Origin of the sequence: Brevibacterium renqingii (assembly GCF_017808105.1) — a bacterium.
Taxonomy (GTDB): domain Bacteria; phylum Actinomycetota; class Actinomycetes; order Actinomycetales; family Brevibacteriaceae; genus Brevibacterium; species Brevibacterium renqingii.
The window spans coordinates 1-55,648 of sequence record NZ_JADBHF010000014.1 but is presented as its reverse complement, the minus strand read 5'-3'; the positions used below and the strand labels follow the sequence as shown (position 1 = coordinate 55,648).

Genomic DNA, 55,648 nt, shown 5'->3' with positions numbered 1-55,648 from the left:
GTCAGCGAGCACAGCACCTCCCCGCGGACGATGACGGGACAGGAGAGCGCGTTCGCCCCGGAGCGCAGCTCGGACTGGGAGTAGGCGAATCCGCTGCTGCGGATCTGGCGGAGGGATCCGAGGAGCTTCTCCTCCGGATGGGACGACTCGGCGGCCACCTCGGCGATGATCTGGGACGGGGCGTGGGCCAGCAGCACGCGCTGGCCCGCCCCGCGATCGAGCGGGAGGACTTCGTAGATCCGGAAGGCGATGTCGGCATCTTCGTCAGGCGCGAACTGCCGCAGGCACACGGCGTTGCGCCCCTCTCGGACGGCGAGCACTGAGGTTCGGCCGCTGCGGGCGCTGAGCCGGCGGAGGAACCGGTGTCCGACTTCGAGCAGATGGGACCGCGTGGCGTTGCCTCCGGACCAGGAGCTCAGCCGGGAGCTGGGCAGGTAGCGGCCGCCGAACTCCTCGACGAGGTCGAACTCGCGCAGGGTCTTGAGGTACCGATAGGTCGTGGACAGGGGCAGGTCGAGCTCGGCCGCCAGCTGCTTCGCATTGGTCTCCCCGGTCTCCGCGACGCTCGAGAGGATGCGCAGTCCCCGTACGAGCGCGGTGTCGCGAGCAGACTCATCGCCTGCCGAGACGCTCCGCTGTTCGGATTGCGCTCCCCTGTCATCTGTCGGCCGCTCTGCCATCCGTACCCCTCGCCTCGTGAACCGTCGGAGGTGGTCATCCACGGTCAAGGAGATCATAACCCGGCTTCCGTTCCGCCTCTGCCCGTTCCCGTCTCTCGGGCCAGGAGATCGGCCAACTGACGGACCGCCTCGGCGCCGGTGAGCTCACCGGGCAGCAAGGGAAGCTCGGCCACTGGCAGCGGGTCGACGGCGGCGTGCAGCTGCCTCAGCTGCTCGTCTTCCAAAGCGCGACGGGCGGCGAGAAACTCTCCGGAGTCTGCCGGGGAGAGACGGTTGACGACGATGCCGGTGAGATCGACATCGAGCTCGCGCAGCTGCCGTACCAGGACGAGGGTCTCGGCGACCGGCAGCCGCTCGGCGAGTGTGGTGATGAGGAAGCCGGTCTGCCCGGCATCGGCGATGGTGCTGCGCAGCAGGGCGAAGCGGTCGCGTCGGGACAGCAGGGTGCGACGCATCTGGGCGTCGGGGCCGGGAGTCTCCTCCTTCGGGCTGACGAGTGAGCGAGCCGCGGCGGCGAAGCGCTCCGAGCGGTCGCGGTTGGCCACCAGCGATTCGGCCCAGCCGGTCAGTCGCTCGGGCAGGGACAGCAGATGGACGGTGTGCCCTGTGGGCGCGGTGTCGAAGATGACGAGGTCATAGACGCCCATCGCCTCTTCGCAGATCACAGCGATCCGCTCGAGGACGGCCGATTCGTGGCTGCCGGGCGCCGTCTTCGCCGTCCGCAGATGGTCACGCGCGGCAGCGTGCGTACGTTCGGGCAGCATCCGCCGCATCATCGCTTCGACTATGGCGAAGTGCGCGTCGATCGTTGCCTGCGGATCGACTTCGATGGCGTCGACGAAGCCGGGCCCCGCCTCGTCGACGGTGGCGGTCTCGGCCGTGTAGACGCGCCGGGCCTCGTCGGCGAGCTCCGTGCGCCAGATATCGCCGAGGTTGTGCGCCGGGTCCGTCGACACCAGCAGCACGCGGCCGCCGTCGAGGGCGCGCGCCATCGCCAGCCCCGAGGACACCGAGGTCTTTCCCGTACCGCCCTTGCCGCCGACGAAGAGGAGACGCCGCGAGCGTGCGATGTCTAGCAGCATGCGATGTGATCCAGCGGCGATCGGGGCAGCCCCATGCGTCTGTGCCAGGCGTGGAAGTCGTCCCAGAGGGCGGGCATGAGCTCGGCCGTGTAGTAAGCGGCAGGGTCCGGGACGCCGAGGGCCTCGCCGAGGACGACGACGGAGAAGAAGTCGTCCTCGGCCTGCTGCTCCCGCTTGAGCGTCTGCCGGTAGGGGCCGACGTAGAACTCGAGCAGCCCTTCCCGGAATGCCGCCCATTTCTCGGGCAGGGCCTGAAGACGGCGGGTGATCAGCTCTGCAATGCTGTCTGCCATGAAGGGATCAGACGTTCTCTCGCGTCGCCGCCAATTTCTCGTCCGCGTCGGGTTCTTCCTGGGGCTCTCGGTAGGCTCGGCGCATCGCGAGGAAGGCCTCGACGGCGACCCAGATGCTGGCGATGATGATGACCACGTCGAGTGCGAAGAGCAGCCAGTCGGTGGAGCCGGGGGTGGCGAAGCTGACGAGCTGATCTATAGCCGCCCAGAACGACATGACGAAGACGATGACCAGCGGGATTATCGCCGGCAGCGGGCTGCGCCGCTTGCGGATGAGGATGACGGCGATGATCGCCAGCGACAGGGAGGCCATGAGCTGGTTGGTCGTGCCGAACAGCGGCCAGATGCGCAGTCCGCCCTCTCCGCCGAGCCCCTGGGAGAACGTCAGCCCGAGGCCGATGACGACGACGAGCAGAGTCGCGGGGACGTTGCTGATGCGCAGCTTCACGGTTTCGCCGATCTCCTGGATGACGAAGCGCAGGAGACGCATTCCCGTGTCCATGGTCGTGGCCGCGAACAGCACGGCCATCGTCGCCAGGACAGTCGCGGACAGGGAGGCGGGCAGTCCGAGGCCGTTCTCCATGAGGGCTCCTCCGCCCTGGACGAAGGCCTCCACGCCTCCCTCGCCGAAGGCTGAGTAGATCTCCTTCCAGGCGGCGGTGGACTTGATGCCGCCGATGACCGCGAGGATCGTTCCCAGCGACAGCAGGCCTTCGCCCACCGCACCGAAGTAGCCGACGAAACGAGCGTCGGTCTCCTTGTCCAGCTGCTTCGAGCTGGTGCCGGAGGCGACCATGCCGTGGAAGCCGGAGATGGCTCCGCAGGCGATCGTGACGAACAGCAGGGGGACCATGCTGGGCGTGCCCTCCGGCACATTGGTGTTGATGGCCGGGGCGACGATCTCAGGCTTGACCGCGGAGAAGAGCGTAGCGGTGAGCACCGAGCCGAACAGGAGGATGAGGCCGATGAACAGCTGGACGCCGTTGATGTAGTCGCGCGGCTGCAGCAGCACCCACACCGGCAGCAGCGAAGCGATGGCGCCGTAGACGAAGAGCGTGACGATCCAGAAGGTCGCGGGGCTCATGCCCAGGAACGATTCGGGCAGGACCACGGGGACGCTGTTGCCGAGGACGATGAGTCCGTAGAGGAGGACGACTCCGATGACGGTGACGGGGATCAGCGGGATGCGCAGACGGTAGACGCAGAGTCCGACGAGCAGCGCCACGACGATCGCGCCCCAGGTCGGGATGACTGCGGTCGGCGTGCTGATGAGGAGGTTCTTGATGACCACGGCGAAGGCCGCGATGACCATGAGCAGCAGCAGGAAGATGACGATGAGGAAGAGGTTCGCCCCGCGTTTGCCGATATAGCGCGATGACAGGGCACCGATCGAGCGGCCCTTGTTCCGGGCTGAGGCCCAGAGGGTCCCGAAGTCGTGCATACCTGCGAAGAAGACCGTTCCGATGGTCACCCACAGCAGAGCCGGCAGCCATCCCCAGATGACGGCGATGGCGGGGCCGACGATCGGCGCGGCACCGGCGACCGAGGTGAAGTGGTGGCCCCAGAGGATGTACTTGTTCGTCGGAACGTAGTCGACACCGTCGTTGAGTTCATGCGCGGGCGTGGTGAATGCGTCATTGAGCTTGAAGATCCTGCGACCGAGGAACTTCGAGTACAGGAGGTAGCCGGCGACGAATATGGCCAATCCGACGAGCATGATGAATAGGGAACCCATGAGGCTCCTCCCTTCGCGATGCACCGCTGCACCGCCCAGAACTCACAGTTGTTTGTCGTCCGATCTTATCATTTCCTGTGAGTTGCCTCGCAGTCGTCTCTCAGCGCCAGCACAGTATGCGTCCGGGGGGCTGAGCGGCTCTCAGCGGCCCTTCGACCCTGGGCGCCGAGTCCGCACCGAGCTCACTCCCGCGCGGCAGCTTACGCCCGCGCAGTGGCCAGATCCTCCCGCAGCGCCCGGCCTGCCGCACCGATGTCTCCCGCCGAGGTGATGAAGCGGAAGCCCTGCTCCTTGCGCAGCTTGGCTTCCGCACCGTCGCCGCAGTGGATGCCGGGGATGAGCCCGGCATCATCGGCGGCAGAGCGAATCCGCACGAGCGCCTCGGCGTGGGCGTCGTTCGGCTGCCCCGGCAGGGCACCGACGGCGAAGGCGAGGTCGGCGGGTCCCACGTAGACTCCGTCGATTCCCCGCACGGCGCAGATGTCCTCGACGGCAGCGAGGCCGTCAGCGTTCTCGATCATGACGAACAGCAGCGGACGCTCGTCCCGAGTGTCCTGGACCGCGCCCAGCATCAGCTCGGCGGTCGGTCCCCAGGACCGGTCGCCTCCGCGGCTGGGATAGTCGAGTGCGTGGACGGCCGCCTCCGCCTCGGCGACGGAGGACACGAGGGGTACGATGATCGCTTCGACGCCGGCGTCGGCGAGCGCACCGATCTCGGTGAACCGGTTCGCCGCGACCCGCGCGATGACGAGCGCGGGGCCGCTGGCTCGCAAGGCATCGGTCATCCGCAGCACATCGGTGGGGCGGACCAGTCCGTGCTGCAGGTCGAGGCAGACATAGTCGAATCCGGCCGCCGCTCCGATCTTCGCGAGCTCCGGACTCGTCGACATCATCCACAGTCCGTTGTAGATCTCCCCCGCGCGCAGGCGGGCCCGATGGTTCTCGATCGCTGCAGTCATGCCTGCATCGAACCACGGAACCTCTCACCTGCGCCAGAACTGCCCGGCATCCGGATGGACAACTTCGCCGAGGCGGTCCGACCTTGCGTTCGGACGGTGGGGCCGCCTCGGCGAGGGACCCTGCCGGGACTTGCTCAACCGTCCTCGAGAAGAGGGCCGATGACGCGGTGGCGGGCGATGACGAAGGGATCGCTGTGTCCGACTTCGATGAGTTCGAGATCGAGCCGACGGGGCAGCAGCGGGCGGCCCTTGCCGAGGGTTACCGGTGCCGTCCAGGTGATGATCTCGTCGAGGAATCCCTCGTCGGCGAACTGCCCGGCGAGGTCTCCCCCGCCCATCACCCACAGATCGTGGTCGCCGGTGGCCGTGCACATCTCGACATAGTGGTCGGCGACCGACCCTTGAGCGAAGCGGATATCGGGTTTCTCTCCGTCCTCGCCTGATTCGGGCAGCGCTGAGTTCCGGTGGGTCATCACCCATGTGGGCATCGAGTACGGCCACGGTCCGTCGAGGTTGCGCAGCAGCCATTCGTACGTCGTCGCTCCCATGACGATCGCGCCGACGCCTTCGAAGAAGCCGTCGTCGGGCTGTTCCTCGGTCTGCCGCAGCAGCCACTCGAGCGAATCGTTCGGATCGGCGATGAATCCGTCGAGCGTGGTCGCGGTGTAGTAGACGGTGCGTGGCACGATGCGGTGTCCTCCTATGACTGCCACGCCCGTCGGTGACGCTGGACGTGCTCGGCAGAATCGATATCGGTCTCCCTGCATCCTATTTCGCCGGACTGACTCCATGTGTGAACATCTCGCTCCGGTGTCCGGGCACTGCCGCCGGCGCGGGTCTATCGAGGCGTTGCGACGCGTTCGAGCCCGTCGATGTCGAGGATCCTGACGTTTCGACGCCCGTCGAGTTCGATGAGCCCGGAGGCAGAGAGCGCTGCGAGGCGCCGGCTCAAGGTCTCCGGGGTAGTCCCGAGGTATGCGGCGATCTCCTGTTTCGCCATCGGCAGTGTCACTGTGACTGTTCCCTCCCGCATGCTGCCGGGCAGGTCCAGGAGGTAGGCAGCGACGCGGGCAGTGACATCGCTGGAGGTGATGGCGGCCAGGAGCCGCTCCACGGAGGACAGCCGGTCGGAGAGTGTCCGCAGCATCCGCTGGCTGATGTCGGGGTATTCACGCAGAAGCGCTGCGAGGTCGCTGTGGTCGAAGACGCACATCCTGCTGTCTTCCAGCGCGACTGCGAGGTCGTTCGAGCGATGGCCGGTCAGGAAGGCCCGTTCGCCCACGACATCGCCATCGGTCACCGTTCGCAGGATCTGTTCCTGACCATTGGCGGACTCATGGCTGATCTTGACCTGTCCGCTGTGCATCACCAGCAGGCGTGAGACCGGCTGTCCGGGGCCGTAGACGATCTCCCCTTTGGCGGCGAGTATCGGCCGGGCGAAGTCCGCGACGCGCAGCTGTTCCTGGAGGGTGAGACCTTGGAAGATCGGGACGCGGGTGACGCACAGATCACGCTCGGACATGCTCCGAGCCTATCTCACGCGGGCGCGAGACCGTCGCAGACCCTGTCGGCAGAGCTCACCAGGGCGGAGCAGTGCGAACTTGATCCAGGTCAAGGAGTCCGCGGCGCGGCGAACCTACATTGAAGGTGTCAAGAAGGAACAACAGTGAAAGGACTCCGCAATGACCAACGCGACCACCACCCACACCATCCTGCGGGCCGAAGGATTCTCCTGCCCCTCCTGCGTGGCCAAGATCGAGAAGCAGGTCGGACGCCTGAAGGGTGTCGAGAACGTGAAGGTCCATTTCGCCTCCGCGCGCATCGAGGTCGACCACGACATCGAACGCGTTTCGGTCGAGGACATTGTCACCGCCATCGCGAAGGCCGGCTACAAGGCCGCTCCCACGGCCTTCTGAGGCCAGCGGGCCCCTGCGGGGGCCCGCACGCCTCTCTGCTCATTCCAACCTGCCGGCCCGCCGGCTCCAGATCCAGAAAGGTCGTACCCGAAAGTGAACAGGCTCCAGAAATGGGTCCACGGGAACTGGTCGGTTCCCGTCGTGTCCGGCATGCTCATCATCATCTCCTTCGCCATCCGGTGGCTGGGCGGCGCCGGTGATCCCACCGTCGGCCGGCAATGGTGGCTCGATGCCGGCGCCCACGCCACGCATGCCGGCGGGGTCTTCACCCTCGGCGACGTGCTGATGATCGCCGCGGCCGTGGTCGCCGGCTACGGAATCGCGGTCAAAGCGGTTCGCGCACTGATCGCCAAGGTCATCGGCATCGACCTGCTCGTGTCCGTCGCAGCCATCGGCGCGGTCATCATCGGCAACTTCTGGGAGGCCGCGGCGGTGACGTTCCTGTTCGCGGTCGGCCACGCGCTGGAGGCCGCGACCCTCAACAAGACGCGTTCGGCACTGGCCGAGCTCGTCGCCGTCGCCCCGGATTCCGCGATCGTCGTGCGCGATGGTGAGCAGCAGGAGATTCCCGCCGGCCAGGTGAGGATGGGCGAGATCGTCCTCGTCAAGAACGGCGCGAAGGTGCCGGTGGACGGCCAGGTCGTCTCTGGCACCGGAGCCATCGATGAGGCCTCGATCACCGGCGAGTCGATCCCGGTGGAGAAGGCCAAGGGCGGGCAGGTCTTCGCCGGCACCGTCTCCCGTGGCGGGTTTCTGCAGGTGCTGGCCACCGGCATCGGTGCCGACACCACCTTGGCGCGGATCATCCATCGGGTGGAGGAAGCCCAGGACGCCAAGGCCCGCACGCAGGCGTTCATCGACCGCTTCTCCGGCTGGTACACCCCCGCGGTCATGGTTCTGGCCCTGGTGGCCTGGCTCATCTCCGGTGACGTGGTCCTGGCTCTGACCCTGCTGGTCATCGGCTGCCCCGGTGCCCTGGTGATCTCCATCCCGGTCGCGATCGTGGCCGGCATCGGCCGCGCCGCCCGCACCGGCATCCTGATCAAGGGCGGCGAGTTCCTGGAGACCTCGGCGAAGATCTCCGCCGTCGCTGTGGACAAGACCGGCACCCTCACCGAGGGGCGTCCTCAGCTGACCGACGTGATCGTGCTGGATTCGAGCCTGGAGCGCAGCGAGGTGCTGCGCTGGGCGGCGGATGCGGAGGCCGGCTCCGAACACCCGCTGGCCCGTCCCATCCTGGAGACCGCCCAGGCGGATGGAGTGGGCCCGCGCGGCATTCCCGGCACCGTCACCCCGGTCCCCGGCAAGGGCATCGTCTCGGATATCGAGGGCCGCCGGGTGCTGATCGGCAACCCGCCGCTGCTGGCCCAGTTCGGCATCGCCGACGACGGCAGCGCTGCTCGCACGGCCGAAGCGCTGGCCGCCGACGGCAAGACTCCGATGATCGTGGCTGTCGACGACCGGGTCATCGGCGTCGTGGCCGTCGCCGATCAGATCCGCCCGGATGCGCCCGAGATGGTCGCCCGCCTCCACCGGGCCGGCGTGAAGAAAGTGGTCATGCTCACCGGTGACACCCGGCTGGTGGCCGAGGCCATCGGCAAGGCCACCGGCATCGACGAGATCCACGCTTCCCTGCTTCCCGAGGACAAGCTGGACGTGGTCGCGCGGCTGCAGAAGGAAGGCCACACCATCGCCATGGTCGGCGACGGCGTCAACGACGCCCCGGCCCTGGCCACCGCGGACATCGGCGTGGCCATGGGAGCCGCCGGCTCGGCCGTGGCGGTGGAGACCGCAGACATCGCTCTGATGGGCGACAATCTGCTGAAGCTGCCGGAAGCCATCGGCCTGGCCAAACGGACCGCGTCCGTGATGCGGCAGAACATCGGGATCGCCCTGGTCACGGTGGTGGTGCTGCTGGCCGGCGTCTTCGCCGGCGGGGTGACGATGTCGATCGGCATGCTGGTCCATGAAGCTTCCGTGCTGGTGGTCATCGCCAACGCGATGCGGCTGCTGCGCAGCACACGAGGCTCCGCAGCGGCGCCGGAGAAGGAGAGGCCCACTCCGACGGCGGCGCAGCCCGCGAACGCCTGATGCCACCGGCAGGCTCCGGCCGCGCGTCTACTCCCCCGCCTGTCTCCTCGCGCCGAGGGCCAGGCGGGCGATGTCGCGCAGCACTCCGAGCTCCTCGTTGCCCTCGAGCAGCGCCCGCAGCTCGCCCGCGGCCTGGGCGAGCAGGGTGCGATAGGCGCCGGCGACGTTCTCCGGCTCCCGGGTCAGCGGATAGGACACGCAGAGGGCGAACACATTCGCCCCGACGGTGAACGCGACACTCGCCGAGGCGGTCCCCGCCACCCGCGCCTGCTTCGTCGCGTAGAACTCCGCGGGATTGCCCGGACCGCACAGCGCCAGCGCGGCAGAACCGCCGTCGACCAGCGGCAGGACGGTTCCGACACCCCGGGAGACCCGCAGCTCGTGGTCTGCCTCGACGTTGCGCACGCACACCCGGTCCTCGCCGACCCGGATCCACAGCTGCACGGACTCTCCGGTCATCGACCGCAGATACTCGAGCACGGAGTTCGTCGTGGCGATGCTGCGCCGACCGGGGAAAGGGCCCAGCCGCAGCAGTCCGGACGAATCGCGGACGATGAATCTGTGTGCCCGCAGATCGGCCAGCAGCCGGTAGGTCGTCGACTTCGAGTATCCGAGCCGCCGGCACATCTCCGCGGCGGTCATCGGCTCGTCCTGCAGGGCAGCGAGGATCGCAGCGCTGCGATCGATGACGCCGATCTCCGGCAACGGCTTCTCAGCGGCGTCCCTCATGCCCGCCCCTTCCCACACGTCGGCATTTTCCACACGTCGACATTACGACACCGTGACGTCGGCGAGCAGCTGCCGTCTGCTCACCCACCAGCGGAAGAGCATCGGTCCCACGATGCCCGCCACCATGAGGATGATGATCGACAGGGACACCGGCCGGGTGACCAGGGGTGCGAACGAGCCTCCGGAGATCTGGAGCATGCGCCGGAAGTTGTCCTCGAGCAGCGGCACGAGCACGAGTGCGAGGATCGCCGGCGCCAACGGGATGCCGCCTTTCTCCATGAGGTAGCCGGTGATGCCGAAGATGCCGAGCATCATCAGCCCGAAGAGGCTGAACTCGATGGCGTAGGCGCCGATGACGACGAGCACGAGGATCGCGGAGAAGAGGATCTCCTTGGGCATCTTGAGCAGTTTGACGAAGACCCCGACCAGCGGCAGGTTGAGGATGATGAGCGCGATGTTGCCGATGTACATGCTCGCGATGATCGTCCAGATCAGACCTGTCTCGTCGCGGAAGATCAGCGGTCCCGGCTGCAGCCCGTACATCGTGAACACGAACAGCAGCAGCGCCGTCGTCGCCGAACCGGGGATGCCGAGGCTGAACAGCGGGATCATCGCACCGCCGACGCCGGCATTGTTCGCGGCTTCGGGGCCGGCCACGCCTTCGATGGCTCCGTGTCCGAACTCCTCCTTCCGCTTCGAGATCCGCTTCTCCATGATGTAGGACATGAAGGACGCCAGCGACGGGCCGACGCCGGGCAGGATGCCGATGATGAAGCCGAGCACCGAACCGCGCGCCCAGGGCCCGGCCGAGCGCTGCCAATCCTGCCGTGTCATCCACTTGTCCTCGCCGAAGCTCTGGATCGTCTCCTTCGCCCCGCGCCCGAGTGCGAGGTTGCGGATCGCCTCGGGGATGGCGAAGAGCGCCATCGCGAAGATCGTGAAGTCCACGCCGTCGGAGAGCAGGTCGATGCCGAAGGTCTGCCGAGGCAGCCCGGTCTGGAAGTCGAGGCCGATGAGGCCGACGGCCAGTCCGATGAAGATCGAGATGAGCGCCTTGGCCCGCGATCCCGCCGACATCGTCGACGCGAGCAGCAGAGCGGTGGCCATGAGCAGGAAGTATTCGGTGGCGCCGAAAACGTTCGCGAGCTTGACGAGCAGCGGCGACAGGAACGTCAGTCCGATGATCGCCAGGGTGCCGGCGAGGAACGACCCGATCGCCGCGGTCGCCAGCGCCGCCTTGCCCCGGCCTCGGCGGGCCATCTCATAGCCTTCGATCGCGGTCACCGCGCTGGCGACCTCACCTGGGGTCTTGATGAGCGTGGCGGTGATCGACCCGCCGTACATCGACCCGTAGTAGATGCCGCAGAGCAGGATGAGTCCGTGCACGGGCTCCATGCCGAAGGAGACCGGGATGAGGATCGCGATCGCCGAGATCGGTCCGATTCCGGGCAGCACCCCGACGACGGTGCCCAGGAGCACGCCGAGGAGGGCGAAGGCGAGGCTGGCCGGTTCCAGCGCCGAGGCGAAGCCGCCTCCCAGATCGATGAGAGTGTCCATTCCCGCCCCCTAGCCCAGGATCCCGACCGGCAGGTACACGGCGAGTCCGTAGACGAAGGCACCATAGACGATGACGGCGAAGACGACGGAGAAGATGAGGTTGCGGATCCACTTCTCGGGCGCATAGATGCTGGTCAGCCCCATGAGGAAGGCCGCAGTCGAGAGCAGGAAGCCGACCGGGATGAGGATGGCCAGATAGACGAAGAAGAGCGCGAACTGGAACACGACCTTCCGCGTCGCCGGCTCCGGCGGCGCTTCGAGGGTGACCCCGCCGCGCGGTTCGTGCGGATCTGCAGCCTCCCCCGCCGAGGCGGCCGCGCCGTCCCCGATCCCCACGCCGGGGGCGTCGCCGACCCCGGGCCCCGCCTCGGCGAGGGCGGTCTTCCGGGCCCTGTACACGGCCTGGCCGGCGAGGAAGAGGCCGAGCACGATCAGCGCGATGCCCACGATCGCGGGGAAGGTGCGCGGGGTGACGATGTTCGCGGTCTCCTGGATGGAGAACGTCGCGATGTAGTAGACCGCACCGATGACGGCGATGACGCCGCCGGTGATGAGGTCGGTGCGCTGCGCGGTCATTCGCCGTTGCCCAGATCGGTTTCCTTGACGCCTTCCTCGACCGTCTTCGCGGCCTCGTCGACGTAGGCCTGTGCATCGTCGCCGGTGCGGAACTCCTCGGCCCACTGGTTGTTCTTCAGCGTCTCCTTCCAGGTGTCCGTCTCGCTCATGTCGTCCAGCGCCTTGGCCCAGAAGTCCACGGCCTCATCGGGCATCTCGGCGGGGCCGAACACGCCGCGCCAATTGCCGAGAGTGACGTCGTAGCCGGAGTCCTTGGCTGTGGGCACCGAGCCGAAGGGTGCGGCCAGGGGCTTCTCGGCGAAGGTCACGAGAGGTTTGATGTCCCCGGATTCGAGCACCGAACGGAACTCGCTCATGCCGGCGATCGCGACCTTCGCATCCCCGTTGAGCATGGCCGTGGTCTGTTCGCCGCCGCCGTCGTAGTTGACGAAGTTGATGTCGGCCGGGTCGATGCCGGCTTCCTCGGCGAACAGCGCAAACGGCAGCGTGTCGTCGCCGGCGGCCGCGACGGTGACCTTCTGCGGGTCGTCCTTGAGCGCCTTGACCAGGGCGTCGAGGTCCTTGAAGTCTCCGTCCTCGGGGGTCACGACCATGAAGTCCTCGACGTAGAGGGTGGCGATGAGTGTGGTGTCCTCGGGACCGTATTCGCACAGGCCGCGGGCCTTCATCGTCTGGCTGGCCAGGGAGGTGACGGCGATCTGGTCGTCCTTGCCCTTCTCCTGCTGCATCATCGAGGTGATCCAGGAGCAGCCGGTGCCGCCGGGCTTGTTCTGCACGGGCAGCGGGGTGCTCACGATGTCCTCCTGCTGGAGGGCTTCGACCATCGCGCGCGCCGTGGTGTCCCATCCGGAGCCGGGTTCGGCCGGTGCGGTGACCGTGACCGGTCCCTTCGGATAGTCCCCGCCCTCACCGGGCGGCTGCGCCTTGTTGCCGCAGGCGGTGGCCACGAGGGCGAGGCCCGCGAGGACCGCCCCGACTCCGACTGCGCGTGTGCGGACGCTCCTCTTCGTCTCCGCACCCGCCGAGGCGGCCCGCCGAGTGCGCGTGATCATCGTCGATCGCATGTGTCTTCCCCTTTGTTCAGTTGTCGCCGAGTGTTCTGGTGTCGCTGGTTGTTCCGGTGGTGCAGGGTGCTGCGGTGGTGCTGAGTGTTGCGGTGTCGCTGAGTCTTCTGGCCTCGCCGGCTCGTTCAGCTGTCGTGGGGACGCTGCCGCCCTGGCGACGGCGGCCCGTTCGGCACCGCGGAGCCGTCCCGGTAGTGCCCGTTGTGGCGGCCGGGTTCGGGCACATCGCTGCGCAGGCCGAGCCGCCGGCCGTCGAAGGTCAGCGGCAGCAGCGGCACGTCGACCTCGCCCCCGGTCGGCAGACCGGTCGACGCCAGTGCCCCGGAGGCCACGAGGTGCGGGTCGGAGGTGAGGTCGGCCGGGGTGTTGACCGGCGCGACCGGCAGTCCGCGGCGGGTGCACTTCTCCTCGATCTCGGCCAGCGTCAGTTCCGACAGCGCCGTCTGGAGTTCGCGGTGGATGCGTTCGCGTTGGTCCACTCGGCCCTGATTGGTCAGGAAGTCCGGATCGGCGGCGAGTCCGCTCAGCCCGAATTCCTCGCACAGGTCGCGCCACTGACCATCGGAGACGGCGGCGACGAAGACCTGGTTGTCATCGGCGTCGCGGAAGATGTCGTACACGGCCCACGTCGCCTGCCGGGTCGGCATCGGCCGCGGCGGCTCACCGCTGATCTGCGCCTGGGCCATGTGGGTGCCGACGAGGAAGGCGTTGTTCTCGAACAGGGCGGAGTTGATGAGCTTGCCGCGTCCGGTGGTCTCACGGACCCGCAGCGCCGATTGGATGCCGATGACGCCGAACATGCCGCCCATGATGTCGTTGACGCTCGCGCCGGCGCGCAGCGGCTGCCCGGGCGGACCGGTCATATAGGCGAGCCCGCCGAGCATCTGCACGACCTCGTCGAGGGCCGCCCGGTTCCCGTACGGGCCGGGCAGGAAGCCCTTGAGCGAGCAGTAGATGAGCCGCGGATTGCGGGCCGAGAGCTCGGCGTACCCGTAGCCCATCGACTCCATCTTCCCGACGCGGAAGTTCTCCAGCAGGACGTCGGCGGAATCGATGAGTTCGAGGACCGTGTCACGGTCGTCCGCCTCGGCGATGTCGAGCTGGACGCTGTGCTTGTTGCGGTTGAACGCGGGGAACAGTCCCGAACCCGAGCCGGGCAGGTAGCGGGTCTTGTCCCCGGCCCCGCGCGGTTCGACCTTGATCACCTCGGCGCCGAGGTCGGCGAGGATCATCCCGCAGCTGGGGCCCATGACCATGTGCGAGAACTCGATGACGCGGATGCCCTCGAGCGGCAGCGGTTCCGTGCTCATGCGCTGTCCCTCGCCGAGGCGGGGGCGAAGCGGTCGTCGAAGGCCGCGGGGGTGGCGGGGATGTCCGACAGGCTCGAGGTCAGTCCGTGTCCGACGGCGGCGATGAGGGGCTCGCGCACCTCGGTCAGGGCCGCGACGTCGACGCCGGTGGCCACTCCTTCGCGGTGGAGGAGGTGGACGAGGTCGTCGGTGCCGATGTTGCCTGCCGCGCCCGGGGCGAAGGGGCAGCCGCCGAGCCCGCCCATGGCCGCGTCAAAGTTCGCGATCCCGAGGTCGAGGGCGGCGATGACATTGGCCATTCCGAAGTTATAGGTGTCGTGGAGGTGGAGATTGACCGGCCTGTCCGGGAAGGCCTCGCGCACGGCCTGAGTGTTCCGACGCACCAGGGAGGGGCTGGCGTTGCCGATGGTGTCGGCCACGCCGATGCCGTGGGAGCCGGCCTCGACGAAGGGGCGGAGGACCTCGACGAGGTGGCCGGCGTCCGTGATGCCGTCGAAGGGGCAGATGAAGCTCACGGCGGTCGTGATGTCGAAGCGCAGCCCCTCGTCACGGGCATAGTCGGCGGCTGCCATGAGACGTTCGCTCGCCTCGGCGACGGAGGCGTCGGAGTTCGCCCGCGAGTGCCCCTCGGAGGCCGAGAGGACGAGTTTGATGTTCTTCGCTCCGGCGTCGACGGCCCGCTGGGCGCCCTTGAGGTTGAAGACGAGGGAGAAGAACTCGACCCCGTCGGCCTCGTGCGGCTGCAGACGGCGCAGGAGTTCGTCGGTGTCGGCCATCTGCGGGACCTTCTTCGGATTGACGAAGGACCCGACCTCGATCTGCTTCAGTCCCGCGGCGATGAGCTTCTCGGCAAGGACGACCTTGACGTCGGTGGGCACGAGCGTCTTCTCGATCTGCAGTCCGTCGCGCAGGGTGGTGTCGAGGATCTCGACTGTGTGGGGCCGGGACAATGGGACTCCTTCTCACATGCTCCCGAATAACGGGAAACTATTCAACTCCGTGCGACTGTGCGCGGGGCTGATCTCGTTATACAACGCGCTCTGCTCCCCGGCCAGGCTGTGTTCGCCATGTGAGAATGCTGGGAGAATTGCCCAGCAAAAGTCCCGTTCACCGGGACTCAGTCCTCGGTATTCGCCCCGCTCTCGTCATCGGCTGCCGTGCCCTCGCGGTGGAGGCCCAGCCAGTCGAGCACTTCCTCCGTGTGCTCGCCGAGGTCGGGCCCGAGGTGATCGATGGCGATGGATTCGCCACCGATGACCGGGGTGATCCCGGGGAAAGCGACGTCCTCGAGCACCTCCTCGCCGGTGGAGACGTCATGGTTCTGGATCATCCCGCGGGCGGCCAGCTGCTCATCGGCGACGAGGTCCTCGGCGGTGTAGATCGGCCCCGCGGGGACGCCGGCGTCCTCGAGGATCTCGACGACCTCGTCGACTTCGCGCTCGGCGCACCAGGCGCCGATCGCCTCGTCGAGCTCCTCCCGACGGTCCCAGCGTCCGGCGTTCGTCTGCAGTTCGGCATCCTCGGCGAGGTCGGGACGGTCGATGGCATTCATCAGCCGCCCGAAGATCCCGTCTCCGTTGCCGGCGATGACCACGGACTTCCCACCGGCGCAGAGGTAGCCGTTCGACGGCGCGATGCCCTCCATCCGTCCGCCGGTGCGGGTGCGGATCTCGCCAAAGGCCGAATAGTCGGGCACGAGAGACTCCATGACGGAGAACATCGCCTCGTTCAGCGCGACGTCGACGGTCCGCTCGGACAGCGGCCCCTCCCCTTCGAAGCTGTGAGCGGAGCCGACGACCGCCTCGGCGGCTCCGGCGATCTTCTGGCGCTGACGGTCGAAGAGCATCATCACGGCTCCGAAGGCGGCCTGCATGCCGGCGATCGAGTCGCCGATGGAGATGCCCACGCGCACGGGCGGGCGATCGGGGTCGCCGACGAGCTCGCGGAAGCCCGAGTATCCCTCGGCCACGGCGGCGAAGCCGGGACGCGCGGCCATCGGCCCGGTCTGGCCGAATGCGGAGATGCGGACGAGGACGAGCTCCGGATTGGCCTGCTCGAGGACATCCGGGCCCAGTCCCCACTTCTCCAGGGTGCCGGGACGGAAGTTCTCCAAGACGATGTCACTGCGGCGGACGAGTTCGATCACGGCCTCTCGCCCCTCCTCGGAGCGCAGGTCGAGCACGACGGACTTCTTGTTGCGATTGATCGTGCGGTAGAGCATCGAGGTGGTGCCGGCCTTGAGCCGCCAATTGCGGATCTCGTCCCCGGTTCCCGGGCGCTCGACTTTGATCACCTCGGCGCCGAAGTCGGCGAGCATCCGTCCGGCGGTGGGCGCGGCGATGTAGTTTCCGAGTTCGAGGACTCGCACACCGGTGAGGGGAAGTCGGTGCCTGCTCATAACGATGCTCCTAGTCGTGCGTGGTTCGGTTCTCCCATGGTGCCAGGTGTCGCCGGCTGCGGCGTGGATATCCGCCGTCGGAGCGTGAGCGGGGCGGCCGGCCTCTCCGGAGCGACCGGTGCTTGCCTATTGGGCGCCGGTCGAATGCGCAGAAGCCTTTCCCGCTGACTTCTCTGACTGCTCTGAGGAAGCCGAGTCGACCTCGGGAAGGAGGACGGTGGCGAGGCTGAAGCGCCTCTGCCCTTCTCGTCTCGGCTCCAGATAGGGCGCGAGGAGGTCCATGAGTCCGGACTGCAGCGCCGGAAGCTCCTCAGGATCGATGTAGAGCGGAGCGCGGGTGAAGCCGAGCAGCCCTCGGTCCTCCCGGCCGCTCTCATCGAGGAGACGTTCGAAGTCGGACGACAGACTGGTGAGGAAGCCGAGGAACGCCGAACGCAGCTGGACGTCATCCATCGCATCGAGGCCCTCGTGGTCGACATGCGCCAGCCGCTCCCCCAGGCCCAGGGTCCGTTCGACCGCTCCCCGCACCTTCCTTTCGTCGACGACGGTGAGGACCTGGGCCTCCAGAAGCGCCGAGATGTGCCGGTAGCAGCGGCGCCGAGCGACGGCCCCCCGCCGATATGCCGATGAGGGCCGCGCAGCCTCGGCGCCCATACTTCACTGCGTGACGGTGACGACCTGTCGCTGGCGACCGAGCCCCTCGACCTCGATCTCGACGACGTCGCCGTCGGCCAGATAGGGGAACCGGCCGGACAGTGCCACTCCCTGCGGTGTGCCGGTGAGGATGACGTCACCCGGCTCGAACGCCATCGCCTGGCTGAGCTGGTGGATGATGTCCCCGACGGAGAAGATGAGGTCGCTGGTCGACGAATCCTGTCGGACCTCACCGTTGACCCAGCTGCGCAGGCGCAGCGAACGGGAGTCCACCTCGGCGGCGGGCCTGATCGACGGGCCCAAGGGAGTGAAGCCGGGCAGGTTCTTGCCCTTCGACCACTGCCCGCCGGACTCCTCGATCTGCAGGCGGCGTTCGGACAGGTCGTTGGCCAGCACGAAGCCGGCGACATGATCGAGCGCGTCCTCCGCCGAGGCGACCCGGTAGGCCCGTGTGCCGATGACCACTCCCAGCTCGACCTCCCAGTCGGCCTTCGCAGCCTCGGGCGGCAGCTCGATCGGATCCGTGGGCCCGGCGATGGTCGAGGGCATCTTGAAGAAGATGACGGGACGCTCGGGAGGTGCGGCCCCGGCCTCTGCCGCGTGCTCGGCATAGTTCATGCCCACGCACACGATCGACGAGGGACGAGTCAGCGGTGCGCCGATGCGCAGATCGTCGGCACCGTCGAGGGGCGTGAGCTCACCGGCCTCGAGGGCCGCAGTGATCTGTTCGACTCCGCCGGCTGCGAAGAACTTCGGATCGATGTCGGCAGTCAGCGGGCGCAGATCGAAGCAGACATCGTCGACGCGGACGGCGGGAATCTCCTGGCCGATCGGCCCCAGGCGCTGCAGTTCCATATGGTTCCTCTCGTTCGGTTCAGCCACTTCGTTGTGACCACCGACCACGGTAGCGTCGTCCCGAATCGCAGACTGGAACTGTTCAAGTATTGGACATGAGAGTGCGGCTGCCCGCCACGCAAGGGCCTGGTTCTCGCGGCGAGCCGCCCCTCCCACATCTCACCTGCCGCGCATATAGCTCTCCTTCGCGCGCCGGGGCACGACGACGACCGGCACAGGCGAGTTCTGGAGGATCCGCATCGCGTGGCTTCCCAGCGACACGCGCTTGAGCGCGCCCAGCCCCGATGAGCCGAGCATCATCACCTCGGGGTGCTTCCACTCCACGGCGTTGAGCGCCGCCGACCAGTCCGGCCCGGTGCCCACAGCGACATCCGTCTCACCTGGTCTGATGTCGAGCTGGTCGATCGAGCACAGGATCTTGTCCGTGTGCTCTCTCACGACCTCGGCCCACTCATCGACGACGTGCGATTCCGCATTCAGCCCGATGCTCGCCGCGGACAGCACGCGCGGCCTCGGGGCGAAGGACACGATCCGGAAGGGCACATCGGACTCCGCGGAGACCATGGCGGCTCCGACGATGAGCCCCGCCGAGGTGGAGGAGCCGCTGTAGGCCGCACTGATCCGCTGCAGTTTCGCGCCCGCCTCGGCGCGGTAGCCGGCCGGGGCGAGCGCCACGGGCAGTTCCGCACTGTGGAGCAGCCCGTTCGACACCGAGCCCAGAGCGATCCGGCCGTACCTCCCGTCGGCGGCCGGACCGACGACGAGGCGGTGTGCTCCGACGCTCTCGCTGACCTCCAGCAGTCCGCGCCTCGAGGAGCCGGCACCGCGGACGAGGTAGTCGGCCTCGATATCGGAAGGCACGAGATCTCGCGCCTGGTCGAGGGTCGCCTCGGCGATTCTGCGGATGTGCGCCTGGTATTCGGCGTCGATCTTGTCTCGGCTCGGCGGCCAGGCGGTCGAGCTGATCGCGGCCACTGTCAGGGTCTTCCGGTAGGTGCGGGCCATGACGATGCCGAGTTCCACTGCGGCGCTGTTGTCCTGGCCGGGCGCGGCTCCGACGACGATGGTCATGATCGACCTCCAGCGGGATCATTGGGTTCCTGAAGGGCGGGACCCGCCTCGGCGAGCTGCTTGCCGAGGACGGACGATTTGCGGCCGAAGACGAAGTAGAGCCCGAGGATGATGGCGGTCCAGATGACGAAGACGACGATCGTGATGACCTGCAGGCTGGAGATGATCCAGAAGCAGCCGATGATCGACAGCACCGGCAGCACCGGGTAGAAGGGAACCTTGAAGCCGCGTTCGAGGTTCGGTTCGCGCACGCGGAGGATGATCACGGCCAGGGAGACGACGACGAAGGCGACGAGGGTGCCGATCGAGGTCATCTCGGCGAGGAAGTTCAGGGGGATGAAACCGGCGAGGACTGCGATGACCACGGTGACGACGATCGTGCCCTTGACCGGGGTGAGCGTGCGGGGATTGACGTCGCGGAACAGCTTGGGCATCATGCCGTCTCCTGCCATGGTGAACAGGATGCGGGACTGGCCGTAGATCGACACGAGGGTGACGGAGAAGATCGAGATCACAGCACCGGCGGCAACGACGGTGCCCGGCCACTGGGAGCCGACGATGGCCTCGAGGATCGCCGAGAGACCGGCAGTCTGGCCTTCGAACTCTTCCCAGGGCTGGGCGGAGAGCGCGGCGACGGCGACGAGGACGTAGACGGAGGTGACGATGATGAGGGCGGCGATGAGGGCCCTGGGCATCGTCTTCTTCGGGTTCTTCGTCTCATCTCCGGCTGTCGCGACCGCGTCCATGCCGACGTAGCTGAAGAAGATCAGTCCCGAGCCGGCGACGACGCCGGAGATGCCGAAGGGGGCGAAGTCGGAGAAGTTGTCGGTGTTCCAGCCGGTCACGCCGACGCAGATGAAGAAGACGAGGACGCCGATCTTCAGGCAGACCATGATGGCGTTGACAACGATGGATTCGCCGGTGCCGCGCACCAGCAGGAAGCAGCACATCGCGAGCAGGATGATCGCCGGGAGGTTGACGATGCCGCCCTCTTCGGGCGCATAGGCCAGGGCGTGCGGGATCTGGAAGCCGAAGAGGTTGTACAGCAGCTGGTTGACGTACTGCGACCAGCCGACCGCGACCGCCGCTCCGGCCACGCCGTATTCGAGGAGCAGGCAGGCGGCGACTCCCATAGCGGGAAGCTCGCCGAGGGTGGCATAGGCGTAGGAGTAGGACGATCCGGAGACGGGGACGGAGCCGGCGAGCTCGGCATAGCAGATGACAGCGAGGCCGGCGACGACTCCGGCGATGACGAAAGACCAGATCACAGCAGGCCCGGCCACCGGCACGGATTCGGAGAGGATGAAGAAGATTCCGGTGCCGATGGTCGAGCCGACGCCGACCATCGTGAGTGAGAACAGGCCGATCGTGCGCTTGAGGTCGGTCTCGACGTCTTCCTTCTGCCGTGGGACCGGCTTGATTCGGAACAGCTGCTGTCGCAGGTTGGGCATCATCTTCTCCAGACATCGTTGTCGGTGCGGCGAAACTGGTCGTTTTGACTGTACGTCAGGTTCGCTTGCTCGGCGAATGGGCGCGAACAAAAATCGGCGCGGCGGGGAACGTTCGAGAACTTTATTCAACCAAACGGTTGACTATCTGCGGGTGCGAGATCTAGGCTATCTTTCAACCCAATGGTTGAATAATAGTTTTCCCAGGAGGCTCAATGGCCGATCAGCTCTCCAAGGTCTTCACAGCCCTGTCCGACCCCACGCGCCGGGACATCGTCGCTCGGCTCAGCGTCGCCGATGCGACGGTCAACGAGCTCGCTGAACCCTATGACGTGAGCGTGCAGGCCGTGTCGAAGCACCTCAAGGTCCTCGAGGACTCCGGCCTCGTCACTCGCACCCGTGAGGCCCAGCGCAGACCGGTCCACCTCGAAGACAACGTCTTCGATCTCATGACGAAATGGATCGACAGATACAGGCAGCAGGCGGAGCAGCGCTACCAGCGCCTCGACGCCGTCCTCGAACAGATGGACGAGGACGAACCCACATCACGCGAAGGAGCATGACATGACCACCACAGACACCGCCGACTACTCGACGCTCAAACTCGACGTCCCCGAGGGCGTGCAGACGGTAACGATCACCCGCGATTTCGCGGCCGGCCCGGACAAGGTCTTCCGTGCCCACGTGGACCCGGAGCTCTTCGTCAAGTGGTGCGGGCCGGATACGATCACGAACACGATCCGCGAATGGAATCCGACGACCGGCGGCAACTGGAGCTACGTCGCATCCGACGACAACGGCGAATACGGATTCTTCGGTTCGTTCCACGAGGTGCGGGAGAACGAGCGCATCGTCCAGACCTTCACCTTCGAAGGCTTCCCCGATGCCGTCAATCTCGAGATCCTCACTCTGACCGCCCTCGGCGACGGGCGGACCCGACTGACCTCGACCTCGGCCTTCGATTCGCTCGAGTCCCGCGACGGCATGGTCGCCTCGAGGATGGAGCATGGAATCGTCGAGGGCTACAACAAGCTCGATCGGCTGCTGGCCGACGGCTGACGGTCGCTGAATCCGTCCAGGGCTCGATGTCTCCACCCTCCATCTGATGGCGCCCCGATATCTGCTCGAGGTATCAGGGCGCCCTCAGGTGGCGTGAGGGCGTTCGGCCATCATCGCGAAGTAGGAATCGCGGCTGCGGCGGACGTGCCGGGCCATCACCTCGGCGGCTTCGGCCTGCTGTCCGGCGTCGATGGCCGCGATGATCTCCCGATGCTCGGGCCAGGCTTGGGGGCCGCGCCGAGTGACATTGAGTGAGTACAGCCATTCGATCTTGCCCGAGATCTGACGCAGCAGGCTGATGAACGACAGACTCCCGCTGAGTTCGGCGACGGCGAAGTGGAAGCGCATGTTGAGCACGGCGAGTTCCTCGTAGCGTTCCTGCCCGATGACGATGTCACCGGCGTCGAGGATGTCGCTGATCTCCTTGCGCTGGGCGCGCCAGCCAGGGCCGGGCGCTTCACCGGCGATGAGTTCGGAGGCACGCTTGGCCGCCCGCTTCGCCGTCGCCGCTTCGAGGACCGTCCGGATCTCGAACAGGTCCTCGGCGTCCTCGACCGGCGACGGAGCGACGATCGAACCACTGTACTTGCGGGACTCGACGAGTCCTTCGGCTTCGAGCGAGCGCAGGGCCTCCCGGATCGGTATCCGGGAGACCTCGTACCGTTCGGCCAGAGCGACCTCCCGCAGCTTGGTCCCGGGCTCGATCCTGCCCTGGATGATGTCGCTGCGAATCCGAGAGCTCACATCGATCCGCCCCGCAGCCGCGCCGGGCTCGGGTCCGCGAGTCCGACCGACCTCTCGCGCTCTCTCCTGAGAACCGCTCATCGTCATCTCCCCGCCGCATAGCCTTGTGCCCCACGCGGGTTCGCTCCCGCGCTCAGCCGCCCGGTCTCGGGGTCGCGTGTCACGCACGACAGTCGGCCGAGCTCCCATTCCCCCGCCCGAGTCACGACATGCCCGCGGGAGATGAGCCCGTTGATCACGTCCTCGCCGAGGCGGTCTTCGACGACGGCCCCGCCCGGGACCCAGGCGCGCGGCCAGAACGATCCCGCCAACGATGTGGTGTGCAGAGCGGGTGCATCAATGGCCTCCTGTGCTCGAAAACCGCCGACGAGCAGCCGCAGGATCAGCAGCAGCTGCCACTGCTCCTGCTGGTCGCCTCCCGGCGAGCCGAGCGCGATGACCGGCTGTCCGTCCTTGGAGATCAGGGTCGGCGTCAGGGTTGTCCGCGGACGTCGGCCCGGCCGCAGAGCCGAGGGAGCCGCCTCGTCGAGCCACATCATCTGCAGGCGCGTGCCGAGGCCGAAACCGAGTTCGGGAACGGTCGGCGAGGACTGCAGCCAGCCTCCGGAGGGAGTCGCCGAGATCATGTTGCCCCAACGGTCCACCACATCGAGGTGGCAAGTATCGCCGTTGTTGACGCCATTCTTCTGCACCGTCGGCTCGCCGATGCCGGCCCTGCTCAACGCCTCCTTGTCCGCACCTTCGGGGGCCAGCGGCGTGGCGAAGACCGGTGCCGCACCCGTGCGATCGGCACCGGGACGGAATTCGGGTGAGGCCGCCTCGGTGATGAGCTCCCGCCGAGTGGCCGCGTAGTCGTCGCTGAGCAGCCAGTCGAGGTCAACGTCCGCGTCGCCGTAGTAGGCGTCGCGATCGGCCATAGCGAGCTTGAGTGCCTCGATGATCGTGTGCGCTCCGATCTCCGTCGACGGGTCAAGTCGTTCGTCGTCGAATCCTTCGAGGATCTTCAATGTCTGCAGCAGTGCCGGGCCCTGACCCCAGGCACCGATCTTCGCGATCGAGTATCCGCGGAAATCGATGGTGACAGGCTCTTCGAAGCCCGCCTCGAAGCCGGAGATGTCCTCGACGGTCATCACACCGGCGTGATCGCCTCCGGTCGAATGCCGATGCGCAGTGGTGACGAATTCCGCGATCGCCTGGGCGACGAATCCCGATTTCCACTCCTGCCGTGCCGCTCGGATCCGCTCAGCGCGGGTGCCTTCGCCCTCACCTGCGGCGATGAGGCGGCGCAGAACCTCGGCGTAGGGACGGTTGAAAACCAGATCGCCGGCGGCGGGCGGACTGCCTTCGGGCATCCATTGAGCGGCCGAGCTCGGCCAGTGCTCGGTGAACAGCTCACTGACCTTCGCGATCGTGCCAGCTGCCCGAGCGAGGATCGGATGCCCGTTGTCGGCATAGTCGATGGCGAACTCGAGAACCTCGGCCAGTTCCCAGGTGCCATGGTGTTCGAGCAGGCCGAGCCAGGAATCGACGGCCCCAGGGACCGCCGCGGCGAGCGCGCCCGCTCCGGGCACCATGTCGAGTCCTTCGCTGCGATAGTGCTCGATCGTCGCGGCCGCGGGAGCCGGGCCCTGGCCCATCATCACCTGCGGCCGCGAGGGATCCTCTGCGGTGGCGAAGATTCCGGTCATATCGCCGCCCGGGCCGTTGAGATGGGGCTCGACCACATGGAGGAGGAAGGCGCCGGCGACGGCCGCGTCGAAGGCGTTCCCGCCACGCTCGAGCACCGCTTGGGATGCCGCCGTGGCCAGCCAGTGCGTCGAGGCGGCCATCCCGAAGTGCCCCTCGAGCGTGGGCCGCGTGGTGAAGACGGGAGGCGGGGTGAATGACATGGGACAGCATCCTTCGGCAACAGTGTCTCGGGCGATCACGCGGGAGGTCTTTCGCACGGGCAGAACCGGCGTGCAGAATCGACTGTACCTGCGCGTTGACAATTATCACTTTATTGCATACAAACTAGTCATTCATTAGCATTTTGTATACAAAATAATGCTTCTTCTGTGTTCTCTGCGCTCGCTCAGCAATCGACAGCGTCGCCGGGAGCCTCAGTCCGACGAAAGGGAGCCGATGACACGTCGACTCGACCTGGCCATGCTGCTGTTGCTGACCTTCTCGACCGGCATGGTCGACGCCATCGGCTACCTCGGCTTCGACAAGGTCTTCACCGGGAACATGACCGGCAACGTCGTCATCCTCGGCATGGGCCTGGCCGGCGCCGACGGCGTTCCCGTCCTCAGGCCTGCTCTCGCTCTCGTCTTCTTCATGATCGGCGCCGCCCTGTCCGGCCGGATCCTCGGTGACATCGGCGAGGCCTGGCAGAGCCGGACGACGCTGATCTTCGCGATCGTGGCCGTCGGCTGTGCCGGGCTTTCCCTGTACGTTGGTCTGATGCCCGACCCCGAGGTCGGCCTCGCCGGCACGGTCTTCACCTCGGCGCTCTCGGCGCTCATGGGTGCGCAGGCGGCCGCTGCTCGGAAGATGAAGATCGCCGATGTCACCACCGTGGTCGTGACCTCGACGATCGTCGGACTGGCCTCCGACTCCCGTCTGGCCGGCGGTGACAGCGCCCGATGGGTCCGACGCCTGCTCGCCGTCATCCTCATCCTCATCGGAGCGCTGGCCGGCGCAGCGACGCTCATGCTAAATCAATGGATCGGCATCGCCTTCGTCGCCGTCGCGATCGCGGTTGCCACCGTCATCGGTCACCGCGGCGCAAAGAGGAGAGCCCTCGCCGAGGCGGCCGGAACCGTCCCCTCGAACGCCTGAGGGCCCGGTTCGGCCCCGGACTGCGTCGAGCCGGCCTCACCTCACCGCGCCCCTCGCCTCACCCCGCCTCGTCGGCCAGCCGCGCGAACGCCAGGTGCGCCAGCGCCGCGGACTGATCGCCGAGCAGACCGTCGTCGAACTGCACGCGCGGCGAGTGGTTCGTCTCCGCCGCCGGGTCGATGCCCTCCGGAGTCGCGCCGAGGAATACGAACGTCCCCGGCACCTTCTCGAGCACATAGGAGAAGTCCTCGGAGCCCATCCGCGGATGCTCGGCCTCGACGACCCTCCCCTCACCGAAGACCTCGCCGAGGCGGCCGAGCACCGTCGCCGTCTCGCCGGGATTGTTCACGGTCACGGGGAAGCCCACCTGGAAATCCACCTCGGCGGTGCAGCGATGCGCACGGGCGATGTTCTCCGCGACCTCGTGCACTCTCTCCTGCAGCAGTGTCAGTGAGTCGGCGGAGAGGAAGCGGATGGAGGCGGCGAGCTTCGCCGAGTCCGGGATGACATTGCTCGCCTGGGAGCCTTCGAGCTGGGTGACGGAGACGACGATGGGGTCGAAGATGCTGAAGGACCGAGTCGTCATCGTGTTCAGCGCCAGCGCGATCTCGGCGATCGCGGGCACTGGGTCGCGGGTCGACTGCGGCTGGGAGCTGTGCCCGCCGGCGCCGTGGATCGTGAGGTTGAGATCGGCGAATCCGGCCATGAGCGGCCCGCCCCTGGTCGTGAAGCGACCGCGCTCATCGGCCTCGACGTGGATCCCGTACGCGGCGACGACCGGCACGCCGGCGGCGTCGAGGACGCCCTCGGCGATCATCGGCTCGGCACCGCCCTCGACCTCCTCGGCGGGCTGGAACATGAAGATGATCGATCCGGGCAGCTCGTCCCTGTGCGCGGCGAGCAGGCGGGCGGCTCCGACGAGACCCGCGGTGTGCATGTCGTGCCCGCAGGCGTGCATGTTCCCGTTCGTCGAGGCGAAGTCGAGGCCCGTCTCCTCCTCCACCGGCAGCGCGTCCATGTCACCGCGGAGCAGGACTGCGGGGCCAGGCTTCCCACCCCGGAGCACCGCCACCACCGAAGTGAGGCTCTTGCCCGTCGTGATCTCGAGTCCGAGGCCGGCGAGCTCGTCGAGCACGGCCTTCTGCGTGCGCGGCAGGTCGAAGCCGAGCTCAGGATCGGCGTGCAGTTTCCGGCGCAGGGCGATGAGATCGCCGAGGTGGCTCTGCGCTTCGGTGCGGAAATCGGGAATGGGCGCTGATGCTGCTGCGGAACTGGACACAGGTGCTCCTTCTGGCCGGACGGTCTGTGACTCCGACTCTACTGAGAAACAGTGGCCCACGTGAGACCTGTGCGGAGCACCTCCTCAGGCGGTGCCGAACATGACCTTCCGGCCGTCGGGGTCCTCGACGGTGACGACGACCTCGTCGACGTCGACGAGCGGGGTGCCCGCATGACGGATCCGCTCGAGGAACTCCGCCTGGTCGGGGATCCGGAAGTACAGGTGCGTGAGGTTCGACTCGGCAACCGGCGGGAAGGTGTAGTCGGCGAACGCCTCGGCGCCGTGGAGGGCGATCTGCACACCGTCGAGTTCGAACACGAAGTACGTGTAGTCCTCGTCGCCCGCAGCCTCGAGCGGAAGGCCCGCGATCTCGCGATAGAAGGCGGCGGTCGCCTCGGCGTCGGTGCAGGTGAGGAACACCCCGCGAAACGTCGATTCCATGATCGGCTCCTTTCGCTCCAGGCCTCACGGATGTGTGTCCGCGGCCGCCCCGTCCGGTAGCTGAAGTGTACCCGCCGAGGCGTCTCGTGGTCAGCCCCGACCGGCCCGAGTCGGGCCGCGACGAGGCGCGGCACCGGCCGACCGCAGGAGCCCTTGCCAAGAGACACACATATTCCACACATTCTTCGGTGAATCGTCGCTGTTAATCTGGCAGGCTGAATCCGAGAGCAGGAGTGATTGTGCGAACCAACCGGTGGTTGCTGGGCCTGGCCATGTCCGTCTCCGTCGTGGCGCTGGCCGCGTGCGGAAGCCAGGGCGACGACGCGAAACCGCAGGAGTCCTCGGCCGCAGCCGAGCAGTCCCCCGGTGCTGACTCCGCTGGGCAGGGCCAGAAGGATCAACAGGGCCAACAGGGCCAGCAGGGGAAACCGAACACGAAGGACATCCCTGAGGTCGTCGCCGAAGTCAACGGCGAGAAGATCACGAAGGACGATTTCGTCCCCCTCTTCGAGACTCAGTACCAGCAGATGCAGATGCAGGCTCAGCAGTCGGGCCAGCCGGTCGATGAGAAGGGCCTGAAGAAGCAGACGGCCGAGAACCTCGTGAGCACCGAGGTGCTCACCCAGGAGGCCGATAAGCGCAAGATCTCGGTCTCGGACAAGGACATCGACAAGGCCCTCAAGGAGTCCGCGAAGTCGGGGCAGATGAGCGAGAAGGACTTCTTGTCCGCCATGAAGGACCAGGGCATGGATGAGAAGAAGGTCCGCTCGGAGCTGAAGAACCAGCTGAAGATCGAAGGCCTCATCGATGACGAGTACGGTGAGTTCGAGGTCAGCGGCGAAGAGATCGGCCAGGCCTATGAGAAGGCGAAGGCCCAGCAGGAGCAGATGGCCCAGCAGGGCGGACAGGGTCAGGCCCCCGAGGTTCCCTCGATCGATGAGATGCGCCCCCAGCTCAAGGAGCAGGTGAAGAGCGAGAAGTCGAACAAGGCGACCCAGAAGTATGCGAAGAAGCTGCGCAAGCAGGCCGACGTCACGATCAACCTCTGAGGCGGTCGCGGGCCGCACTTCCCGCTGAACGGGAATCTCGAGACACTTCTGCAGGAATTGCTGAGCATTCCTCGAAAAATCCTTGGGTGAGCCCTACCCTTGAGGGGAACAGGAGCGCGATACGTCCGCGCTCCGTCCACTCTCCGCTGTCGACGTCGACGCGGATTCCATAGCGAAAAAGGACTTCCCGTGGCTTCCATTCTCACGCGCTCGGCAATCGTCGCGCCGAAGGACTTCAACCGGTGGCTGATCCCACCGGCGGCTTTGGCCATCCACCTGTGCATCGGACAGGTCTATGCCTTCAGCGTGTTCAAGATCCCATTCATGTCGCACTTCGACGCCGGTGAGGTCTCGATCGGCTGGATCTTCTCGATCGCGATCCTCATGCTCGGCATCTCCTCCGCCGTGTTCGGCCCCTGGGTGGAGAAGAACGGGCCGCGCGCCTCGATGGTCGCGGCAGGCGCCTGCTGGGTGATCGGCTTCTTCATCGCCGCCCTCGGCATCGTGGCCGGTCAGCTGTGGCTGGTCTACCTCGGCTACGGCGTCATCGGCGGGATCGGTCTGGGCATCGGCTACATCTCGCCGGTGTCGACGCTGATGAAATGGTTCCCGGACCGTCCCGGCCTGGCCACGGGCCTGGCGATCATGGGCTTCGGCGGCGGTGCTCTCATCGCCAGTCCGATGTCGAACCAGCTGATGAACCTCTACGGCGGCGGTGCCGAACCCGAGAACCTCGTCGCGGGCCTGACCCCGACCTTCATCACCCTCGGCATCGTCTACGCCGTGGTCATCGCCGCCGGTGCCTTCGTCATCCGCGTCCCGCACCCCGAATGGGCGCCGAAGGGCGACCCTGCGCAGGCGACCTCGAAGCCGATGCAGACGACTGGCAATGTGTCCGTACGCAACGCGATCAGGACCCCGCAGTTCTGGCTGCTGTGGGTCGCCCTCTTCCTCAACGTCACCGCCGGAATCGGCATCCTCGAGAACGCTGCCCCGATGATCCAGGCCTACTTCGGCATCACCGCCGCGGCGGCCGCCGGCTTCGTCGGTCTGCTCTCGATCGGCAATATGGGCGGCCGCTTCATCTGGTCGACGACCTCGGACTACCTGGGCCGGAAGAACAACTACATGCTCTACCTCGGCGGCGGCGCGGTCCTCTACCTCCTCGTCGCCTTCTTCGGCGGCGGCTCGATCATCCTCTTCGTCCTGGCCACCCTCATCATCATCTCCTTCTACGGCGGCGGCTTCTCCACGGTTCCCGCCTACCTCAAGGATCTCTTCGGCGTCTATCAGGTCGGAGCCATCCACGGTGCGCTGCTGACGGCATGGTCGGCGGCGGGCGTGGCCGGGCCGCTCATCGTCAACTCCGTCGTCGAGGCCGGCGAAGCCGCCGGCAAGACCGGTCCTGCGCTCTACACGCCCGGGATGTTCATCATGATCGGCGCCCTGGTCATCGGGCTCATCGCCAATGCGCTGATCCGCCCGGTCAGCGAGAAGCACTTCGAACGCGAAGAGGACGTCGCGGCCCGACAGGCCGCCGCCCTCGAAGAGAACTGAAGGAAGAGCTGAGCTCATGAACGACTCCACCCCCATCGCCCACGTTCCCGATTCCGGTTCCCCGCAGTCTCCCGTCGGAGGTGCCTACAAGACCATCGGCACGACTCTGACCGTCGTCGTGGTCGGCGGCCTCGTCTGGGGACTGGCACTGACCGTGATCAAGGCCGTCGCGATCTTCACCGCCTGACCCTCGCCGAGGCTGCCCTGACCCGGTCGCCCATCGTCTTCGTAGCGGGAGATCTCCGATTTCCGGTAGAACCGACAGGGATCGGTCTTTTGCAATCGTTCCCGACGGGCTGAGATTCGACCGGCCGTAATCCGAGCGGACGTGGACCGACCGGCCGCGGTCTGACGTGCTGCCAACTGACAGGCCGCAGATAATCGTCGAATGACCCCTGCCCTCGATTATCTTAAATGCTCAATTTACTCCTATGGATCTCGCTCATGAGCTTCACGACCTGGTCCGCGCACTCGACAGGCGGGCGGAGCAAATGCTCCGTCCCGAGGGAATGACCTACAACCAGTACGTCGCTCTCGTCACCCTCGGTCAGCTCCCCAGCATCACCGGGCGCACCCTCTCGAAGTCGCTCGGCGTCACCGAGGCGGCAGGGTCCGGAATTGTCAAGGCGCTGCTCGCCGACGACCTCATCACCAACGGTGCGACTCCGGGATCCGGCAATCGGCGGGAACTGCACCTCACCTCGGCGGGGGAGGACAAGAGCGCGCACTGCGCACGCCTGCTCGGACACTCCCTCGACGACAATGCCCGCGCGATCGGCATCGACCCGAGCTCGCTGGCCTCCGCGATCCGCGACCTCCACGCCATCGGCCGCCTCCATTACCTCCTGGCCGTTGCGTGGTTCACGATCAGCTATGCCTGCATGGGCAATTTCACCAGGCTCTTCACTCCGCATTTACGTTGGCTCTGAGTGGACGTTATAGGTCGCGCTAACGTCCAAAGACTAGCCAAGAACCGCGCACCGGATTCCACCCAAATAAGGTGAGATTCTCGGCTCGACATTCGATCTGAGATGACGCGTTGAGAGCCGTCACCCGATGTGTACTCGTACCCCGTCCTCAAAAGTCGAAGCTTGGCTCCAGCTGCGCCACAGCTGGGCCACAGCGTACGGATGCTCAATAGGAATCACAGAGAACTTCCGCAGAACGGAGAAAGGCACAGACCATGAACGAGTCGAGGCGCACGAGGTCAGCACACACGGCGACCGGCGCTGGGTACAACGGTGAGAACCCATTCGGCACCGAGACGACGGCGAGCGCCGTCACCCGATCCCGCCCACGCAGGCGTCGACTCGCCCTTGCCGTCACCGGAGCAGCGGCTGCCCTCGCACTGAGCGTCGGAACGCCCGCGGGCCTGCCGGCCGCCGCAGTGTCCCACGCCCACACGGTCGCGGCCGGGACCACCGAGGCAGCCGCCCCCTTCACCGGACAGCCGACCGACCCCAGCCAGGGCAGCAGCGGACAGGGTGGCACCGGACAGGGCGGCAGCGAGTCGCCGAACCTCGGCCAGGGCGGCACCGGACAGGGCAGCGGCACCCAGGGCGGTGACTCCGGCGGTACGACACCGGGCACGACACCCGGAAGCGGCAACGGCAGCCTCGGCGGAGGAACCACCCCCGGCGGCGGCGCACAGTCCCCCGACACCGGTTAGGGAGACAACGGCTCGACCCAGCAGGAGGCCACAGCGGCCAGTGCGAAGGAGTCCACCGGCGTCGTGCTCATCGACACCGAACTCGGCTATGAGAAGGCCGAGGCGGCCGGCACCGGAATCGTGCTGAGCAAGGACGGACTCGTTCTGACGAACAACCACGTCATCGCCGATTCCACGAAGATCGCCGTCACCGTGACCACGACCGGCAAGACCTACACTGCGAGCGTCGTCGGCTCGGATTCGACCGAGGATGTGGCTGTGCTCCAGCTCGAGGACGCTGAGGACCTGCAGCCGGCCACGATCGACGACGACACCGTCGACGTCGGTGACGACGTCACCGCCGTCGGCAACTCCGAGGGCGGCGGTCGCCTCATGGCCGCCGACGGAACGGTCACCGACCTCGGCGCCTCCGTGACCAAGACGGCCAAGGGCACCGAGGACTCGGAGACCCTGGACGGGATGATCGAGGTCCAGGCCGATATCGTCTCCGGCGACTCGGGTGGGGCCCTGCTCGATGACGAGGGCGAGGTCGTGGGCATGGACACCGCCGCTTCCTCGGGCACCGCGGTGGTCACCGGCTTCGCCATCCCCATCGAGGCGGCGCTGACCACGGCCGATGCGATCATCGACGGAGAGCAGACGAGCACGAACACCCTCGGCTACCCGGCCTTCCTCGGCATCGGCGTCAGCCAGTCCGGTCAGGCGGACCAGTCCGGCCAATCGGGTCAGTCGCGCCAGTCCGGGCAGCCCGGTTCCGCAGCCACCGAGGGTGCGGTCGTCGCCGGAGTCTACGAAGACACTCCCGCCGCCGAGGTGGGGCTTGCCGCCGGGGACACGATCACCGCGATCGGGTCGACCCCGATCACCGACGGCAACTCACTGTCCGAAGCCATATCGAACCACGAACCCGGCGATACTGTGTCCCTGACCTGGACGGACGACTCCGGTCAGAGTCACACCGCGGAGGTCACGCTGACCGAGGGTCCCGCCGCCTGATCCGATCCGACGGTTTGCCGTCGTGCCCGGGAGCCGACGTAGGATCGATCCATGCCCGGACACGATGACGCCTCGACGCCGGAGCGGACGCCCCGCTCCGGCGATTCTCGTGCCCCCGCAGCCCGCTCCGGCAGCTCCCGTCTCGACTGGTCGACGATCCTGCGCAATATCGCCCTCGCCCTGCTCCTGCTGGCCGGCGTGTGGGCGGTCTTCAACGTCCGCCTGCCCTCCATCGACGTGCTCCAGAGCGACATCGCGGCCGCCGGCTTCTGGGGCTTCGGCGTCTTCATCATCATCTACGCGGTCGTCGCCGCCACTCCGATCCCGGTGACGATCATGGCCACTGCCGGCGGACTCGTCTTCGGTCTGCCCTTCGGCACCCTGCTGTCGATGATCGGCGTCGTCCTCGGCTGCTGGGGCGGATACTGGATTGCCCGGGCGCTGGGCCGGGACACGGTGCTGCGGCTGCTCGGCTCCCATGCCGAATCCGTCGAGTCCAGGCTCACCGGCGGCGGCTTCTACGCGGTGTGCGCTTTGCGCCTCATGCCAGGATTCCCGTACTGGCCGGTGAACTACGGCAGCGGGGCACTGGGCGTGGACAATCGCACGTTCCTCAGCGCCACCCTCGTCTCCTCCCTGCCCGGGCAGCTGTCTCTGGTGGCAGTCGGGGCGTTCATCGGCGACCCGACGGTGCTCAACGCCATCGCCGTGGGCATCTCCTGGGCCCTGGTCATCGCGCTCACGATCGTCACAATGCGGCGCTGGAAGTCCGCGCGCACCAGCACCGAGGCGGACGGCGACCAGCCGCACGACAGCCAGGAGCCGAATGACGCCCAGGAGCCGGATGACGCCCCCGGAGATGCGACCGATCGCTGACTCCACCGGGCTCGGCTGAGGACTATTCGAAATTCGGTTTGCGGCGTTCCTGGAACGCTTTGAAACCCTCGGCGTAATCGGGGGTCTGCCGGGCCGACTCCTGCAGGGCGGCCTCCTCGGCGAGCACCTCGGACAGGCTCGGTCGATCGTCGGCGATCTTCTGCACGAAGCCCTTCTCCATGGCGAAGGCCTCGGCGGGTCCGGAGACGATCCTCTCGAGCTTCGACTCGACGAAGTCCGACAGGTCCGCAGCCGGAACCGCACGGGAGACGATCCCGGCGGCGGCTGCCTCGGCGCCGGTCATGAAGTCGCCGGTGACGATGAGGTCCATGGTCCGGTGGTAGCCGACCCTGTCGAGGAACACATGGTGCGCGCCGGAGTCGAGCATCGCGCCGATCGCGGCGAAGGGAGAGCCGAACTTCGCGTCGTCTGCGGCGAAGATGATGTCGGCGGCAGCGGCGACGCCGAAGCCGAGGCCCAGCGCAGCGCCCTGGACCTGGGCGATGACGGGGATCGGCAGGGCGCGGATCGCCTGGAAGACGGGGGCGAAGACCTCGGCCAGGAACGCGCGGGCGTCATCGGTGTCGACGTCGACGCCGCTGATGTCGCGGCCGGAGCAGAACACCTTGCCCTCACCGCGGATGAGCAGCACACGCACGTTCGGGATCGCCTCGGCGACCTTGGCCACGGCCGCGGCGATATCGCGGAGGTCGTCCGCGTCGAGGGCGTTGCGGGTCTCGGGTCCGTCGAGGACGATCTCGGCGATCCGGTCGCGGTTCCTCAGCTGGATCTCGGTCATGGATGCTCCTTTGCGTCTGGTCATGGCCGTCGGTCGCTCGCTCGCCTGGGTGGGCGAACGAGGTGTCACCAAGTGTAGAAGCCCTGGCCGGTCTTCCGGCCGAGTTCGCCGGCTTCGACCTTGTCGCGCAGGATCTGCGGAGGCGCGAAACGGTCGCCGAGCTCGGCGGCGAGGTGGTCGGCGATGCCCAAGCGCACGTCGAGGCCGACGATGTCCGTGGTCTGCAGCGGCCCCGCCGGGTGCCGGTAACCCAGAGTCATGGCCCGGTCGATGTCGGCAGGCTCGGCCACACCCTCTTCGACCATCCGCATCGCTTCGATGGCCAGGGCCACGCCGAGGCGGGAGGAGGCGAATCCGGGCGAGTCCCTGACCGTGATCGCCGTCTTGTCCAGTCCTGCCACCCACCCCTTGGCGACCTCGACGAGGCCGGGGTCGGTGTGGGTGCCGACGACGACCTCGACGAGTTCGGAGACGGGGACGGGATTGAAGAAATGGAGGCCGATCAGCGCCTGCGGCCGCGGCAGTGCGGCGGCGAGTTCGTCGATGGACAGCGCCGAGGTGTTCGTGCCGATGCTCGCGGCCGGAGCGTACTTCGCGATGCCGGCGAGGATCTCCTGTTTGAGTTCGACGTCCTCGGGCACGGCCTCGACGACGAGGAGGGCCTGATCCAGCAGGGTCGGGTCGCGGACGACCTCGACGGTTCCGGGGACCTCGATGCCCTTCGACGCCGATTTCTCGATCGAGGCATCGACGCGCTCGCGTGCGGCGGCCACGGTGTCCTCGGTGCTCTCGATGACGATGACGCGGGCGCCTGCGGTGGCGAAGGCATGGGCGATGCCCGCTCCCATCCGGCCGCCGCCGTAGACTCCGACGGTCTCGGGCACGCGCGGGGCCGCCGAGGTGCCGGCGGGTTCGGTCTCATTCATGCGATGTCGCCTTTCTCCGGGTCGGTCCCGGCCGTTCGGTCGGTGGTCCGACCCGTCTGTGCGGCCGACTCGGCGGCCTTCTTCGCCTTCTTGGCTTCGCGCTTGGAGAGGAAAGCGTCCATGCGGGCGAACTTCTCCTCGGTCTCGAACAGCACGGCCTGGGCCACATTATCAATCAGCGGGTGGACCTCGCGGGGAGCGTGGAAGGCCGATTTGCTCAGCCGCACCGCCAGGGACGCGAAGCTCGCGATCCGCTCGGCCAGAGCCTGACCTGCGACTTCGAGGGCGACCTTCGGTTCGGTTTCGAACTCGGCGCAGACGGCGTGGAGGGCTCGGGGCCCGGGGTTGTCGGCGGATCAGGAGTCGAAGTCGACCGTGACCTCGTCGCTGACGGGGAACGTCTGGCAGGTGAGGACGAAGTTCGCCTCGACCTCGGCGTCCTCGAGGGCGTAGTTGCGGACCATGTCGACCTCGCCGCCGCAGATCTTCGCCCGGCAGGTCCCGCACACTCCGCCCTTGCAGGCGAACGGCAGATCCGAGCGGGTCTCCTGCGCGGAGTCGAGGATCGTCTTGCCCTGCGACATCGCCGAGGTGGAGCGCTTTCCGTCGAGCACGACGGTGACCTCGCTGGTGGCTCCCTCGACGACCTTGTCCGCGTGGACGACCTCCGGCGGGGGCTCGTCGACGTAGAAGAGCTCGAAGTGGATCTTCTCCGGGGGCACGTCGAATTCGGCGAGGACGGCGCGGGCGTCGTTCAGCATGCCGAAAGGTCCGCACAGCCAGACATGGTCGAGGCTCTCGGTCCGCACCAGGGAGGACAGCAGCTGCCGCAGCTTGTCCTCGTCGAGACGGCCGGAGAAGAGTTCGACGTCGCGGGGCTCGCGGGAGAGCACGTGGATGAGGTCGAGCTGCTGGTTGCGGGCGTCCTTGAGGTCGGCGAGCTCCTCGGCGAACATCACGGTGTTCGTATGGCGGTTGCCGTAGAGCAGAGTGACCGAGGCCTCGGGGTTCGACAGCACAGTCTCAGCGATCGACAGCATCGGGGTGATACCCGAACCGGCCGCGATGCACAGGTGCCTGCCGCCGATCGAGGGATCGGCCCGGAAGCTGCCCGAGGGCGGCTGCACTTCGATGGTATCGCCGGGGCGCACCTCGTGGACGAGCCATTGGGAGAAGAGACCTTCGGGGATCTCGCGCACGCCGATGCGGGGATCGCTGCCTGCCGGGGCGCAGATCGAGTAGGTGCGGCGGTGCTCTTGACCGTCGATGCTGCGGCGCAGGGTCAGGGACTGGCCGGCGGCGAAGTCGAAGAGTTCGGCGTATTTGTCCGGCACGTCGAAGGTCACTGCCGCCGAGTCCTCGGTGAGGTGGTCGACCGACTTCACGGTCAGCGGGTAGAAGCTCGAGCGGGAAGCGGTTCCGGTCGAGGAGCTGATCGTCTCGGTCATCAGATCTCCTTCACGTGGTCAAACGGTTCGAGGCAGTCGAGGCACTGGTACATGGCCTTGCAGGTGGTCGGCCCGAATTCGGAGGACAGGTGCACGTTGTCCGAACCGCACAGGACGCAGGTGACCGCGCGGCGGGTGGGCATGAGGGTCAGCGCCACCGGCCCCTCACGGCGAGGCGCCTGTCCGGGTGGGGAGATGCCCGCGTCCTTGAGCGCCTTGCGCCCGGCCTCGGTGATCCAGTCGCTGGTCCAGGCCGGGGTCAGGGACACGCGGACCTCGGCATCGGGAAATCCCGCGTGCAGCAGTTCGCGCTGCAGATCATCGCGCATCGTCGCCATCGCCGGGCAGCCCGAATAGGTGGGGGTGATTGTGGTGATGACACGGCCGTCCTCGATGCTCACATCACGGAGCACGCCGAGGTCGACGAGCGTGAGCATCGGCATCTCCGGGTCCGTGACGCGACCGGCGGCGGCACGGGCACGATCGATCGCCTCGGTGCTGGTGGCGGGCTGCTGGGTGTCGAGCACGGCGGTCACCAGCGTCCCTCCGGATGTTCGCGGGCGACGACCTGCATATCGGCGAGCATCCTGCTCAGCGCCTCGGTGTGCAGCCCGTCGCGGCCCTTCCGCCCGTGCACGCCGACTCCGGCGAGGCCGCCCTTCTCGGGACGGTCGATGCCGGCGGCGGCGAAGACCTGGTCGATGATGACTCCGGCCTCGTCGGCCACCTCGGCGGGATCGACGCCGATGCCGGCGGCTGCGACGGCGGCCTCGGCCGGGTGAGTCTCGAAGAGCTCGGTCCACAGCGGCCACAGACCGTCGAGTGCGTTGAGCAGGCGGGCCCTCGACTCCTCGGTGCCGCGGGCAAGGGTGAGCACCCAGCGGCCGGCGAAGTCGCGGTGGTAGGACATCTCCTTGACGCCCTTGGCCGCGATCGCCGCGAGCACGGTGTCGCGGCTGTCCGCGAGTCGCTCGAAGATCGACAGGCGCCAGGTCGAGTAGATGAGGATCTTCGCGACCGCCTCGGCGAAGTCTCCGTTGGGGACCTCGGCCAGACGGACATTGCGGAACGCGAGGTCATTGCGGAAGTATGCGAGCCGGTCCTCATCGGGCACGGGCGAGCCTTCGGGCAGTTCGGGCACGAGGTTCGGGTCGGCGGCCGCCGCGCGGGCGAGCAGGAGCCGCGCCTGGCCGAGGAGGTCGAGGGCGATGTTCGCCAGGGCGATGTCCTCCTCGAGGTCCGGGGCGCCCGCACACCATTCGGTGATCCGCTGGGAGAAGACCAGGGCGTCGTCGCCGAGCATGAGGCAGTAGACGCCGAGGTCGGCCGCGTCGATGCCCTCGGGCACGGTGGTGTCGACGCCTGCCAGGGGATCCTCGAAGTCGGTGCCGAAGGCCCAGTTGGCGTCGTTGACGAGCAGGCCCGAGTAGGCGTTGTCGTGCGTGTCGTGCTCGACGTTGGTTCCGGCCTCGTCGTGGGCGACGTTGACGGTGGGCTCGCTGCCCGCCGGTGTGTGTTCGGTGGTCATGTCTCGGCCCTCCTCACATGTGCGGGACATCGTCGGGGATGTCGTAGAAGGTCGGGTGGCGGTAGACCTTGTCGCCGCTGGGGGCGAACATCGGGTCCTTCTCGTCCGGGCTCGAGGCCGTGATGTCGGCGGCGCGGACGACCCAGATGCTCACGCCTTCGTTGCGTCGGGTGTAGACGTCGCGGGCGTGGTGGACGGCCATCTGGTCATCGGCGGCGTGCAGGGATCCGACGTGGACGTGGTTGAGTCCGCGCTTGCCGCGCACGAAGACCTCGTACAGCGGCCATTCGCCGCGGGTCGAGCCCGTAGCGGATTCGTCCTTCGCCGAGGTGGAGCCGGGATTGGTCTCGGTCATTTCGCTGTCTCCTCGGGTGTGGTGGTGTCGACTCCGGCGGCGGGGGTGGTATCGGCGGCGGGGGCGGTTCTACGGTCGGCAGTCGCCTCGGCGGCCTGGTTCTCGGCGAAGGCGAGCGCGGCTTCGCGCACCCATGCACCCTCGTCCCAGGCGCGCCTGCGATGGGCCAGGCGCTGTTCGTTGCAGGGCCCGTTGCCCTTGACGACGGCCCAGAACTCGTCCCAGTTCGGGGTCGAGAAGTCGTAGTGTCCGCGCTCGGCGTTCCATTTCAGTCCCTCGTCGGGGAAGGTCACGCCCAGGGCCTCGGCTTGGGGGACGGACATGTCGACGAACTTCTGACGCAGTTCGTCGTTCGTGTGGGTCTTGATGCCCCAGGCCATCGACTGCTCGGTGTTCGGGGAGTTGTCGTCCGGAGGCCCGAACATCATCAGGGACGGCCACCAGAAGCGGTTGACCGATTCCTGCACCATCTCGCGCTGGGCCTCGGTGCCGCGCATCATCGTCATCAGCAGCTCGTAGCCCTGCCGCTGGTGGAAGGACTCCTCCTTGCAGATGCGGATCATCGCACGGCCGTAGGGGCCGAAGGAGGTCCGGCACAGCGGCACCTGGTTGCATATCGCGGCACCGTCGACGAGCCAGCCGATCGTGCCGACGTCCGTGTAGGACAGGGTCGGATAGTTGAAGATCGAGGAGTACTTCTGCTTGCCGGCGACGAGCTTCTCGGTGAGTTCGTTGCGCGTGGCGCCGAGTGTCTCGGCGGCCGAGTAGAGGTAGAGACCATGCCCGGCTTCGTCCTGGACCTTGGCCAGCAGAATCGCCTTGCGGCGCAGCGAGGGCGCGCGGGAGATCCAGTTGCCTTCGGGCTGCATGCCGATGATCTCCGAGTGCGCGTGCTGCGCGACCTGCCGGATGAGCGTCTTGCGGTAGGCCTCGGGCATCCAGTCGCGGGGTTCGATCCGGTCCTTGGCTTCGATCGTCGCGTCGAACTGCGCTTCGAGCTCCTCGACGGAGACGTCGCCGGACGAGGCCGTCGAGCCTGTGATGTCTGTTGTCATAACCATTCCACCTCTGACAATTCCGCCATTGGACGTGTCCTCATCGGTCCTCACACTGTCTTCGCCGAACAGACACTCGATCCCGGTTGGGGTGTATTGCGAGATCCCCTGCCGAGACCAATTACTGACCGTTTGTTCTGTATTCCTTGCGTTCAGTGTGGCACACCCCACGCCGAGTCGCAACGCACCTGAACACGTCCGGCCCGCACCTCACCCCAGCATCGACTGAGAGATGGTCGCTATCGGATACTTTCGGCGAAGATTTCCGTCCGATTGCGACCACCGTTGGACGCGAACCCATCCGATTGCGACCACTTGCTTCTCGCGACAGCCGGAACTGGCGCACACCGCGCCTTGCGGCTCCCCCTCCCGCAGGGCCACCAACCACGCACCCCTGACGCCCCGCGAGAAGACATCCCCGCGACTTGACAAGTGACGCCGAACACAACGATATTTATTGACCAGATGGTCGTTTATTCGCCGGCGGCTCTCCCCGGGAGCGCAGGGGATCTTCCGCCGTCGTTCACGCGCAGAGACCGCTGCCCACGAGGTCAGCGCACCGCGACTCGAAGAGGAGCCGACTATGGGCCGATCCGCCCACGACACCACGATGCGCCCGGAAGCGTGGCCCGCAGAGGCAAGGCCCTCGGAGGCGGTGCCCTCGGAAGCGGGGCCCGCAGAGGCGGCCACCGGCGCCGAGGCGATGTTCGCCAATGACCGAGCCTCCCAGCACCTGGGCATCACCGTCGACGATCACGGACCCGGCTGGGCGCAGTGCTCGATGACGGTCACCGAGATCATGACCAACGGCCACGACATCACCCACGGCGGCTACGTCTTCCTCTTCGCCGACACGACCTTCGCGATGGCCTGCAACTATCCCGGCTCGGTCACGGTCGCCTCGGGCGGGGACATCGATTTCCTCAAGCCCTCCTTCATCGGCGACGAGCTCGTCGCCCGGGGCAGGGAGGTCGTCAAGCAGGGCCGCTCGGGCATCTACGACGTCACGGTCACTCGCGGTGAGGAGGTCATCGCCACCTACCGCGGCCGCTCCCGCACACTGCCTCCACGAAAGCAGTGACCTCGCCCGCCTGAACACAGTGACCGCACACTCACCCCACCCAGCCACACGCGAACGGCACAGCCCCGCAGCCGGCGCGCCGCCTCGCGGCTCACGGATCTGCAGAAGAGATTTCGCAAGGAGACGATGATGACTGATCCCGACCTCGACGCCGGCGAACGGATGAGCCTGGACGAGCTGCGCGCCGACCAGCTGAAGAACCTCAGGACCACGGTGACCTCCGTGTACGAGAAGGTGCCCTTCTACCGGAAGGCCTTCGACGAGCTCGGCGTGACTCCGGCGGACATCACGAGCCTCGAGGACATCGCGAAGCTGCCGTTCACGAACAAGCAGGACCTTCGCGACAACTACCCGTTCGGACTCTTCGCGGTCCCTCAGGAGCAGGTCGCGCGCATCCACGCCTCCTCGGGCACCACCGGGCTGCCGACCGTCGTCGGGTACACCATGGGTGACCTCGACAAGTGGGGCAGCCTCATCGCCCGTTCCGTCCTCGGGGCCGGAGGCAAGCGGGGACAGATGATGCACAACGCCTACGGCTACGGTCTGTTCACCGGCGGTCTCGGTGTTCACGGCGCCGAACGCCACGGCTTCACGGTCGTGCCGATCTCCGGCGGGCAGACCCCGCGTCAGGTGCAGCTGATCCAGGACTTCAAGCCCGATATCATCACCGCCACGCCCACCTACCTGCTCACGATCCTCGACGAGTTCCGCAAACAGGGCATCGACCCGACGACCACGAGCCTGAAGACCGCGATCTGCGGCGCCGAACCGTGGACGGACGAGATGCGCAAGGAGATCGAGCAGTCCTTCGACATCGACGCCGTCGACATCTACGGCCTCTCCGAGGTCATGGGTCCGGGCGTGGCCTGCGAATCGGCCGTGACGAAGGACGGGCCGACGATCTGGGAGGACCACTTCTACCCGGAGATCGTCGATCCCTTCACCGGTGAGGTGCTGCCCGACGGCGAGGAGGGCGAACTCGTCTTCACCTCGCTGACGAAGGAGGCCCTGCCGATCATCCGCTACCGCACCCACGATCTCGCGACGCTGCTGCCGGGCACCGCGCGAGAGAACTTCCGTCGGATCTCGCGCATCACGGGCCGCTCGGACGACCTCATGATCATCCGCGGCGTCAACGTCTACCCCGCCAATGTCGAGTCCGTGCTCTTCGAGTTCGCACCCCTGAGTCCACACTTCCAGCTCGTGCTCACCCGCCCGGGCCGGATGGACGAGATGACGGTCGAGGTCGAGGCCCGCGAGGGCATCGGCGCCGTCGAGCTCGAAGGTCTCGACCGCCTGGTCGCGTCTCGGATCAAGGCCCGCCTCGGCGTCTCCTGCGATGTCGCCCTCAAGATGCCCGGCGCCCTGCCGCGCTCGGTCGGCAAGCTCAAACGCATCATCGACCGCCGGGACGGCGTGCGCTGAGATGACGACGCGCCTTGCGAACCGGATCCCGACAGGTGACCTCACCGCCGTGGTTCCGCCAGCTGCGGGCCCGGCGGCTGCGGGTCCGGCGGCTGCGGGTCCGGCGGCTGTGACGCACGTCGCGGCGGCCGCCGAAGGGGTGCTTTAGACTGATGCGCATGCCCGAATCGTCCTCACCTGCGCCGACGCCACCGACCACGACGGACCCGTCGGCCGCCTCCACCGAGACGGTCGTGCGCTCGTCCCCTGCCTCCGAGCAGGCACCTGCCAAGGCGCAGTCACCCGCCGAGGCGCAGTCCCACGCCGAGGCGGACGGCCCCAAACGTTCCCGCCGCGGACGACCCGGATACGACCGGGAGACACTGATCAACAAGGCCACCGAGGTCTTCGTCTCCCGCGGCTACGACGGCACCTCGATGGACACCGTCGCCCGCGAGCTGGGGATCACGAAGTCTGCGATCTACCATCATGTGAAGTCGAAGGAAGAGCTGCTGCACCTGGCGATCAATCGCGGGATCGGCGCCCTCGACTCGGCGGTCGAGGCCGAGAGCCACCGGACGGGCATCACGGCGCTCGAGCGCCTGCGCCTGGCCGTGCGCGCCAGCGTGCTCATCCTCATCGAATACCACCATTCCGTGACCCTGCTGCTGCGGGTGCGCGGGAACTCACCGGTCGAGCTCGAAGCGCTCGAACAGCGGCGCCGCATCGATGAGAAGATCCGCGGCCTGGTCTCCGAAGCCATCGCCGAGGGCGGCCTCCGCTCCGATTTCACCCCCGGTCTCATCACCCGCCTGCTCTTCGGCATGGTCAACTCGATCACCGAGTGGTACCGCCCGAGCTACCCCGTCGACCCCGACACCATCGCCGAGGCCGTGACCACAATGGCCTTCCAGGGCCTGGAGGCCTGAGACAGCGGCTGCCGGGCCCGCGGGCGCCGGAGGTCACCCCGCGAAAGGACGGACCGGCTGACCGGTCACCCCCACCTCGGCGGCGAAGAGCGCACCGGCCAGCGGATCCGCGGAGGTGTCCACGTCCTCCTGGGAGGAGGTGATGAAGAGTCGATCGAGGTTCTCCCCGCCGAAGGTGCACGCGGTCGTCTTCCCGGCTGCGACCTCGACGATTCCGTCGAGGGTCCCGTCGGCCCGGTAGCGGTGGACGGCACCGCCGTTGGCCACTGCGGTCCAGACGCAGCCCTCGGCGTCGACGGTGAGCCCGTCGGGCAGACCGCCGTCGGGGAGTTCGACGAGAACGCGGCGGCCACTCAGCCCTTCGACGGGGTCGAAGTCGAAGACGGCGATCTGCTGCGTGGCCGTGTCGTTGTAGTAGACGAGAGAACCGTCGGGGCTCCAGTCGATGCCGTTCGAGATGGTCACGTCCTCGAGCATGACCTCGGCCCTCCCATCGGGGCTGAGACGGTAGAGGGAGGCCGCCCCGGCACGCTGGTCGTAAGCCATCGATCCGCACCAGAAGTTGCCCTGCGGGTCGCAGCCGCCGTCATTCATGCGGATATCCGACTCAGACCACAGCTCGGACAGCGCAGTGATCTCACCCGCTTCGCTCTCGAGGGCGAACCCGCGCTCGACGCCGATGACGGCTCCGCCTCGGCTGCGCGGACGCACTGCCGCCGCGACGTCTCCGACATGCCGTCGCTCGACGCGGTCGCTTCGCAGCGTGAGGATGTCCCCGGCGAGCATGTCGACCCAGCGCAGCCCGCCCCAGGACGGCGACCATACGGGCCCTTCGCCGTGAAAGGCGATCGGGTCAGTGATCTGTTCGGCTCTCATGGACCCAGGCAAGCACAGCCCGACCGCTCCGACAAGGCCCCTCAGCCCGCTGGGGCGTCGAGGGCAGAACGCTCACCCGAAGCCGAGTGCCGCCATCCCCGCGGCCATGGCCCAGTTCATCGTCTCGTCCACCTCGGCCAGGAGCTCGTCGCGGGGCGGATCGTATCCGCTGATCACCCAGTCGACGACGAGCTGCAGTCCGGCGCCGACGAGCACATCGCCGAGGATGCGCTGCCTCGCCGGGGTCAGCGCAGGCCCGGAGGACGCCCTGACAAGTCGGTCGACGAGTTCGTCACCGATCGATCGCCCATGCGAGCGGTAGAGTTCGTCGACGCGGGCGCTGACCCCGAGGACCTCGAAGAGGTGGACCTTCGCCCGCACGGGATTGGCCTGCGCCCAGCCGAGGAAGGCCGCGATGAAACCGCGCAGCACCTCCGGGGCGGTGTCCCCACCGCCGGCGAGCACTGCGGCGCGGAGGTCGGCGACCACGCGCTCGTAGACCTCGCAGAGGAGATCCTCCAGGCTCGCGAACGATTCGTAGAAGTAGCGCTTGTTGAGGCCGGCCGCCTCACAGACGGCACCGACGGTGGCCGCCCGATACCCCTCGGCTCCGAACAGCTCGATCCCGGCCCCGATGATCCGTTCACGCCTGGCACTCTCCCGCGCCTCGCGGCTGGCCCCGGCGTATGGGCGCCCTCGACTCGTCACACTGTGATCTTGACAACACTCGACAGCGAAAGCAAACTGGTACGACTTCGTACCAGAAAGCATCGCAATGGCTTCCACCACTTCAGCAGAAGGCACGCCGAGGCCCGCCGGGGATCCCGCGCTCAACGCCGCACAGCGGGCCCGCGACCTGCGCGCCGCGACCGCAGACACCGGCACCGGCACTGGCACTGGCACTGGCACTGGCACTGGCACCGACATCGTCGTCATCGGCGGCGGGTTCACCGGCGTCGGTGTCGCCCTGGACGCCGCCAGCCGCGGTTTGTCCGCCACTCTGGTCGAACGCGGTGACCTCGCCTCCGGCACCAGCAGCTGGAGCTCGAAGCTCGCCCACGGCGGACTGCGCTACCTCGCACGGCTGGACTTCCCGATCGCCTGGGAATCGGCCGTCGAACGCGGCCGTCTGATGCGCCGCATCGCACCCCACCTGATCCGTCCCGTGCCGATGCTCTATCCGCTGCACACCGGCGTCGGTCGCCTCGAAGCCGCCATGACGGGCGCGGGATTCCTCGCCGGCGACATCATGCGGATGCTTGCCCGCACCCCGAAGCGACTGCTCCCCCATCCCCGCCGGATCTCGGCCGCCGCCGTCCGACGACTCGCCCCCGCCACGACCTCGCGGGGTCTGCGCGGCGGCCTGCTCAGCTGGGACGGTCAGCTCGTCGACGACGCCCGGCTGGTGATCGCCCTCGCCCGCACGGCGACGGCTCATGGTGCGCGCATCATCACCTACGCCGAGGCGACCGGAATCGAACGCGGCCGCGTCCACCTCACCGACCGCCTCACCGATGAGACCCACACGATCCGCGCCCGACAGATCGTCAACGCCGCCGGAGTCTGGTCCGATACTCTCTCCGACGAGGTCGAACTCGCCCCCAGCAAGGGCTCGCACATCCTCGTCCGAGCGGCGCGTCTCGGACATCCGAGCGCAGCCGTCACCGCGCCCGTCCCCGGTCACTTCGGCCGGTACGTCTTCGCTGTGCCGTGGCACAACGGCCTGGTCATGATCGGCATCACCGACGACCGGCACCATGGTCCGATCCCGGAACGCGCCCACCCCGACGGCGCCGAGGAGACGTTCCTCCTCGACACGATCAACGCCGTACTCGACGACGAGCTCACCCCTGAGGACATCGTCGGCAGCTACGCGGGCTTCCGCCCGCTGATCAGGAGCACGGGACCCTCGAACAGCACTGGAGCCTCCGGCAGCGCCGACCTCTCCCGCAAGCACGCCCTGCTGCGCGACCCGCGGACCGGGACGCTGACCATCGTCGGCGGCAAACTCACCGCCTACCGACGCATGGCCGAAGACGCCGTCGATGACGCCGTCAAGACATGCGGTCTGCCGGCCGGACCGTGCCGGACAGGCGGACTCGGGCTCGTCGGCAAGGGCACACCTGCACCCGGACTGCCCGAACATCTGGTCTCCCGCTACGGCACCGATGCCGCGGAGGTGGCAGCCTACGGCGACGCCGATCCCTCACTCAACGAACCCGTGCGCAAGGGAATCCCACTGACCGGTGCGGAAGTGCGCTTCGCCGTCGAGCACGAGCTCGCCCTCACGGTCGAGGACGTCATCGACCGGCGGACCCGTTGGGGACTCGTCGACGCCGATCGCGCCGAGCTCTATGACGCTGTGGCACGGATCGCCCCGGAACTCATCACACAATCGCGACACGAAGGATGACGAACATGGACACTCAACCGCGGATGCGCTGGTGGGGCTGGGGCGAGGACGGGCACGACAGCCCGATCAAGCCCGGGGCGAGGAAGCTGCTGAGCAAGGTGTGCGGCTGGCCCCGCGGCGTCGACCGCCGGCCCGTACGACTCGAGGACATCCGCCTGCCCGAGCCCGAGCTCCCGGACGAGGTGCACGCCCGCTTCGTCGAGGTCGTGGGCGAGGACTTCGTCCGCGACGACCACGCGATCCGCGTCAGGCATGCGGCAGGACGCAGCCTGCCCGACCTCATCCGGCTGCGCACAGGCGAGCTGCCGTTCGCTCCGGATGCCGTGATCTGGCCCGGTTCCGCCGCCGAGGTGGACGCACTCCTGGCCGTCTGCCAGCAGGAGCGCATCGCGGTCGTTCCGTTCGGCGGCGGCACCAGCGTCGTCGGCGGCATCGATGCGTTCCGACCGGGTCTGGCCGGCAGCGTCTGCCTCAGCTTGTCACGGCTCGATGAGATCCTCGACATCGACGAGGAGTCGCTGACGGCGACCGTCCAGGCCGGGGTGTTCGGACCTGACCTCGAAGAGCGTCTGCAGGTCGGAGGCCTCACGCTCGGCCATTACCCGCAGTCCTTCGAGTTCAGCACTGTCGGCGGGTGGGTCGCCACCCGGTCGGCCGGTCAGCAGTCGACCGGATACGGACGCACCGACGAGAACGTGCTCGGGCTGCGCTGCTCGACCCCGAACGGTCCGATCGGACTGCGTTCGACTCCTGCCACGGCGGCCGGGCCCGATCCGCGCCAGATGCTCGTCGGCTCCGAAGGGACTCTCGGCATCATCACCGAGGTGACTCTGCAGATCAGACGCCTGCCGGAGGCGAGCGTGCCCGATTCCTGGTTCTTCCCCGACTTCGCCTCGGGCACCGCGGCTCTGCGGGAGATGGAGCAGTCAGGGCTGCGGCCGGATATCGCGCGCCTCTCCGATGTCAACGAGACCGCTTTCGGGCTCGCGCAGCTCGGCAGCGGACTCCAGCGCAGAAGTGTGCTCGCCTATCTGCGCGCCCGCGGCATCTCGACGCCCTGCCTGCTGGTGGTCCGCTTCGACGGCCGCACCGCCGAGGCCCGAGCCCGTCGGTCGGCCGCCCGGACGATCGCCCGTCAGCACAGGGGCGTGGGTCTGGGAGCCACCCCGGAGGCCATGTGGGAGAAGCACCGCTTCTCGACCCCGTACCTGCGCGATCAGCTGCTGACCGAGGGCATCCTGGTCGAGACCCTGGAGACGGCGGCGCCGTGGTCCCGGATCGAGGAACTCCACGATACGATCCGGGCGGAGATCGAGAAGACATCGGCTGAACGCGGCACACCGGCCCTGGTGCTCTGCCACATCTCCCACCTGTACGCCTCGGGCTGTTCGCTCTACTACACCGTCTTCGCCCGAGCTCAGGAAGGCGAGGAGCTCAAGCAGTGGAAGGCGATGAAGACCGCGGCCGGCGATGCCATCGTCGGCGGCGGAGGCACGATCACTCATCACCATTCGATCGGGGCGGACCATGCCCCCTGGCTCGGCGAAGAGACAGGCGATCTGTGGCTGCGGATGCTGCGTGCGGCCAAGGCCGAAGCCGACCCGGCGGGCATCATGAATCCCGGCAAGCTCATGAATGGGCCGACCACGTTATGAATGACGGCGCGCGGGGCAATGGGGCCCCGGATCCGACGGCAGTCGTCGTCATCCTCAATCCCGCGGCCCGCGACGGCGCCGTGCTCAGGCGGATCGAGCCGCTGCGTGAGGCCTTCGCCGCCCACGGACTCGAGGCCGCACTGATCACGAGCGACAGCGAAGGCCACGCCGGTGAATTGGCCGCGGAGTTCGCGGCACAGGGGGCGCCCGTCGTCGTCGCGCTCGGCGGCGATGGGATGGCTCGCTCGGTCGCGGCCGGACTCCTCGGCACTCGAACCGCCCTGGGCATCATCGCCGGCGGCCGCGGCAACGACCTCATCGGCAAGCTCGGCATCCCGAAGGACATCGAGGCGGCCGTGTCCGTCGTCGCCGAGGGTCGCGACCGCGTCATCGACGTCCTCGACCTCGACGGGAAGGTCAGCCTCGGCAACGTCTGCCTCGGACTCGACTCGGCCGTGCAGCGGCATGCGAACGCAGCGAAGTGCGTCAAGGGCCGTTGGGTCTATCTGTACGGGATCGTGCGCGCGATCCTGCCGCCCGAATGCATCGATCTGGAACTGACCGTCGACGGCGAGCGCACCGCCTTCCGCGGCTACACGGCGGGCTTCGCCAATTCCGGCCGCTATGGAGGCGGGCTCAGGCTCTCCCCCACAGCCGCCCTCGACGACGGGCTCATCGACATCGTCCTCCTCAAGGACGTCGCCCTGCCGCGGCTCGCCGCCGAACTCGTGGCGTTCAGCTCCGGTAGGCACGATCGGCACCCGCACATCCACTTCGGCCGCGCCCGTGAGGTCCACATCTCGACCCCCGAAGGCGCGGATCCCATCGAGATCGTCGCCGACGGCGATGCGGTCGCCCGGACCCCGGCCACCCTGAGGATCCGACCGGCCTCTCTGACCGTCCGCGTCCCCCGGGCCCGCCGCCTCAGTGCTCCTTCGCCACGAGGGTGAGCACGTCGTAGCTCGCCACGGGTTCGTCGTTCTGGTTGACGACCTGTGCGTCCCAGCGGACCTCGCCGTACTCATCGGTCTCGCGCGGGGTGATCCGCTTGGCCGTGAGCGTGACCTTGAGCCTGTCGCCCGGCGAGACGGGCGTGATGAAGGTCAGCCCCTCGAGGCCGTAGTTCGCAAGCACCGGACCCGGGTCCGGCTGGACGAAGAGACCGGCCGCGAAGGACACGATGAGGTAGCCGTGGGCCACGCGGCCCGGGAAGAACGGGTTCGCGGCCGCCGCCTCCTCGTCCATATGCGCGTAGAACGTGTCGCCGGTGAAGTTCGCGAAGTGCTCGATATCGTCGAGTGTGACCTCGCGCCACTCGGATTCGAGGGTATCGCCGATACGCAGGTCGTTGAGCGACTTCGTGAAGGGATGCTCGCCGAGGCGGCGCTCCGATCCGTTCACCCATTCCCCGCCGATCGCGGTGAGCATGTCCGGTGAGGCCTGGATCGCGGTGCGCTGCATGAAGTGCTCGACCCCGCGCAGACCGCCCATCTCCTCTCCGCCGCCGGCCCGCCCCGGCCCGCCGTGGATGAGGGTGGGCAGCGGTGAGCCGTGCCCGGTCGATTCCTCGGCATCATCACGATCGAGGACGAGCACGCGCCCGTGCCAGGGGGCGATCCGGCGGACGAATTCGGTGGCGAACCGAGCATCGTGGGTGACGACCGAGCCGACCAGCGAACCGCGGCCACGGGCGGCCAGACGCACGGCCTCCTCAGTGTCGGAATAGGCGATGATCGAGGTCACCGGCCCGAAGGCCTCGATGTCGTGGACGGCATCGGCCCAGGCGTCATCGGCATGGAGGACGGTGGCCGCGACATAGGCACCGCCGTGTTCGGCGGCCAGCCTGTCGGACTCCTCCCGTCCGCCGGCGAGCAGGTGGGCGCCGCCGGCGAGAATGGCGTCGATGGAATCGAGGACGTCGGCGCGCTGCTTCTCGGAGACGACCGGGCCCAAGCGCGTGGACTTCTCCCGCGGATCACCCACCCCTTGGATGGAGAGCTTCGCGATGATGGCCTCCCCGACCGCCTCGGCGTGGGCCTCGGGCACGAGGGTGCGACGGATCGCGGTGCATTTCTGTCCGGCCTTGACGGTCATCTCGGCGACGACGCCGGAGACGAAGAGGTCGAACTCCTCCGTGCCAGGGCCGGCGTCGGGGCCGAGCAGGGAGAAGTTGAGCGAGTCCGCCTCGGCGAAGAATCGGGTGCCGCGCTCGGTGAGGCAGTCGAGTCCGGACAGGCGCCGAGCGGTCGCAGCGGAGCCGGTGAAGGCGATGGTGTCCTGCTCGGACAGATGGTCGAAGAGCGGGCTGACGTCGCCGCTGACGAGCTGGATGGCACCGGCCGGGAGAAGGCCGGATCCGACCATGTCGTCGACGACCGCGCGAGTCAGGTGGGCGGTGTCCGTGGCGGGCTTGACGACGACGGGAACGCCGGCGACGAACATCGGGGCGAACTTCTCGAGCATGCCCCAGACCGGGAAGTTGAAGGCGTTGATCTGCAGCGCCAGACCCTGCCTGGAGGTCATTATGTGCCGGCCGACGAAGGTGCCGTTCTTCGACAGGCGCTCGATCCCGCCATCGAGGTGGACGGTCGAGTTCGGCATCTGACGGCGGGCGATGCCGGAGTAGGTGAAGAGCGTGCCGATGCCGCCCTCAATGTCGACGAACGCGTCGCGCTTCGTGGTGCCGGTGGTGAACGAGATCTCGTGATACCCCTTGGTCCGCTCCATGAGGCAGCTTCCGAGCTTCTTGAGGATGACCCCGCGCTGGTGGAAGGTGAGCTTCTGGAGTTCCGGCAGACCGGTGTTCCGGGCGTAGGCGTCGACGGCAGCGAAGTCGATGCCCGCGGAGCTCACCTGGTGGAGGAGCTCACCGGTGCCTGCGTCGTGCACCGCACGGGCACTGTCGGTCGCACCAGGCGTGTGCCAGCCTCCGGCCACATAGGAACTGAGGGTCTCGGTCATGCTTGCTCTCCCTGGTGAAACGACGTCTCCCGGTTCACGGCGGCCGAGTTCGGCACCGCTGCCGATTCCTGGAGAATATACTAACCAATCGGTCGGTAATTGTCATAGGAGTGCGATGAGACCGGTCAGAAGCGGTTGAGCAGCTCCTGTTCGGCGTCGGGGTGGATCTCCCCGGTGTCCTTGTCCACCACCGGCTCGAGGCGGCCCTGCTGCTCCCACTCGGTGGCGATGACGCCGAGCTCTGCCTCGATGGCCGCTCGGCTGGCCCCGAAGTGCTCGGTGTCCGAGATCTCAGCCATGGATGTCCTCCGTGGGGCCCTGAGCCGAGTCGCCGGAGATCTTCGACTTGACGTCACTGCCGACCTGCTTCGACTTCTCGCCGGCGCTCTTGAGCGCCTGCTCGGCCTTGTCCTGCACGACCGGAGCCTTCTCCTTCACCGTGTCTTCGATATCGGACACACGGTCCTGGACCTTGGGGTCGCTCCACAGGTCCTGCACGGCCTGTTTGAGCGATTCGTAGCTCTGTCGTCCGGCACGGGAGCCGAGGACATACCCCACTCCGATTCCTGCTGCCAGTAGAAGCTTGCCCTTCATGCTGCCTCCCTCTCTGAGGTTTCCGCGTGGTTTCCTGAACTTAGCTGTGTTCCCCGACGCATTCAAGGGGTGCCCGAAGAGCCCGATCGTGCGTTCTGGGCCAGAACGTCCCGCACTGCGGCGAGGACCTCCGTTCCCGATGCCTTGCCCGAATCGCTGCTCGTGTCGATGCGCACGACCGGTCCCAATTCGAGCGGTGCGCTGCGCCGCCACAGGTCGACGTCGTTCGGGTCGTCTTCGTGGATGCCGTGTCGGTCGCGGTGCTCGTATCGCTCGACGGCCTCTTCCAAGGGAGCGTCGCACCACACTTCGACGACCTCCTCGGCCCCGGCGGTCCGCAGCCCCTCCTCGACGCTGTCGAGATCACGCTCCAGAGCCCAGAACGACTCGACCACCACCGTGTCCTCGACCAGAGCGGCCAGCTTCCACGCCACCCTGTCCGCCAGCTCGTGAGCCGGATCCCTGGGGAAGCGGTAGTTCACTGAATCGACGAGGCGTTCGAGCACCTCGTCGACGGAGAGGAAGGGCACGTCCGCCGCTGCGGCGAGGTCAGAGGCGAGTGTGGACTTCCCCGACGCGGGGAGCCCATTGACCAGGATCACGGTGGCTGCCATCGTCGGGTCCTCTCCTTCGGCTCTCGTGTCTCTTCGGCTCGCGGCGCGGTCCCGCTCGTCTCCGCTGCCCGCGCAGGCCGCGGCCCACAGGACGCGGCGCGCAGCCCGCAACCAACAGGACGTGGCGCGCGCAGCCCGAGACGCGGCGTTCACGGCCACGATAACCGCACCCAGCAGCAACATCCCATCGGAGCACTGACTCATCGATGACCACCGCCAAAGCGCAATGCGCGGTCGAGTGGGCTCCACGAGCACCGCGGCCAGGGGCACGGGGCCTCGGCTGACACGCAGGTGACATCGACCACTTCCTGCAATATAGTCGGAGGCAATTACTGACCGAACAGTCTGCCAGCCGGCTCCTGCCCAGCGGCTGTTCGAAGGCGAGCGCTGCGGACAGCACCGGCGGATTCCGGTGCATCACCGGCGCAGTCGGCGGTCAGACGGTGGGGGCGCAGCGCGCTCGACACCCATCAGCCCGAACGTCAATGGAGACCGCTCGCATGTCACAGACCTCCGCACAGAACATGACCCATGAGGAACGCAAAGTCCTCGCAGGTACGCTCGTCGGCACCACCATCGAGTGGTACGACTTCTTCATCTACGCCCAGGCCGCCGGCCTCGTCCTCTCGGCCCAGTACTTCGGCCCGCTGGCCTCGGACAATCCGGCCCTCGGCCAGATCATGGCCTGGGCCTCACTGGGCATCTCGTTCCTCTTCCGACCGCTCGGCGCGATCATCGCCGGCCACCTCGGCGATCGCATCGGACGCAAGAAGATGCTCGTCCTCACGCTCATCCTCATGGGAGCCGCGACCTCGCTCATCGGTCTGCTGCCGAACTACGCGATGATCGGCATCGGCGCGCCGATCCTGCTCACCCTGCTGCGGATCCTGCAGGGCTTCTCGGCGGGCGGCGAATGGGGCGGGGCCGCGCTGCTCTCGGTCGAGCACGCACCGATCTCCAAGCGCGGCATCTTCGGCGCGTACCCGCAGATCGGCGTACCCGTCGGAATGATCCTCGCCACCGGCGTGATCTGGGTGCTCACCACGGTGCTCAGCCCCGAGCAGTTCGCCGGCTTCGGCTGGAGGATCCCGTTCCTCCTCTCCGTCGTCCTCGTCATCGTCGGCTACTACATCCGCCGCCAGGTTGAGGAGAGTCCCGTCTTCGCCGAACTCGCAGAGCGCAAGGCCGAGTCCTCGGCGCCCCTGGGAACCCTGTTTCGGAAGAACACGAAGGAAGTCGTGCTCTCCGCCCTCATCTTCATCGGCAACAATGCGGTCGGCTACATGATCATCGCCTTCTTCGCCGCCTACGCCTCCCGACCGCTCGAAGACGGCGGCACGGTCGGTCTCGACCGGGCACCGGTGCTGTTGGCGACGACGCTCGCGAGCTTCGGCTGGCTGGTGTTCACGATGTGGGGCGGCGCTCTGTCCGATCGCCTCGGCCGGGTGCGCACATTCCAGATCGGCTACGTTCTGCTCATCGTCTGGCTCATCCCGACCTTCCTCATGATCGACACGGTCAACATCTGGCTCTACGGCGTCGGCATCTTCGTCCTCACCGTCGGAATGGGCCTGTCCTACGGTCCGATGTCGGCGATGTATGCGGAGATGTTCCCTGCCCAGGTCCGCTATTCGGGTGTGTCGATCGGCTATGCGCTCGGTGCGATCCTCGGCGGTGCCTTCGCACCGACCATCGCCGAGACCCTGCTCGCCGAGACTGGCACCTCGCTGTCGATCGCGATCTACATGATCATCGTCTGCATCATCTCGCTCATCGGCGTCAGCCTGGTCAAGGAGACCAAGGGCGTCGACCTCGGCCTGACCATGCATCACTGAGGCGGCGTCAGCAGCGCCCCGGTGCCCCGTGCCCAGTCCCCGTCCGCCGTGCGCATGTCGCCTGCGGGTGGATCCGCTTCGATCCGCACGGGAAAATCGAAGTGGATCCACCCACAGGAGACGCAACCTCCGCAGCCGGTCTCGCATAGGCTGGTGGCATGCCTGAGCTGACCCATCCCGACATCGAATCCGCCGCCGCACGGATCGCCGGACGCGTGCGCCCGGTCACGGTCACCTCGGCGCCGGAGGACGGGCTGCACTTCGCCCTCGAATTCATGCAGCATACGGGCACGTTCAAGGCCCGGGGCGCGCAGAACTTCATCCGAGCCCATCTCGAGGCCGGCTGCTTCCCCGAGGCGGGGATCACGATCGCCTCGGGCGGCAACGCGGGCCTGGCCTGCGCCTGGGCGGCCCGCGAGGCAGGCGTTCCCGCCACTGTGTTCCTGCCGACCACGGCTCCGGGTGTCAAGGTCGAGCGGCTGCGCTCCTATGGGGCGACCGTCGAACTCGTCGGTGCGGAGTTCGCCGAGGCGGCCGAGGCCTGCCGGAATTTCGTCGCGTCATCGGGGGCGTTGGCCTCGCACGCCTATGACCATCCGCTCATCGCCGCCGGAGCGGGCACGCTCATGACCGAGATCCTCGAGCAGGTGCCCGATCTCGACACGGTCGTCGTCTCGGTCGGCGGAGGCGGCCTGTTCGCCGGCGTCGCGACCGCTGCGACTCATGCCGGAGTGCGCACGGTGGCGGTGGAGCCGCGCAACTGTCGAGCGCTCAATGCCGCGCTCGAAGCCGGAGAACCGGTCGACGTGACCGTCGATTCCGTGGCCGCCGATTCACTCGGCGCACGACGGGCGACTCCCCTGGCGCTGGCTGCGGCACGATCGGATCTGGTCACCTCGGTGCTGGTCGATGATGCGGCGATCATCGCCGCGCGAGCGCATCTGTGGGACGACCACCGCCTGGCGGTCGAGCATGCTGCGGCGACGGCGCTGGCGGGAGTGCGGGGCCGGAGCGACGGCGCAACCAACGGCTATGTGCCGGCGGACGGGGAGAAGTTCTGCGTCGTCCTCTGCGGGGCGAACACCAGCCTCGGCGATCTCTGAGACGCTCGGTCAGCGCGTTCGGTCGCGGTCCTTGGACTTCAGCGATGCCTTGATGAGGCCGAAGATGGCGAGCGCCACGACGACGGTGATGACCGCTTTGACGAGGAACCACGCAATGGAGAATGCGACGTTGACCACCCACCACGCGATGATGATGGCGATGATCGCGCCGATGACGCTCCAGACGGTACTCATCTTCATGCCTCAAGCCTAGGCCCGCGCGCGTGCCGGCGCAATGGCGCGACCAGACTCAGATAAACAGCCCGCGAGCCACCCTCGCTGCCTCATATACTTTTGCCCGCGAAATGGTGGACCCTCGAACACTATGGGGAGTGAACTGTCGATGGCGACACGAGCCGAGATCACCACGAAATACGCCAAGGCGTACAAGAAAGCGACGAAGAAAACCAAAGGAGCCGTGCTCGACGAAGTCGTGGCCGTGACCGGGTGGACCCGCGACAACGCCCGACGCCGCCTGACCCAAGCAGCGAACCACCCGCCCGGACCCGGCCGGACAGTCGCCACACAGCCGCGGAAACCTCGGGCCAGGAAATACTCCTACGACGCGACCAGGATCCTGCAACGCGTATGGGCGATCTCCGGCGGCCAATGCGGCAAATACCTCCACGCGACGATGCAGATCCTTCTCGACCTCCTCGAAGCCCATCACGAACTGGTTCCCGGCCAGGGACGCTACACCAAGGGTGTGCGCAAGGAACTGCTGATGATGAGCCCGGCCACGATCGACCGCTACCTGGGACCAGTGCGGGCCAAAGACGCCATCGGTGGGCACTCGACGACGAAGCCCGGCACGTTGCTGCGCTCAGCGATCACGATCCGGCGGGCCGGCGACGAAGTTGAAGCCGAACCCGGGTTCTTCGAAGGCGATACCGTTGCCCACTGCGGACCCGTCGAGTCCGGAGAATTCGCCCGCACTCTCAACCTCACCGACTTTCACACCGGATGGACCTACACCCGCACCGTGCGCAACAACGCCCACACGAACATCCTGACTGGGCTGAAGACCGCAGCGCGTGAGATTCCGTTCCAGATCACTGGCCTCGACTTCGATAACGGGTCGGAGTTCCTCAACCAGTACGTCATCGAATGGGCCGGGTCGCGGGGCATCTACTTCACCCGATCCAGGCCGTATAAGAAGAA

General features: G+C 67.3%; 58 protein-coding genes (1 of these 58 cut by a window edge). 21 read left to right on the top strand and 37 right to left on the bottom strand.

Translation table 11 applies throughout. The annotated features are described in order from the left end of the window. The 7 genes from IHE57_RS13985 to IHE57_RS13955 form a co-directional block, all read right to left on the bottom strand. Positions 1 to 680, bottom strand: the 5' portion of a protein-coding gene (locus IHE57_RS13985) for an IclR family transcriptional regulator (RefSeq protein WP_209373990.1). It extends 109 nt beyond the left edge of the window; 680 of the gene's 789 nt are visible here — the first part of the coding sequence; it begins with the start codon at positions 678 to 680; its stop codon lies beyond the left edge, outside the window. Positions 681 to 733: 53 nt separating this feature from the next. Continuing rightward, positions 734 to 1,762: an ArsA family ATPase gene (locus IHE57_RS13980; protein ID WP_209373988.1), complete on the bottom strand. Its 1,029-nt coding sequence runs from the start codon at positions 1,760 to 1,762 to the stop codon at positions 734 to 736. Then, positions 1,753 to 2,055 carry a cory-CC-star protein gene (locus IHE57_RS13975; RefSeq protein WP_209373986.1) on the bottom strand — a complete coding sequence of 101 codons (303 nt, stop codon included), beginning with the start codon at positions 2,053 to 2,055 and terminating at the stop codon, positions 1,753 to 1,755. Before IHE57_RS13975 ends, IHE57_RS13980 begins: the two co-directional genes overlap by 10 nt. 7 nt (positions 2,056 to 2,062) lie before the next feature. Continuing rightward, entirely contained in the window at positions 2,063 to 3,790 is a 1,728-nt protein-coding gene (locus IHE57_RS13970) for a carbon starvation CstA family protein (RefSeq protein ID WP_209373985.1), read from the bottom strand. Positions 3,791 to 3,990: 200 nt separating this feature from the next. Beyond that, positions 3,991 to 4,749 carry an HpcH/HpaI aldolase family protein gene (locus IHE57_RS13965; RefSeq protein ID WP_209373983.1) on the bottom strand — a complete coding sequence of 253 codons (759 nt, stop codon included), beginning with the start codon at positions 4,747 to 4,749 and terminating at the stop codon, positions 3,991 to 3,993. 134 nt (positions 4,750 to 4,883) lie between these two features. Then, positions 4,884 to 5,435 (bottom strand): dihydrofolate reductase family protein, encoded by a 552-nt coding sequence (locus IHE57_RS13960; protein WP_209373981.1) that lies wholly within the window; start codon positions 5,433 to 5,435, stop codon positions 4,884 to 4,886. A 152-nt stretch (positions 5,436 to 5,587) separates the two neighbouring features. Further along, positions 5,588 to 6,271 carry a Crp/Fnr family transcriptional regulator gene (locus IHE57_RS13955; protein WP_209373979.1) on the bottom strand — a complete coding sequence of 228 codons (684 nt, stop codon included), beginning with the start codon at positions 6,269 to 6,271 and terminating at the stop codon, positions 5,588 to 5,590. A 160-nt stretch (positions 6,272 to 6,431) separates the two neighbouring features. Between IHE57_RS13955 and IHE57_RS13950 the strand changes: the two genes are divergently transcribed. Then, the gene (locus IHE57_RS13950) at positions 6,432 to 6,665 is read left to right on the top strand and encodes a heavy-metal-associated domain-containing protein (protein WP_209326276.1); all 234 of its coding nucleotides are present in this window, start codon (positions 6,432 to 6,434) and stop codon (positions 6,663 to 6,665) included. A 93-nt stretch (positions 6,666 to 6,758) separates the two neighbouring features. Next, positions 6,759 to 8,756: a heavy metal translocating P-type ATPase gene (locus IHE57_RS13945; RefSeq protein WP_209373977.1), complete on the top strand. Its 1,998-nt coding sequence runs from the start codon at positions 6,759 to 6,761 to the stop codon at positions 8,754 to 8,756. Between the two features lie 27 nt (positions 8,757 to 8,783). Here the strand turns inward: IHE57_RS13945 and IHE57_RS13940 are convergent, their stop codons facing one another. The 11 genes from IHE57_RS13940 to IHE57_RS13890 all read right to left on the bottom strand — a co-directional run bounded on the left by IHE57_RS13940 (position 8,784) and on the right by IHE57_RS13890 (position 20,421). Continuing rightward, entirely contained in the window at positions 8,784 to 9,518 is a 735-nt protein-coding gene (locus IHE57_RS13940) for a helix-turn-helix domain-containing protein (RefSeq protein ID WP_366933970.1), read from the bottom strand. A 9-nt stretch (positions 9,519 to 9,527) separates the two neighbouring features. After that, positions 9,528 to 11,042: a tripartite tricarboxylate transporter permease gene (locus IHE57_RS13935; RefSeq protein ID WP_209373975.1), complete on the bottom strand. Its 1,515-nt coding sequence runs from the start codon at positions 11,040 to 11,042 to the stop codon at positions 9,528 to 9,530. Positions 11,043 to 11,051: 9 nt separating this feature from the next. Next, entirely contained in the window at positions 11,052 to 11,618 is a 567-nt protein-coding gene (locus IHE57_RS13930; RefSeq protein WP_209373973.1) for a tripartite tricarboxylate transporter TctB family protein, read from the bottom strand. Beyond that, positions 11,615 to 12,682 (bottom strand): Bug family tripartite tricarboxylate transporter substrate binding protein, encoded by a 1,068-nt coding sequence (locus IHE57_RS13925; protein ID WP_209373972.1) that lies wholly within the window; start codon positions 12,680 to 12,682, stop codon positions 11,615 to 11,617. Before IHE57_RS13925 ends, IHE57_RS13930 begins: the two co-directional genes overlap by 4 nt. A gap of 125 nt (positions 12,683 to 12,807) precedes the next feature. Continuing rightward, positions 12,808 to 13,992 carry a CaiB/BaiF CoA transferase family protein gene (locus IHE57_RS13920; RefSeq protein WP_209373969.1) on the bottom strand — a complete coding sequence of 395 codons (1,185 nt, stop codon included), beginning with the start codon at positions 13,990 to 13,992 and terminating at the stop codon, positions 12,808 to 12,810. Continuing rightward, positions 13,989 to 14,942, bottom strand: a complete 954-nt coding sequence (locus IHE57_RS13915) for a hydroxymethylglutaryl-CoA lyase (protein WP_209373967.1) — start codon at positions 14,940 to 14,942, stop codon at positions 13,989 to 13,991. The genes IHE57_RS13920 and IHE57_RS13915 overlap by 4 nt, the downstream gene beginning before the upstream one ends. A gap of 167 nt (positions 14,943 to 15,109) precedes the next feature. Beyond that, positions 15,110 to 16,390, bottom strand: coding sequence for a CaiB/BaiF CoA transferase family protein (locus IHE57_RS13910; RefSeq protein WP_209373965.1), 1,281 nt, complete (start codon positions 16,388 to 16,390; stop codon positions 15,110 to 15,112). Positions 16,391 to 16,516: 126 nt separating this feature from the next. Then, entirely contained in the window at positions 16,517 to 17,044 is a 528-nt protein-coding gene (locus IHE57_RS13905) for a helix-turn-helix domain-containing protein (protein WP_209373963.1), read from the bottom strand. A 3-nt stretch (positions 17,045 to 17,047) separates the two neighbouring features. Further along, a complete protein-coding gene (locus IHE57_RS13900) occupies positions 17,048 to 17,899 on the bottom strand; it encodes a fumarylacetoacetate hydrolase family protein (protein ID WP_209373962.1) in 852 nt (283 codons plus the stop codon). A gap of 159 nt (positions 17,900 to 18,058) precedes the next feature. Further along, complete coding sequence (locus IHE57_RS13895) at positions 18,059 to 18,970, bottom strand: universal stress protein (protein ID WP_209373960.1); 912 nt, start codon at positions 18,968 to 18,970, stop codon at positions 18,059 to 18,061. Next, positions 18,967 to 20,421 (bottom strand): APC family permease, encoded by a 1,455-nt coding sequence (locus tag IHE57_RS13890; protein ID WP_209373958.1) that lies wholly within the window; start codon positions 20,419 to 20,421, stop codon positions 18,967 to 18,969. Before IHE57_RS13890 ends, IHE57_RS13895 begins: the two co-directional genes overlap by 4 nt. Before the next feature lie 212 nt (positions 20,422 to 20,633). Here IHE57_RS13890 and IHE57_RS13885 point away from each other — a divergent pair, with 212 nt between their 5' ends. Further along, positions 20,634 to 20,981 (top strand): ArsR/SmtB family transcription factor, encoded by a 348-nt coding sequence (locus IHE57_RS13885; protein WP_209373956.1) that lies wholly within the window; start codon positions 20,634 to 20,636, stop codon positions 20,979 to 20,981. A gap of 1 nt (position 20,982) precedes the next feature. Continuing rightward, a complete protein-coding gene (locus IHE57_RS13880) occupies positions 20,983 to 21,477 on the top strand; it encodes an SRPBCC family protein (protein WP_209373954.1) in 495 nt (164 codons plus the stop codon). An 84-nt stretch (positions 21,478 to 21,561) separates the two neighbouring features. Here the strand turns inward: IHE57_RS13880 and IHE57_RS13875 are convergent, their stop codons facing one another. Together IHE57_RS13875 and IHE57_RS13870 are read right to left on the bottom strand one after the other, a co-directional pair. Further along, positions 21,562 to 22,302, bottom strand: coding sequence for a GntR family transcriptional regulator (locus IHE57_RS13875; RefSeq protein WP_209373952.1), 741 nt, complete (start codon positions 22,300 to 22,302; stop codon positions 21,562 to 21,564). A gap of 2 nt (positions 22,303 to 22,304) precedes the next feature. Continuing rightward, positions 22,305 to 24,110, bottom strand: coding sequence for a gamma-glutamyltransferase family protein (locus IHE57_RS13870; RefSeq protein ID WP_209373950.1), 1,806 nt, complete (start codon positions 24,108 to 24,110; stop codon positions 22,305 to 22,307). A gap of 235 nt (positions 24,111 to 24,345) precedes the next feature. On the opposite strand from IHE57_RS13870, the gene IHE57_RS13865 reads away from it, so the two are divergent. Next, a complete protein-coding gene (locus IHE57_RS13865) occupies positions 24,346 to 25,044 on the top strand; it encodes a YoaK family protein (RefSeq protein ID WP_209373948.1) in 699 nt (232 codons plus the stop codon). A gap of 58 nt (positions 25,045 to 25,102) precedes the next feature. On the opposite strand, the gene IHE57_RS13860 is transcribed toward IHE57_RS13865, so the two are convergent. Continuing rightward, positions 25,103 to 26,323: a M20 metallopeptidase family protein gene (locus IHE57_RS13860; protein ID WP_209373946.1), complete on the bottom strand. Its 1,221-nt coding sequence runs from the start codon at positions 26,321 to 26,323 to the stop codon at positions 25,103 to 25,105. Between the two features lie 84 nt (positions 26,324 to 26,407). After that, positions 26,408 to 26,764: a VOC family protein gene (locus tag IHE57_RS13855; protein WP_209373944.1), complete on the bottom strand. Its 357-nt coding sequence runs from the start codon at positions 26,762 to 26,764 to the stop codon at positions 26,408 to 26,410. Positions 26,765 to 27,003: 239 nt separating this feature from the next. On the opposite strand from IHE57_RS13855, the gene IHE57_RS13850 reads away from it, so the two are divergent. From IHE57_RS13850 to IHE57_RS13820, 7 genes are all read left to right on the top strand, one after another. Beyond that, positions 27,004 to 27,813, top strand: a complete 810-nt coding sequence (locus IHE57_RS13850; RefSeq protein WP_366933968.1) for a SurA N-terminal domain-containing protein — start codon at positions 27,004 to 27,006, stop codon at positions 27,811 to 27,813. Between the two features lie 189 nt (positions 27,814 to 28,002). Continuing rightward, complete coding sequence (locus IHE57_RS13845) at positions 28,003 to 29,370, top strand: L-lactate MFS transporter (protein WP_209373942.1); 1,368 nt, start codon at positions 28,003 to 28,005, stop codon at positions 29,368 to 29,370. A 16-nt stretch (positions 29,371 to 29,386) separates the two neighbouring features. Continuing rightward, on the top strand, positions 29,387 to 29,557 hold the full coding sequence (locus IHE57_RS13840) for a hypothetical protein (RefSeq protein ID WP_209373940.1): 171 nt from the start codon (positions 29,387 to 29,389) through the stop codon (positions 29,555 to 29,557). Positions 29,558 to 29,861: 304 nt separating this feature from the next. Further along, positions 29,862 to 30,299, top strand: coding sequence for a MarR family transcriptional regulator (locus tag IHE57_RS13835; RefSeq protein WP_209373938.1), 438 nt, complete (start codon positions 29,862 to 29,864; stop codon positions 30,297 to 30,299). Positions 30,300 to 30,553: 254 nt separating this feature from the next. After that, positions 30,554 to 31,039 (top strand): hypothetical protein, encoded by a 486-nt coding sequence (locus tag IHE57_RS13830; protein WP_209373936.1) that lies wholly within the window; start codon positions 30,554 to 30,556, stop codon positions 31,037 to 31,039. Between the two features lie 63 nt (positions 31,040 to 31,102). Beyond that, a complete protein-coding gene (locus IHE57_RS16795; protein WP_209373933.1) occupies positions 31,103 to 32,035 on the top strand; it encodes a S1C family serine protease in 933 nt (310 codons plus the stop codon). Between the two features lie 51 nt (positions 32,036 to 32,086). Beyond that, on the top strand, positions 32,087 to 32,911 hold the full coding sequence (locus tag IHE57_RS13820; RefSeq protein ID WP_209373931.1) for a TVP38/TMEM64 family protein: 825 nt from the start codon (positions 32,087 to 32,089) through the stop codon (positions 32,909 to 32,911). Between the two features lie 22 nt (positions 32,912 to 32,933). Here the strand turns inward: IHE57_RS13820 and IHE57_RS13815 are convergent, their stop codons facing one another. The 8 genes from IHE57_RS13815 to paaA form a co-directional block, all read right to left on the bottom strand. Further along, complete coding sequence (locus tag IHE57_RS13815; RefSeq protein ID WP_209373929.1) at positions 32,934 to 33,710, bottom strand: enoyl-CoA hydratase/isomerase family protein; 777 nt, start codon at positions 33,708 to 33,710, stop codon at positions 32,934 to 32,936. A 65-nt stretch (positions 33,711 to 33,775) separates the two neighbouring features. Next, positions 33,776 to 34,636, bottom strand: coding sequence for a 3-hydroxyacyl-CoA dehydrogenase family protein (locus tag IHE57_RS13810; protein ID WP_209373927.1), 861 nt, complete (start codon positions 34,634 to 34,636; stop codon positions 33,776 to 33,778). Next, positions 34,633 to 34,863: a hypothetical protein gene (locus IHE57_RS13805; protein WP_253720303.1), complete on the bottom strand. Its 231-nt coding sequence runs from the start codon at positions 34,861 to 34,863 to the stop codon at positions 34,633 to 34,635. Before IHE57_RS13805 ends, IHE57_RS13810 begins: the two co-directional genes overlap by 4 nt. A gap of 129 nt (positions 34,864 to 34,992) precedes the next feature. Then, positions 34,993 to 36,084, bottom strand: a complete 1,092-nt coding sequence (paaE, locus tag IHE57_RS13800) for a 1,2-phenylacetyl-CoA epoxidase subunit PaaE (protein WP_209373925.1) — start codon at positions 36,082 to 36,084, stop codon at positions 34,993 to 34,995. Beyond that, positions 36,084 to 36,623 (bottom strand): 1,2-phenylacetyl-CoA epoxidase subunit PaaD, encoded by a 540-nt coding sequence (paaD, locus tag IHE57_RS13795; RefSeq protein WP_209374062.1) that lies wholly within the window; start codon positions 36,621 to 36,623, stop codon positions 36,084 to 36,086. Before paaD ends, paaE begins: the two co-directional genes overlap by 1 nt. Beyond that, the gene (gene paaC, locus IHE57_RS13790; RefSeq protein WP_209373915.1) at positions 36,617 to 37,612 is read right to left on the bottom strand and encodes a 1,2-phenylacetyl-CoA epoxidase subunit PaaC; all 996 of its coding nucleotides are present in this window, start codon (positions 37,610 to 37,612) and stop codon (positions 36,617 to 36,619) included. The genes paaD and paaC overlap by 7 nt, the downstream gene beginning before the upstream one ends. Positions 37,613 to 37,625: 13 nt before the next feature. After that, complete coding sequence (gene paaB / locus IHE57_RS13785) at positions 37,626 to 37,967, bottom strand: 1,2-phenylacetyl-CoA epoxidase subunit PaaB (RefSeq protein WP_209373907.1); 342 nt, start codon at positions 37,965 to 37,967, stop codon at positions 37,626 to 37,628. Next, a complete protein-coding gene (gene paaA, locus IHE57_RS13780) occupies positions 37,964 to 39,022 on the bottom strand; it encodes a 1,2-phenylacetyl-CoA epoxidase subunit PaaA (protein WP_216630040.1) in 1,059 nt (352 codons plus the stop codon). Before paaA ends, paaB begins: the two co-directional genes overlap by 4 nt. Positions 39,023 to 39,605: 583 nt before the next feature. Between paaA and paaI the strand changes: the two genes are divergently transcribed. The 3 genes from paaI (at position 39,606) to IHE57_RS13765 (ending at position 42,436) form a co-directional block, all read left to right on the top strand. Next, positions 39,606 to 40,103, top strand: coding sequence for a hydroxyphenylacetyl-CoA thioesterase PaaI (paaI, locus tag IHE57_RS13775; RefSeq protein WP_253720301.1), 498 nt, complete (start codon positions 39,606 to 39,608; stop codon positions 40,101 to 40,103). A 129-nt stretch (positions 40,104 to 40,232) separates the two neighbouring features. After that, the gene (paaK, locus tag IHE57_RS13770) at positions 40,233 to 41,528 is read left to right on the top strand and encodes a phenylacetate--CoA ligase PaaK (protein WP_209373906.1); all 1,296 of its coding nucleotides are present in this window, start codon (positions 40,233 to 40,235) and stop codon (positions 41,526 to 41,528) included. A 158-nt stretch (positions 41,529 to 41,686) separates the two neighbouring features. Further along, positions 41,687 to 42,436 carry a TetR/AcrR family transcriptional regulator gene (locus tag IHE57_RS13765; RefSeq protein ID WP_209373891.1) on the top strand — a complete coding sequence of 250 codons (750 nt, stop codon included), beginning with the start codon at positions 41,687 to 41,689 and terminating at the stop codon, positions 42,434 to 42,436. A gap of 33 nt (positions 42,437 to 42,469) precedes the next feature. Here the strand turns inward: IHE57_RS13765 and IHE57_RS13760 are convergent, their stop codons facing one another. Together IHE57_RS13760 and IHE57_RS13755 are read right to left on the bottom strand one after the other, a co-directional pair. Next, positions 42,470 to 43,312: an SMP-30/gluconolactonase/LRE family protein gene (locus tag IHE57_RS13760; protein ID WP_209373889.1), complete on the bottom strand. Its 843-nt coding sequence runs from the start codon at positions 43,310 to 43,312 to the stop codon at positions 42,470 to 42,472. A 72-nt stretch (positions 43,313 to 43,384) separates the two neighbouring features. Then, positions 43,385 to 44,020, bottom strand: coding sequence for a TetR/AcrR family transcriptional regulator (locus tag IHE57_RS13755; RefSeq protein ID WP_209373887.1), 636 nt, complete (start codon positions 44,018 to 44,020; stop codon positions 43,385 to 43,387). Positions 44,021 to 44,087: 67 nt separating this feature from the next. Here IHE57_RS13755 and IHE57_RS13750 point away from each other — a divergent pair, with 67 nt between their 5' ends. Genes IHE57_RS13750 through IHE57_RS13740 form a run of 3 tightly spaced genes read left to right on the top strand, consistent with a single transcriptional unit; the run spans position 44,088 to position 48,330 of the window. Next, a complete protein-coding gene (locus IHE57_RS13750) occupies positions 44,088 to 45,725 on the top strand; it encodes a glycerol-3-phosphate dehydrogenase/oxidase (RefSeq protein WP_209373885.1) in 1,638 nt (545 codons plus the stop codon). 5 nt (positions 45,726 to 45,730) lie between these two features. Next, positions 45,731 to 47,380, top strand: coding sequence for an FAD-binding oxidoreductase (locus IHE57_RS13745; RefSeq protein ID WP_209373883.1), 1,650 nt, complete (start codon positions 45,731 to 45,733; stop codon positions 47,378 to 47,380). Continuing rightward, a complete protein-coding gene (locus IHE57_RS13740) occupies positions 47,377 to 48,330 on the top strand; it encodes a diacylglycerol/lipid kinase family protein (RefSeq protein WP_209373881.1) in 954 nt (317 codons plus the stop codon). Before IHE57_RS13745 ends, IHE57_RS13740 begins: the two co-directional genes overlap by 4 nt. Here IHE57_RS13740 and paaZ read toward each other — a convergent pair. From paaZ to IHE57_RS13720, 4 genes are all read right to left on the bottom strand, one after another. Continuing rightward, complete coding sequence (gene paaZ, locus IHE57_RS13735; protein ID WP_209373879.1) at positions 48,305 to 50,341, bottom strand: phenylacetic acid degradation bifunctional protein PaaZ; 2,037 nt, start codon at positions 50,339 to 50,341, stop codon at positions 48,305 to 48,307. The two genes, IHE57_RS13740 and paaZ, sit on opposite strands and share 26 nt — an antisense overlap. A gap of 125 nt (positions 50,342 to 50,466) precedes the next feature. After that, positions 50,467 to 50,640, bottom strand: coding sequence for a hypothetical protein (locus tag IHE57_RS13730; protein ID WP_209324542.1), 174 nt, complete (start codon positions 50,638 to 50,640; stop codon positions 50,467 to 50,469). Then, positions 50,633 to 50,935, bottom strand: a complete 303-nt coding sequence (locus IHE57_RS13725) for a YtxH domain-containing protein (RefSeq protein WP_209324541.1) — start codon at positions 50,933 to 50,935, stop codon at positions 50,633 to 50,635. Before IHE57_RS13725 ends, IHE57_RS13730 begins: the two co-directional genes overlap by 8 nt. Positions 50,936 to 50,997: 62 nt before the next feature. Beyond that, entirely contained in the window at positions 50,998 to 51,549 is a 552-nt protein-coding gene (locus IHE57_RS13720; protein WP_209373877.1) for a P-loop nucleotide/nucleoside kinase family protein, read from the bottom strand. Positions 51,550 to 52,049: 500 nt separating this feature from the next. Here IHE57_RS13720 and IHE57_RS13715 point away from each other — a divergent pair, with 500 nt between their 5' ends. Continuing rightward, on the top strand, positions 52,050 to 53,384 hold the full coding sequence (locus IHE57_RS13715; RefSeq protein ID WP_436627490.1) for an MFS transporter: 1,335 nt from the start codon (positions 52,050 to 52,052) through the stop codon (positions 53,382 to 53,384). 158 nt (positions 53,385 to 53,542) lie between these two features. Then, complete coding sequence (locus tag IHE57_RS13710; RefSeq protein ID WP_209373867.1) at positions 53,543 to 54,487, top strand: serine/threonine dehydratase; 945 nt, start codon at positions 53,543 to 53,545, stop codon at positions 54,485 to 54,487. Positions 54,488 to 54,496: 9 nt separating this feature from the next. On the opposite strand, the gene IHE57_RS13705 is transcribed toward IHE57_RS13710, so the two are convergent. Next, entirely contained in the window at positions 54,497 to 54,688 is a 192-nt protein-coding gene (locus IHE57_RS13705; RefSeq protein WP_209324531.1) for a hypothetical protein, read from the bottom strand. A gap of 142 nt (positions 54,689 to 54,830) precedes the next feature. Here IHE57_RS13705 and IHE57_RS13700 point away from each other — a divergent pair. After that, a partial coding sequence (locus IHE57_RS13700) for an integrase catalytic domain-containing protein (RefSeq protein ID WP_216630039.1) occupies positions 54,831 to 55,648 on the top strand: 818 nt, incomplete at its 3' end.

Bases quoted from the DNA above. Each gene is read 5' to 3' on its own strand.
- IHE57_RS13980 (WP_209373988.1), bottom strand. From the start codon at position 1,762: ATGCTGCTAGACATCGCACGCTCGCGGCGTCTCCTCTTCGTCGGCGGC.
- IHE57_RS13975 (WP_209373986.1), bottom strand. From the start codon at position 2,055: ATGGCAGACAGCATTGCAGAGCTGATCACCCGCCGTCTTCAGGCCCTG.
- IHE57_RS13970 (WP_209373985.1), bottom strand. From the start codon at position 3,790: ATGGGTTCCCTATTCATCATGCTCGTCGGATTGGCCATATTCGTCGCC.
- IHE57_RS13965 (WP_209373983.1), bottom strand. From the start codon at position 4,749: ATGACTGCAGCGATCGAGAACCATCGGGCCCGCCTGCGCGCGGGGGAG.
- IHE57_RS13955 (WP_209373979.1), bottom strand. From the start codon at position 6,271: ATGTCCGAGCGTGATCTGTGCGTCACCCGCGTCCCGATCTTCCAAGGT.
- IHE57_RS13950 (WP_209326276.1), top strand. From the start codon at position 6,432: ATGACCAACGCGACCACCACCCACACCATCCTGCGGGCCGAAGGATTC.
- IHE57_RS13935 (WP_209373975.1), bottom strand. From the start codon at position 11,042: ATGGACACTCTCATCGATCTGGGAGGCGGCTTCGCCTCGGCGCTGGAA.
- IHE57_RS13930 (WP_209373973.1), bottom strand. From the start codon at position 11,618: ATGACCGCGCAGCGCACCGACCTCATCACCGGCGGCGTCATCGCCGTC.
- IHE57_RS13925 (WP_209373972.1), bottom strand. From the start codon at position 12,682: ATGCGATCGACGATGATCACGCGCACTCGGCGGGCCGCCTCGGCGGGT.
- IHE57_RS13920 (WP_209373969.1), bottom strand. From the start codon at position 13,992: ATGAGCACGGAACCGCTGCCGCTCGAGGGCATCCGCGTCATCGAGTTC.
- IHE57_RS13910 (WP_209373965.1), bottom strand. From the start codon at position 16,390: ATGAGCAGGCACCGACTTCCCCTCACCGGTGTGCGAGTCCTCGAACTC.
- IHE57_RS13905 (WP_209373963.1), bottom strand. From the start codon at position 17,044: ATGGGCGCCGAGGCTGCGCGGCCCTCATCGGCATATCGGCGGGGGGCC.
- IHE57_RS13900 (WP_209373962.1), bottom strand. From the start codon at position 17,899: ATGGAACTGCAGCGCCTGGGGCCGATCGGCCAGGAGATTCCCGCCGTC.
- IHE57_RS13895 (WP_209373960.1), bottom strand. From the start codon at position 18,970: ATGACCATCGTCGTCGGAGCCGCGCCCGGCCAGGACAACAGCGCCGCA.
- IHE57_RS13890 (WP_209373958.1), bottom strand. From the start codon at position 20,421: ATGCCCAACCTGCGACAGCAGCTGTTCCGAATCAAGCCGGTCCCACGG.
- IHE57_RS13885 (WP_209373956.1), top strand. From the start codon at position 20,634: ATGGCCGATCAGCTCTCCAAGGTCTTCACAGCCCTGTCCGACCCCACG.
- IHE57_RS13880 (WP_209373954.1), top strand. From the start codon at position 20,983: ATGACCACCACAGACACCGCCGACTACTCGACGCTCAAACTCGACGTC.
- IHE57_RS13875 (WP_209373952.1), bottom strand. From the start codon at position 22,302: ATGAGCGGTTCTCAGGAGAGAGCGCGAGAGGTCGGTCGGACTCGCGGA.
- IHE57_RS13870 (WP_209373950.1), bottom strand. From the start codon at position 24,110: ATGTCATTCACCCCGCCTCCCGTCTTCACCACGCGGCCCACGCTCGAG.
- IHE57_RS13865 (WP_209373948.1), top strand. From the start codon at position 24,346: ATGACACGTCGACTCGACCTGGCCATGCTGCTGTTGCTGACCTTCTCG.
- IHE57_RS13855 (WP_209373944.1), bottom strand. From the start codon at position 26,764: ATGGAATCGACGTTTCGCGGGGTGTTCCTCACCTGCACCGACGCCGAG.
- IHE57_RS13840 (WP_209373940.1), top strand. From the start codon at position 29,387: ATGAACGACTCCACCCCCATCGCCCACGTTCCCGATTCCGGTTCCCCG.
- IHE57_RS13835 (WP_209373938.1), top strand. From the start codon at position 29,862: ATGCTCCGTCCCGAGGGAATGACCTACAACCAGTACGTCGCTCTCGTC.
- IHE57_RS13830 (WP_209373936.1), top strand. From the start codon at position 30,554: ATGAACGAGTCGAGGCGCACGAGGTCAGCACACACGGCGACCGGCGCT.
- IHE57_RS13820 (WP_209373931.1), top strand. From the start codon at position 32,087: ATGCCCGGACACGATGACGCCTCGACGCCGGAGCGGACGCCCCGCTCC.
- IHE57_RS13815 (WP_209373929.1), bottom strand. From the start codon at position 33,710: ATGACCGAGATCCAGCTGAGGAACCGCGACCGGATCGCCGAGATCGTC.
- IHE57_RS13810 (WP_209373927.1), bottom strand. From the start codon at position 34,636: ATGAATGAGACCGAACCCGCCGGCACCTCGGCGGCCCCGCGCGTGCCC.
- paaE (WP_209373925.1), bottom strand. From the start codon at position 36,084: ATGACCGAGACGATCAGCTCCTCGACCGGAACCGCTTCCCGCTCGAGC.
- paaC (WP_209373915.1), bottom strand. From the start codon at position 37,612: ATGACCACCGAACACACACCGGCGGGCAGCGAGCCCACCGTCAACGTC.
- paaB (WP_209373907.1), bottom strand. From the start codon at position 37,967: ATGACCGAGACCAATCCCGGCTCCACCTCGGCGAAGGACGAATCCGCT.
- paaA (WP_216630040.1), bottom strand. From the start codon at position 39,022: ATGACAACAGACATCACAGGCTCGACGGCCTCGTCCGGCGACGTCTCC.
- paaI (WP_253720301.1), top strand. From the start codon at position 39,606: ATGGGCCGATCCGCCCACGACACCACGATGCGCCCGGAAGCGTGGCCC.
- paaK (WP_209373906.1), top strand. From the start codon at position 40,233: ATGACTGATCCCGACCTCGACGCCGGCGAACGGATGAGCCTGGACGAG.
- IHE57_RS13765 (WP_209373891.1), top strand. From the start codon at position 41,687: ATGCCCGAATCGTCCTCACCTGCGCCGACGCCACCGACCACGACGGAC.
- IHE57_RS13760 (WP_209373889.1), bottom strand. From the start codon at position 43,312: ATGAGAGCCGAACAGATCACTGACCCGATCGCCTTTCACGGCGAAGGG.
- IHE57_RS13750 (WP_209373885.1), top strand. From the start codon at position 44,088: ATGGCTTCCACCACTTCAGCAGAAGGCACGCCGAGGCCCGCCGGGGAT.
- IHE57_RS13745 (WP_209373883.1), top strand. From the start codon at position 45,731: ATGGACACTCAACCGCGGATGCGCTGGTGGGGCTGGGGCGAGGACGGG.
- IHE57_RS13740 (WP_209373881.1), top strand. From the start codon at position 47,377: ATGAATGACGGCGCGCGGGGCAATGGGGCCCCGGATCCGACGGCAGTC.
- paaZ (WP_209373879.1), bottom strand. From the start codon at position 50,341: ATGACCGAGACCCTCAGTTCCTATGTGGCCGGAGGCTGGCACACGCCT.
- IHE57_RS13730 (WP_209324542.1), bottom strand. From the start codon at position 50,640: ATGGCTGAGATCTCGGACACCGAGCACTTCGGGGCCAGCCGAGCGGCC.
- IHE57_RS13725 (WP_209324541.1), bottom strand. From the start codon at position 50,935: ATGAAGGGCAAGCTTCTACTGGCAGCAGGAATCGGAGTGGGGTATGTC.
- IHE57_RS13720 (WP_209373877.1), bottom strand. From the start codon at position 51,549: ATGGCAGCCACCGTGATCCTGGTCAATGGGCTCCCCGCGTCGGGGAAG.
- IHE57_RS13715 (WP_436627490.1), top strand. From the start codon at position 52,050: ATGTCACAGACCTCCGCACAGAACATGACCCATGAGGAACGCAAAGTC.
- IHE57_RS13710 (WP_209373867.1), top strand. From the start codon at position 53,543: ATGCCTGAGCTGACCCATCCCGACATCGAATCCGCCGCCGCACGGATC.
- IHE57_RS13705 (WP_209324531.1), bottom strand. From the start codon at position 54,688: ATGAAGATGAGTACCGTCTGGAGCGTCATCGGCGCGATCATCGCCATC.